Source organism: Epilithonimonas lactis (genome assembly GCF_900110605.1).
Taxonomy (GTDB): domain Bacteria; phylum Bacteroidota; class Bacteroidia; order Flavobacteriales; family Weeksellaceae; genus Epilithonimonas; species Epilithonimonas lactis.
Genome location: NZ_FOFI01000002.1, coordinates 287,737 through 345,407, shown reverse-complemented (window position 1 = coordinate 345,407; position 57,671 = coordinate 287,737). Strand labels below are relative to the sequence as shown.

The window sequence follows — 57,671 nt, the reverse complement described above, 5'->3', positions numbered from 1 at the left end:
ATTAAGTAATAATTATTTTAAATCTAAAAGAAATTTTATCGCAAAGGCGCAAATCTATTTTTAAAATCAAATGCTACAAGTCGCCAATTTTGAGGATTCTGTTATTCTTAAAGCGATTTGATTTGCGACTTGCAACAGGTAAGTTGAAAAGAATTTTACGCCTTTACGTTGAAATATAATGCGGGAAGAATTTCACATTTCGTAAATTTGCAAAAATACTTTTTTGAAACGTCTTATCTCCATCGTCGGAACTACAGGAATCGGGAAAACCAGATTGGCCATCGATTTGGCAAATCATCTCGGGACGGAAATTATTTCGTGCGATTCTCGTCAGTTTTATCGTGAGATGAAAATCGGAACTGCAATGCCGACGGAATCTGAATTGGCCGAGGCAAGACATCATTTTGTAGGGAATCTCAGCATCGATGATTATTATTCGATTGGTTTGTACGAACACGAAGCGATTGAAAAGCTGGATGAGATTTTCGCCGAAAAAGATGTCGCCATAATGGTTGGCGGAAGCGGAATGTACGAGAAAGCCGTTGTAGAAGGATTGAACGATTTACCAGAAGCAGACGAGGAAAATCAAAAAAAACTGATTGATATTTTTGAAAATCAAGGGATTGAACCTTTACAAAAATTATTGTCAGAACTTGACCCGGAATATTTTTCGGTTGTTGATAAAGACAATTCAAGGCGTTTGTTGAGAGCAATCGACATTATCTGGCAAACGGGAAAAACCTACACCGAAAATCTTAGTTTACCAAAACCTCAGCGTCATTTTGAGACATTTAGAATTGGAATTGAGGCACCAAGGGAAGTGATTTATGAAAGAATCAATCGGCGCGTTGATATAATGATGGAAAATGGTTTGCTGGAAGAAGCCAAAGGATTGATAGCTCATAAAGATAAAGTCGCGCTTCAAACAGTTGGTTATTCGGAGTTGTTCAAATATTTTGATGGCGAATGGGATTTGGATTTCGCCGTTTCTGAAATCAAGAAGAATTCCCGCCGATACGCCAAACGCCAAATGACGTGGAACCGAAAATTGGGAAATGTGAATTGGGTGAATTATGATAATTCTGTGGAAGAAGCATTATCTTTGCTCAAGAATTTACCAATGTGAAAATTTACCATTCTAACAATTAGAATCGCAAAATTGGTAAATTGTTAAACTTTAATATTGTTACATTAAATAAAAATTATGTCAAATACACAATCAAATATGTTGGCTCTAGGAACGAAAGCGCCAGATTTCAGCCTTCCGAATCCTGTAAAAAATAACGAAATCCAAAGTCTGGAATCTCTGAAAGGGAAGAAAGGAACTTTGGTGGTTTTTATGTGCAATCATTGTCCGTTTGTGCTTCACATCATCGATGTTTTGGAGGAATTGTACGAAGATTACAAATCTCAAGGCATTGAATTTATTGGAATTAATTCCAACGATGTGGACAGATATCCTGCAGATTCTCCGGAGATGATGGTGGAATTTGTAGAAGAAAAAGCTTTGAAATTCCCTTATCTCTACGACGAAAGTCAAGATGTTGCAAAAGCATTTGACGCCGCGTGTACACCAGATTTTTATTTCTTTGATGAGAATCTGAAATTAATCTATCGCGGACAAATGGATGATTCCAGACCAGGAAATCAGAAGGAAATTACTGGTGAGGATTTGGTGATTGCGTTTGAAAATCATTTGGCCGGACAAGACCAAGAAGATTTCCAAAGACCAAGTTTAGGCTGTAACATCAAGTGGAAACAAATCTAGAAGTTAGAGATTAGACTTTAGAAATTAGATAAATAAAACCGTTTCGTATTAAGCGAAACGGTTTTTTATTTAAATTTTACTGAAATTATTTTTAATAAAATCTTTCTGAGATTCGAAAGCGATTTTGTCGATATCAATTCCCGAAATGGGAATCCAGATGCCTTCAGAGATTTCGGATTCTTCTATTTTGATTTCAAATTTTTCATCAACTTCATACTCATAAAACAAATCCATCGTATTGTAACTGATGTTTTTGTATGGATAAATGTTTGGTCTGCTTCCCAGATATCTCAGTTTTTCTACATTAATTCTCAATTCTAATTCTTCAAAAAGTTCTCTGGCGCAGGTTTCTTCAGCACTTTCTTTTGGGTCGCAAAAACCGCCTGGTAAATCCAATTTTCCTTTTCCAGGTTCCTGATTTCTGACTGTGAAAAATAATTCGTTATCGTGTTTGATGATGACTGCAACCGCTGCTGCTGTATTATGATACAAAACAAAATCGCAGTTGCTGCAACTGAACTTGACGCTGTTATTCCATTTCAAAGTTTCGTGTCCGCATTTTGGGCAGAATTTCAGATTTTCCATTGGATAAAATTAATGAAATAAGGTCAATTTTAAAAACAAAAACCATCCTGAAATTACAAGATGGTTTTAAGAATTATATAAGGCTTTTGATTAAACCGCTTTTCTATTTCTAGGGTGAAATTGGATGATAACATCTCTCAATTCCTCGGTTTTCAAATGCGTATAAACCTGAGTCGTTGTAATGCTGCTGTGACCCAACATTTCCTGGATAAATCTCAAATCTGCACCATTTTGCAACAAATGCGTCGCAAAAGAATGACGGAAAGTGTGCGGCGAAATACTCTTGTTGATGCCAGCTTTCTGCGTCAATTCCTTAATGATAATGAAGACAATTACTCTGGACATATTCGTTCCTCTCGTATTCAGGAAAAGAATATCTTCGAATTTTTTGTTGATTTTTCCCAAGGCTCTTACATTTTTGATGTAATCCAAAATGCACTCTGCAGTAGATTTGGCCAAAGGAACCAATCTTGTTTTTTCGCCTTTTCCTTCTACGATGATGAAGTTTTCTTTGAAATTGATATTAGAGATTTTCAAATCCACCAATTCCGAAACACGCAGTCCACAACCATAAAGAACTTCCAAAATGCATTGATTTCTTCTGCCGATATCTGTGTGTTTTTCAATGTTTTCGATGATTCTGTCGATGTCATCAATGCTCAAAGTGTCGGGTAGATAAAGGCCTAATTTTGGACCTTCTAATAGTGACGCAGGATTATCATCTCTGTACTCTTCTTCCAAAAGAAATTTGAAAAAAGCCTTGATAGACGAGATTCCTCTTGCCTGCGAGCGTTCGCTGATTTTGTTTTTGGATAATTGGTAGATGTACTCCTGAAGGTTTTCGTAGCTGATATTCTGTGGAGAGATTTCTCCTAAATCAGTAATAGCAAAGCTTTCCAGCTTTTTGATATCTCTCACGTACGCGTCAAGTGTATTGTCGGAGAAACTTTTCTCAAATTTTAGAAAATTTGAGAAGTCTGTAATTTTTTCGGACCAGTTCATATTTGTGTTTTTAATTAATTGTTTGTAAAAAAAAGTAGTTATCCTATCATAAAGTATATAATTCTTGTTCTGTTATATTTAAAGTTTCAATGCCTGCGTTTTTCAAAAATTCCAATCCACTGTCGTCTGAGTAAACCGTCATATAGACCACTTTGCTGATGCCTGCCTGTAAAATCAATTTGCTGCACTCCTTGCAAGGCGACATCGTGATGTACAATGTTGCGTCTTTGCAGGATTGCGTACTGCTGGCAATCTTCAAAATGGCGTTGGCCTCTGCGTGTAGCACAAACCAATTGGTTTTCCCTTCTTCGTCTTCGCAGTTGTTTTCAAAACCGGAAGGCGTTCCATTGTATCCGTCGGAGATTATCATTCGGTCTTTCACGATAAGTGCTCCCACTTTTTTCCGCTTACAGTAAGACAGGTTTGCCCATTCGGACGCCATCTTCAGGTAAGCAATATCGAATTTGTTATAATCCATTCTTTACATTTAATCGAAAGCAGGCTTCCTTTTTTCCAGAAAAGCCGAAACACCTTCTTTAAAATCTCCTTGAGCGAACAATTCTCCAAAAGAATTGATTTCACTTTCCATTCCATTTTCCTTGTCACTTGCATTGACTGCTTTTATTGCTTGTGCAATGCCTTGTGGCGAGTTTTTCACAATTTGTTCTGCCAATTCCTGCGTTTTCGGAAGCAATTCTTCGAGAGAAAAAACTTCATTCACCAAACCAATCAATTTGGCTTTTTCTGCAGAAATCATTTTAGCAGAGAAAATCATTTCATTTGCAATTCCTTTGCCAACTAATTTCGGCAATCTTTGCGTTCCTCCATAACCGGGAATCAATCCCAAAGTTACTTCTGGCAGACCAAGCTTTGCATTTTCGGAAGCGTATCTTAGATGACAAGCCATTGCCAATTCCAATCCGCCACCCAAAGCAAAACCATTGACTGCTGCAATGACCGGTTTGCTCAGATTTTCTATTCTGTTAAAAACAAAATGTCCCCTTTTTGATAGCTCGGTCGCTTTTTCCTGACTGAAATTTGAAAACTCCTTGATGTCTGCACCTGCAACGAAGGATTTCTCCCCACTTCCGGTTACGATGACACAGTTCACGGTTTTCTCATTTTCAAGAAAATCAAACACGTTTTCCAAATCATTAAAAACCTGAGTGTTCAAGGCGTTTAAGCTCTCTGGTCGGTTGATTGTGACAACGGCGATTTTTCTTTCTATCGTTAATTTTATACTTTCGTAATTCATTTAAAGGAGATTATTTTTTAATCTCTAATTTGATTTAAAAATCTAATTTAGAAATTTCTGCAATATAAACAAAATATTAATGAATAATTAACATTTATAACGTGCATTTATTAACCATTGTAAATTATAATTATGAAAACTTTATTAAAAACCTCACAATATGCGTTTAAAATTTACATATTCCTACTTGCGCTTTTTGTAATTTCGTGCGGAAGTCGGAATTCTGCTAGTAGTTCTTACAGGTCGACCACTGTTTCTTATTACGCCGACAAATTCAATGGGAACAGAACGGCAAGCGGCGAAACCTACAGACATTCCAAACTTATAGGCGCACACAAATCACTTTCATTTGGAACAAGGGTGGAAATCGTAAATGTTGAGAATGACAAATCCGTCATCATCACTGTGAACGACCGAGGACCTTTAAAGCCGTCAAGAGAATTTGACCTCAGCCAAGGCGCTTTTAAAAAGATCGCCGACCTGAATGAAGGAATTGTAAAAGTAAAATACCGGATTTTGAATTAATCCTTAATATAATGTAAATGAAACTCTAAACTGATTCGATACATAATATATTTAAAATGTTTAAATTTGCAATGCTTTTAAAAAAGTCAACAAATAAAAATCTTAAAAAATAACATCAAGACAATGAGTTACATTTCATTTATCGAAGCAAGACAAATATTAGATTCCAGAGGGAATCCAACAATTGAAGTAGATGTTTTCACAGAAAGTGGAGCAATGGGACGAGCAGCAGTACCTTCTGGTGCTTCTACAGGTGAGCACGAAGCAGTTGAACTAAGAGACGGCGCGCCGGAATATCTTGGTAAAGGTGTTTTGAAAGCGGTAGAAAATGTGAAAGAGATCATCGCGCCAGAATTGATTGGGCTTCCGGTTTTCGAACAAAATCTTATCGATGCGGTAATGATCGACCTTGATGGAACTTCTAACAAAGGAAAATTAGGCGCAAACGCAATTCTAGGTGTTTCTTTGGCTGTTGCGAAAGCGGCTGCTAACGAACTTAGAATGCCTCTTTATAAATATGTAGGTGGTGTGAACGCCAACACACTTCCAGTTCCAATGATGAACGTGATCAACGGTGGCTCTCACTCAGATGCGCCGATCGCTTTCCAGGAATTTATGGTAATGCCAGTGAAAGCAGATTCTTTCTCTCACGCTTTGAGAAAAGGAACTGAAATTTTCCACAGCTTGAAATCTATTCTTCACGGAAGAGGATTGTCCACAGCTGTTGGAGACGAAGGTGGATTTGCACCAACTTTCACAGGAACTGAAGATGCTTTGGATACTCTTTTACAAGCTATCGAAAAAGCAGGTTACAAGCCAGGAGACGATATTATGATCGCTTTGGATTGTGCCGCTTCAGAATTCTACAAAGATGGCGTTTACGATTACAGAAAATTCCAGACGCCAGATGCGCCAGTGTTCTCTAGCAGCGAGCAGGTTTCTTACTTGGCTGATCTTGCAAACAAATATCCGATCATCTCTATCGAGGACGGAATGCAGGAGAATGACTGGACAGGTTGGAAAGAATTGACAGATAAGATCGGAGACAGAGTACAATTGGTTGGAGACGACTTGTTCGTAACGAATGTTGAAAGACTTTCTAGAGGTATCAAAGAAAATACAGCGAACTCCATCCTTGTAAAAGTAAACCAAATTGGTTCTCTTTCTGAAACAATGGCGGCTGTACAAATGGCGCAACAAAACAGATACACGACAGTGATGTCTCACAGATCTGGTGAAACTGAAGATTCTACAATCGCAGATCTTGCAGTGGCACAAAACTGTGGACAGATCAAAACTGGTTCTGCGTCCAGATCAGACAGAATGGCGAAATACAACCAACTTTTGAGAATCGAAGAAGCTTTAGGTGAAACTGCGGTTTTCCCAGGTTTGGACGCTTTCAAGATCAAAAGATAATTAATTTTTAAATTAATATAAAAGGCATTTGGAGAAATTCAGATGCCTTTTTATTTTTATGTAATTGTAAATCAATGTTTTATTTTGATTAATTATTAATAATAAATGTTTTCATTTGTTCAATTATTGACATTAATAGAATCAATTAGAAGATATGACTTTTGTCAGTTGACCATTTCCGAGTAAAGTGTTATATTTAACACATAAATATTTTTATAATGTCAGATAACAAAGTTATATTAAATTACGACGGGAAAAGTTTCGAGTATCCGATCGTAGATAGTACTATCGGAGACAGAGGAATTGATATTTCCAAACTGAGAGACCAAACGGGATTGATCACTTTGGATCTTGGTTACAAAAACACAGGTGCTACCATTAGTGAAATTACTTACCTAGACGGTGATAAAGGAGAATTGTTGTACAGAGGTTATCCTATCGAGCAGATCGCTGAGAAATCTAATTTTACGGAAGTAATGTATCTTTTGCTTCACGGAGAATTACCAAAAGCAGAGCAGTTCAACAGCTTCGAAAACAACATCAAGAAATATAATTTTGTTGCAGATGAGCTTAAAAAACTGATTGATGTTTTTCCTCGTTCTGCGCATCCAATGGGTGTTTTGTCTTCTTTGACTTCCGCATTGACGGCTTTCAACCCGAAAGCGGTAGATGTGAAATCTAAGGAAGAATTGGATTATGCATCAGAATTGATGATTGCAAAATTCTCTCACCTTTGTGCTTGGACCTACAGAAAAACACAAGGTTTACCAATTAACCACGGTGACAATAGCCTTAATTATGTAGAGAATTTCTACAAAATGGCTTTCAAACTTCCTAATCAGGAGTTTGTGATGGATCCGGTTGTGGTTGCAGCTTTGGACAAATTATTGATCCTTCACGCCGATCACGAGCAAAACTGTTCTACTTCTACAGTAAGAATGGTTGGTTCTGCTCACACAGGTCTTTTCGCTTCTATCTCTTCTGGAGTTTCTGCACTTTGGGGCCCACTTCACGGTGGTGCAAACCAAGCAGTTATCGAAATGCTTGAGTTGATTGAAAAAGATGGTGGAGACGTGAACAAATGGGTTGAAAAAGCTAAAGATAAAAATGACAGCTTCCGTTTGATGGGCTTTGGTCACAGAGTTTACAAAAACTTTGACCCAAGAGCGAAGATCATCAAAAAAGCGGCAGACGATATCTTAGGAAAACTAGGAATCCAAGATAAAGCACTTGATATTGCAATGCAGTTGGAAAAAGTAGCTTTGGAAGACGAATACTTCATCGAAAGAAAATTATATCCAAACGTAGATTTCTACTCAGGAATCATCTACAGAGCTTTGGGAATCCCTACAGAAATGTTCACCGTAATGTTCGCATTAGGAAGATTGCCAGGATGGATCGCTCAGTGGAGAGAAATGAGATTGAAAGGTGATCCGATCGGAAGACCAAGACAGATCTACCAAGGTGCTACAGAAAGAGATTATCTTGACATCAAAAGCAGATAATATCTTTTTTTTATAAAATTAATAATCCCTGAAACTCTGGTTTTGGGGATTTTTTTGTGGTGACAATTGATAACTGGAAAGCAAAACAATTTAATAAATCCTTAAAACAGATATTATTTCCGAATTTTCGGTTATTGCATAGCTTTAATTATATTTGCGACACTTACATTTTTATGGGAATCAACCTCAATATTAAAAACGAAACGGGAAAGCTAAAGTCTGTGGTTCTGGGCCAACCAAAATCCAACGGACCAATTCCTACACTTGCAGAAAGCTACGACGCCAAATCATACAACACCATAGAAAATGATATCTATCCGAAAGAGGAAGATATTGTCTTCGAAATGTCAGAATTTGAGAAAGTTCTGAAGAAATATGATGTTGAGGTTTTCCGGCCAAAAATTATTAAGGATTACAACCAGGTTTTTGCACGTGACGTCGCTTTTGTCATCGAGGATAAAATGATTATTTCGAATATCATCCCAGACCGTGCAGATGAGCAGGAAGCTTACCGACACATCATCGATAAAGTGTCTTGGAGAAACGTGGTCAACTTGCCAGAAAAAGCACACATCGAAGGTGGTGACGTGATTGTTTGGGACGAATTTCTTTTTATAGGAACCAGTTACAGCCCAGATTACAGAAATCTGAAAACCGCCAGAACCAACGAATATGCGATTGAAATCCTAAAAGAATATTTCCCTAAAAAGAGAATCATCGATTTGGATTTGAAGAAAAGTGATACCAAACCTTACGAAGGCATTTTGCATTTAGATTGTACCTTCAACCCGATTGGGGAAGACAAATGTGTGATTTACAAAAACGGATTTGTGGACGAAGATGATTACCAATTGGTTCTCGATATTTTTGGCGAAGAAAATTGCTTCAATGTCAATGACGAAGAGATGTTCCAGATGTTCCCGAATGTCTTCTCAATCGCACCAGACGTTGTAGTCTCGGACAAAGCTTTCACCAGAATGAATGACCATTTCCGCAACGAATGGGGAATTACGGTAGAAGAAATTCCATATAGAGAAATTTCCAAAATGGGCGGACTTTTGAGATGTTCAACGCTTCCATTAGTTAGAGAGTAATTTTTTAATCGTTTAATTCTTTAATCATTTAATTTTAAATGCAAACCACAGATACAGTTCTAATGATAGAGCCAATCGCTTTCGGATTCAACGAGCAAACGGCGGTTAACAATTATTTCCAAGTTCAGCAGGAAGGAAATGTGCAGGAAAAAGCCTTGTACGAATTCCATTCTTTTGTTGAGAAATTGAGAGCGAAAGGCATCAACGTCATTACCATTAAAGATACGATTGACCCAAAAACGCCGGATTCTATTTTCCCTAACAATTGGGTGAGTTTTCACGCTGATGGAAAAATCGTTTTGTATCCAATGTTTGCAGAAAACAGACGTTTGGAAAGACGTGAGGATATCATTAATCAAATCAAAGAACAATTTGATGTCACAGAAATCATCGATTATTCCAAGATTGAAAACGAGGACAAATATCTGGAAGGAACCGGAAGTATGATTTTCGACCACGACAACAAGATTGCTTATGGCTCTGTTTCGTTGAGGTTGGATGAGGAACTTTTTAGAAAATTCTGTAGTGAGTTTGGATTTACGCCCATAGTTTTTCATTCTTATCAAACTGCTGGCGAAGAAAGATTGCCAATCTATCACACCAACGTGATGATGTGCGTGGCGGACAAGTTTGTCGTGATTTGTTTAGACTGTATCGACGATGAAACTGAAAGACAAAACGTCATCGATTCCATCAAAAATTCCGGAAAAGAATTGATAGAAATCTCCGAAGACCAAATGCAGAATTTCGCAGGGAATATGCTTCAGGTTCAAAACAATTCAGGAGAAAAGTTCCTGATAATGAGCCAAAGTGCGTACAAATCTTTGAAACCGGAACAAGTTTCCGCGATTAAAAAATATTCAGAAATAATCTACTCAGATTTGGAAACCATAGAGACCAACGGTGGCGGAAGTGCCCGATGTATGCTGGCAGAGGTTTTCTTGCCGAAGAAATAAAATTCAATGAAAGCTACAGATTTTTGTAGCTTTTTTATTTTTCTATTGTAAATCTTCCAAAAAAATAAGATATTGCTGTCATTATTTAGCACAAATGGAATTAGAAACTTATAGCGAAGGTTTACACATCTTATTAACGTTAAAAGTCAGCGAGGCAAATCTATTATTAGACTACGATTCTTTCATCAAAAGAGTAAAGGAAATCTTATCGGAAAATGAAACAGAAGTGGTTGGCGAGACGCATCACATCTTCTCAAACGGCAGTTTCACGTCGGCTGTCATTCTCAAAGAATCTCATTTGTGCATCCACACTTGGCCAGAGTTTTCTCAACTGACTTTCGATATTTTGCTGTGTAATTACTTCGGCGATAATTCTCACAAGACCGAGACGATTGCCAAGGCTGTGACCGACTATTTCTCAGGACAAATTATCAAAGAACACAAAATCCGAAGATGATGATTTACACCTGTCCCAGTTGCAAAAAAGAAAATACCTTAGACCTCGATTTCCCTGTTGAGAGCTACATCTGTAAGTCTTGCTCGATGTTGAGCGAGCAAGGTAAAATTATCAAAAATGTCAAAAAGCCAACTGAAAATGTGGTTTTGGAAGTTGGTCAAAAAGGGAAATTAGACGGAACGGAATATACTGTTGTTGCCATTGTGGTCAAGAAATATGGAAATTCTGTTTTCTGGCGAGAATATCACCTAAGAGATAAAAATCTCAACGAAGCTTTCCTCAGCGAGAGCAACGGCCATTGGGTGATAATGTTTCCAAAGACAATGCCCAACAAAGAATTCAAATTCCACGCAGAGTTTGAAGGCAAAAAATACCGCTGGTACGAGTCCACACCCAATAACATTGACTCGGCAACGGGTTTCTTCGAAGATAAACTCAAGTTCAGTTTAGCAACGTACAAGGAGTTTGTTAACGGAACCGAGATGGTTTCTTTGGAACAAGTGGGTACAGAAAAAACTTTTCTTTGGGGAAAACACGTTCCGAAAAGTGAAATCAAGAAAGCGTTCAAACCTGCTTATATGCCCAATTATTCGGGGATTGGGATTGTTCAGCCATATTATGTGAATCCAAGACAGCTGTTGAATGTCTTCGTCGTTGTGGCATTGATAATGAGTCTGTTTCAGTTTTACAACACGGTTTCCAGAAGCAATTATGAGGTTTTCAGCGATAATATTAGATTCGATTCTGTCCGAAGTAAGGAACTGATTTCCAAATCTTTCGATTTGAGTGGCGCATCGGCTCCGCTTAATGTCAAATTGTCCTCCAACGTCGATAATTCTTGGGCGAATGTAGAGTTGAGTTTGATTAATGAAAATTCCAATGAAATAGAATACACATCCCAAGACATCGAGCAATATCACGGCTACGAAAGTGGCGAAAGCTGGTCGGAAGGTGGTAAGGAAAAGGAATTCAATTTCTGTGGTGTGGCGCCCGGAAAATATCATTTTTCAATCAGCGCCCAAAAACAAGGCTTTGAACAACCAGCGGGAGAAACATTCTATGCGCCAGATGGCAAAAAAACGTTTGCTTACACAGGCGACGGCTTTGTAGATGTCATCCTGCCATCGGGAGAAAAAACAGCGGTGAACCTCGAAAATCTTCAACAAAATGATTCAACGACGTACGCAGAATTGGAACAGGCGAAGGCTTTCAAACTGAAAAATCCAAATTTCTCAACAAACATTCCAGACACAGATTCTGCCAATCCCAATTTCGCCATTCAGGCTTTTTGGAAACCGGTCAGTTTCTGGAATTACTTTATCATTCTCGGAATTATGGCTTTGCTCGTTGGACTCAATTATTGGGGAAAATATCTCTTTGATAAGACCAAATGGGAGAACAGCAACTATTCACCTTTTAACGATTACACAAGCTGATGGAAAAAATCATTAATTACATCAAAAAATATAAACTTGTAGTCTTCGCAGGCGTATTTTTTCTGGGTTGGTTTCTCTATTTGACCTACACAGGAAACCAGTTCTGCGATTGCGCAAAGACAGAGAAATACAGGGACGGAACCTCGAGATATCGCTCACACGGAACATCTGTTTACAGATATTATCACAAATAACTTTGATTAAAAAAAAATAAAAAACAATGGGAGAATTTAATTATTTACCGATAGTCAATTCAATATTATACGCTTTTTTGGGAGTCGCCATTCTTTTGGTTTGCTACCTCATCATCGAGAAATTGACGCCTGAAAAAACGTGGCACGAGATTTCAAAAAACAACAATACCGCTTTGGCAATTATCCTGGGCGCATTTATCATCGGGATTTCCATCATTATCAGCGGAGCGATTCATGGATAAAAAACGCATTTCTTTTGAATTGCTTCTGCTTTTTTCGGTGTTTGTCATTGCGACTTGCGGACTGATTTATGAGTTGGTTGCAGGCGCATTGGCGAGTTATCTTTTGGGAGATTCTGTCAAGCAGTTTTCTTTCATCATCGGCGTTTACCTATTTTCGATGGGCGTTGGGTCGTATTTTGCCAAGTTTATTCACAAGGATTTATTGAACAAATTTGTTGAGATTGAGATTCTCGTCGGAGTGATTGGCGGAATCAGTTCGGTGGTTTTGTTTTTTCTGTTTAATACGATTCAGCATTTTGAGCCGGTTTTGTACCTTTTCGTTTTCGTCACAGGATGTTTGGTCGGTTTGGAAATTCCATTGTTGATGAATATCTTGAAGGACAAAGTTGCTTTCAAAGATTTGGTTTCCAATGTTTTCGCCTTTGATTATATTGGCGCTTTATTGGCCTCAATCCTTTTTCCTTTGGTCTTGATTCCAAGTTTGGGGATTATCAAAACGCCACTTTTTTTTGGTTTGATTAATATTTCAATCGCCATTTTCCTATCGTTCTATCTGGAAAAAGAACTGAAAAATCCAATCGCTTTGAAGGCCAAATCCATTGTCGCCTTTTTGGGATTGGTCGCTCTATTTGTTTTTTCTGACAAACTTTTGGCCTTTTCTGAAGAAAAATTGTACGGCGAAAACATCGTTTACGCAAACAATTCACCTTATCAAAGAATCGTCTTGACGCGGAACGACAAAGATTTCAGGCTTTATCTCAACAACAATCTCCAGTTCTCTTCCGCCGACGAATACCGCTATCACGAGGCCTTGGTTCATCCCGCAATGTCAATGGCCAAGAATATTTCCAACGTTTTGATTTTGGGCGGAGGCGACGGTTTTGCGGTGAGAGAAGTTTTAAAATATAAAGACGTTAAAAATATCACACTCGTAGATTTGGATGGGCAAATGACCAATTTTTTCAAAGACAACGAAACGATGAAAAAACTGAATCACAGCGCACTTTCCAACCCGAAATTAGAAATCATCAACAAGGACGCGTACATTTGGATTAAGGAAAACAAGAAGAAGTACGACGTCATCATCATCGATTTTCCTGACCCTTCCAATTACAGTTTAGGGAAATTATATTCGGTTCAGTTTTACAAGGAATTGGAGAAAGTTACCACGCCGGATACCAAAATCGTAGTGCAAACCACATCACCTTATTTTGCGCCGAAGTCTTTTTGGTGCATCGAGAAGACCATTAATCAAATTTTCCCTTTCACAACGGCTTATCACACTTATGTTCCGAGTTTTGGAGAATGGGGATTTTGTTTCGCATCTTTCCAACCGATTGATAATAAAATTGTTAGAAAAATTCCTGATTTGAAATTTTATGATTATAATTTTAAGCAAATGTCCTACTTCAGCAAAGATATGAAGGCTGACAATCTGGAAGTTAACCGACTCGACAACCAGATTTTGGTTCGATATTTTGATGAAGAATGGGGCAAAATCCAATAATTTAAATCCTTAAAATTGTCTCAAAATCGCAATCAAATTTCCCGAAAATTCTTTCTTACAACAATGTTGTGGGCTGGCGTAATGTTGCCTTTTTTGCAATATTGCAAGCAAAAATCAAAATCGATTTTACTGAAGATTACAGGAACGAATTATGTTTTGGGACACCAGCTTTGGGCAAAGGATTTTCCGAAACCTACTAAAGAAATTAATGTCAAATTCCTGATTGTCGGCAGTGGAATCTCTGGACTTTCCGCTTGCAGACATTTGACCAAAAACAATGAAACGGATTTTCTTCTGGTCGAAATGGAAAATCACCTGGGAGGAAATGCTTCAAATGGTGAAAATAAGTTTTCAAAATTCCCGCTCGGCGCCCATTATCTGCCGATTCCCAACAAAGAAGATTTGGATTTGATTGAGTTTCTGAAGGAATGTAAAATCTTTCTCGGCGATGACGAAAATGGATTGCCAACCTTCGATGTCGAGCAACTTACGTTTCCAAAAGAAGAGCGACTTTTCTTCAAAAATGAATGGCAAAATGACCTCACGCCACAAAATGGAATTTCATTAAAAACAAAAAAAGAATTCGAGCGTTTTTTCAAATTAATTGACGAATTCCGAACCAGAAAAGATGCTTCTGGAAAGTATTGGTTTGATATTCCATTGGACAAATCCAGCCAGGAAATTGAAGCAAAAAATCTTGATAAAATCACGTTTGAAAGCTGGCTTCAACACAACCATTTTGAATCCGAAGAATTGCTTTGGCTGATGGATTATTCTTGCAAAGACGATTATGGTTTGGGAATGAAATACGTTTCTGCGTGGGCGGGAATCCATTATTTCGCGGGACGAAAAAACAATTGGGCGACCAACCGCCACAACCAGGTTTTCACTTGGCCAGAAGGAAATGCGCGATTGGCAAAGCATCTTTCGAAGTTTGCGGAAGATAAAAATCTGTCGCAACATTTGGTTTACGACGTCACTTGGAATGCCGAAAATGTGGAGGTTTTGGTTTTTGATAATCAAACTAAAATCTCTAAAAAAATTATTGCTGAAAAAGTGCTTTTTGCAACGCCACAATTCGTGAATCAACATATTTTCAAAGACAGAAAATTGACAAACTTCAATTATGTGCCTTGGCTGTTAGCGACTTTTACACTGAAAAATGAATTTGGTGGCGGTGAAGAATTGGCTTGGGACAACGTGATTTTCGGGACGGAAGGTTTGGGTTACATCAATGACCAACATCAAAATCTTAGTCAAAATATGGGCGAAAAAGTCATCACCTATTACCGAAGTTTTTCTACCGACGACTGCAAAAAAGCACGAAAAAAATTATACTATCAAAAAGATGAAGATTTGAAAAAACTGGTTCTTGCAGATGTGAAAGTCGCGCATCCCGAGATTGAAGATTTCATCCTTGATATTCAGTTTCATAAGTTGGGTCACGGGATGATTTCGCCGGTTCCGGATTTTATTTTCGGAGCGGAAAGAGCTTTGGCGAAACAAGATGTGGATGAGAAGATTTTCTTTGCGCACTCAGATTTATCGGGGATTTCTATTTTCGAAGAGGCTTTTCATCAAGGCATCAACGCGGTAAACGAAATGCTGAAATGATGAGACAGTCTTGGATTCATAATGCGAAAACGGATTGGCGTTTTATCTTGTCTCCGCCATTTTTGGTGTTGGCGGTGGTGATTTTGTTTCAAAGTCAGATTCAAAATCTGGAAAATCATTATTCTTTCTACACTTGGTTGATTCTCATCGTTTTTGTAGATGTGGCGCACGTTTACTCAACATTATTCAAAACTTATTTCATTAAAGACGAATTCCAAAAGCGGAAACTTTTGTACTTGGGAATTCCGGCAATCAGTTTGATTCTCGGTTTGATTTTCTATCAGTTTGGAAGTTTGTTTTTCTGGTCAGGTTTGGCGTTGGTAGCGGTATTTCATTTTGTGCGTCAGCAATATGGTTTTATGCGATTGTATGCCAGATTTGAGGCTAGAGGTTTTTCGAAATTTTGGGACGGCTTGGCAATTTATTCCGCCACGATTTTTCCGATGCTTTATTGGATTAAGACGCCCAGAGCGTTCAATTGGTTTGTGGAAAATGAGTTCAGTTGGACAAGTTCGATTCCCAATTATGTGCCTGTGATAACTGTGATTTATTTTGTAATTCTTGCGATTTGGATTTTGAAAACCGTTTATTTTTTCATTAATGAAAAATCATTCAACATTCCGAAAAACGCCATCATTGTTGGAACTTATCTGTCCTGGTATTTTGGGATTGTCTATTTTAATAATGATTTGATTTTCACCTTGCTCAATGTCATTTCTCACGGCATTCCGTACATCGCTTTGATTTACATCCGCGAAATTGAACAGAAAGATAATTCATCATTGAAAAAACTTTCCATCTTCAAAACCAGCTTTGGGATTTTCTTGTTTGTTTTGATTCTTCTGGGCTTTGCTTTTTTCGAAGAATTGATGTGGGAAGTCTTGGTTTGGCGTGAGCATTTTTCAATTCAAAACTTTGAGGTTTCCATATCTTGGCAACAGTTTCTGGTTCCACTTTTGGTCGTTCCACAATTGACGCATTATTTGCTGGATGGCTTCATTTGGCGAAATCAGAAAAAATAAAAAAACTCCCAAATTGCTTCGGGAGTTTCCTTTGAAAAAATTTAACGTGATATATAATGTAGTTATCTGGTGCGGTTTTTTATGTCCTTGTCTGCGCTGTCGATATCTCTAATCTTCTGAACTTTTTTGTTACCGAAGTTGTAAGTGATGCTGAAATTCACGCTGTGGTTGTATTGATTTTGATTGATGTAATTGAAGTTTCCATTTTCCTGCTGATCGGTGATCACCACTTTGTTTGTTTTTAAAATATCAAATATTTCCAGATTGAAGGTCCAGTCATTCCAAACCTTTTTGATGCTTGTATCAAGACTCATCAATGATTTCAGATATCCGATCTCGATCTGCTGATTGTCCACATACCAGTAGTTGACACCTAAGAACCAAGTTTTCTTTTTGTCTAATCTGATGGTGTTATTGGTCTGGATCAATAAACTGTTGGATTTAATTTTATTCACATAATCTGGGAAAACATCGCCTGTAATTGGGTCGGTATTTAGTGAACCATTATTAACATTTCTCTGTACACCAATGTTGAAGTTGGTCGTCAAATATTGTTTGAAAAAGTTCTTTTGCATCCCAAGCATTGCGGACATCTCTTGTCTGTCACCAAAATTGGTTCTGATGTATCGCAACTCTTTTGTTGTGACGCCATTTTTCACGATTTCCCTTTGTAGCGGAACCTGCGTGATCACATCCTTCGACAATGAATGATTGACAATAAAGAAATACGAATTCTTGAACATGTAAGTGAACTCATTCGTGTACACAGAAGATGCTTTCACGAACGGATTGTTCTGAGTGTAATTCACATCGGTCAAGATGTTTTTTACAGGATTCAGTTCCCAGAAGCTTGGTCTTCTCATTCTACTGGAGAAAGCGTAGGAGATATTATTTTTGTCATTGATCGCGTAGTTGATGCTGACGTAAGGCAAAAGATTGTTGTAATTTCTTTCGATATTACTGAAGTCGACATTGTCGGATTTCCCTACACTATTGGTAATTTCATACCTGGAGCCGATCTTTCCAGAGAATTTATCAGAGAATTTCTTTTCGAGAGTCAGATACGCACCGTAGATATTTTCGTCGTAGATGAAGTGGTTTGGGTTGGAAGAAGGGATTGTCGAAACCAGATTTCCGTTAGCGTCATAATTGTAAATGAATGTGTCACTTTTAGTGTCATTGTCGGTTTTGGTCTTGTTGAAATTCCCTCCGACAGAAACTGTGAGATCATTTTTAAATTTCTTGATGTAGTCGCCCAGGAAAGAAAAGTTGTTGATGATCTGAGGCGTGCTTTGCGTGATCTGCACCATTCGGTTTCCAATCTTCTGAAATGCATTAGAACCATAAGTGACGTTATCCGCATTTTGAAATCTTTTATAATTAAGATAAGCAGCATTCAAGTTCAGTTTACTTCCCAACGTATCGGTTTTCCATTCATAGTTCAAGTTCACAGAATTGTTGTAAGAACGGGAGTTTTCCAGGTTTTTGGTGTAATTATATTTGATATTGTTGATGCCGGCAGAATCACTTTTCACGGTGTTGAAGAGGTTGGATGTAGAGCCGTAACTTCTGTTTGCCCAAGAGTTGTAGGTCAATGCCAAGTTGCTGTTGTCATTCAATTGATAATCAATGTTCAAGTAGCCGCCAAGGTTTTTATTGGGGTCAGAAACTCTACCTTCCGATTGGTTGCTGAATCGGTCATTTCCATTTCTTAAAATATAATATTGCTCCTGAATATTCTGGCTCGTATTGATGTTGGAACTGATCCCTAATTTGTCTTTTCTATAATTAATTGAAAGTCCGGCGTAGGAAGAGTTGTAATAGCTTTGGGAATTTCCCATCCTTAGATTTCCGTTCAATCCATCGGTCATTTTTTTCTTCAGAATGATGTTGATGATGCCGTCGGAAGATTCCACCTGGTATTCACTTCCTGGAAGCGTGATCACTTCGATTTTCTGAATATTTTCGGCTGGTGTATTTTTCAGGAATTGCGTTAAGGACTCAGCATCCATATTGGTTTTTCTTCCATTGATGAAGATCACAGCGTTGTTCTTTCCAATGATCTTCAAAGTTTTATCATCTGTCGAAGAGACCAAAGGCGTTTGTTTTAAAATATTAAATGCAGTATTTCCTTTAGCAACTGGAGATGAGGCAACATCGTAGACAAATCGGTCACTTTCCTTTTTGAAAACCTGTTTTGTGATGGTTACAGCTTCAATATTTTTGGTGGCGGCAGAATCTGTTTTTGGCTTTTGCTGAGCATTGAGATAGATTCCCGAGAGGAGACTTAATCCTAAAAATAGTTTTGTATTGAGAGTTTTCATAATTTATTTTTTATAGTTAAGTTTCTGATTTTTATTAAGTTCTGGACTTGATGGCATCGTTCGCAGATTTCACTTCTCTGGCTTTTTTCAGTTTTTGATTTCCGAAGTTGTAGGTCACATTGATGTTCAATTCTCTACCGTATTTGAAGCTTCTCACACTGTTGTAACTTCCGTTGGCCTGCGTGGTTCTGATGTCATCGATGTTAGAATTTAAAATGTCATTCATTTCTACCAGGAAGGTAAAATTCCCCATGATCTTCTTGATGTTCAGATCCAAACTCTGTTGCGTTCTCAGTTTTCCGATTTCCATTTCTCTGGATGGCATCAACCAATAGTTAACGCCCAAATACCAATCTTTTTTAGCTGAAAGTCTCACCATATTGTTGGCTTGGAAGAACATGTTGAGTGTTTTTACATTAATGGTGTAAGGTTGCAATATTTCTGTCACGCCTTCAATTGGTTGCGAAGTTGGATCTTTCGTTACACCGCCGGAGATGGTTGCATATTCAAAATTGGCGGAGTAGTTGGTCGTCCAGATGTCGCTGAACCAAGCTTTGTTCATTCCCAAGGTCAATCCCAATTGTTTGTTGTTACCATAATTGGTTCGGATATATCTCAAGAATTTGGTTTCTTCTCCAGTTTCATTGTTGATCATTGTTCCCTGCAACGGCAATTGGCTGTACGCATTTTCTGCAAAGTTGAAACTCAAATTAGCATAGAAAGCATTCTTGTACATATAATTGATCTCCTGATTATAATTCTTCGAAGCCTGCATAAAAGGATTGTTCTGAATATAATTGGTCGGCGTAAAGTAAGTTCTGGAAGGATTCAATTGTCCAAATCCGGGTCTTCTCACTCGGCTGGAAAAACTGTAAGTAATGTTGTGATTATCGTTGATGGCATAGTTCAAAGTCGCATAAGGCAAAAGGTTGTTGTAATTTCTTTCAAAACCAATGTCCGATTTTCCTACAACGTCGCCTGTACTGATGGTTGCTTCAAATCTTGTCCCCAATTTTCCACTGAATTTTTCAGAGAATTTTCTTTCGTAAGTGGCATAAGCGCCGATGATATTTTCTTTATAGATGAAGTGATTGGAAAGGTTTGTATTGGTAATGAAATCCGTTCCGTCAAAATCATTCTGTCTCGTGTCACTGTCGGTATTGGTGAAGTTGTAGCTCGTTCCAATCGCAAACGTACTTTCATTTCTGAATTTCTTGATGTAATCGATGTTCGCTGCGTAGTTATTAATGATTTGAGGAACAGCTTGTTGGAAGGCGCTGTAACTGCCTATGTTAGATAAGGGAAACGTCTCGCCAAGACTTTTTTTGTCTCTGTTGAACCACAGATAAGAAACATTTGAAGTCAGTTTACTTCCAAGTGTATCGGTTTTAATTTCATAATTCAGATTGAAATTGTGGTTTCTTGTCTGCGCATCTTCCTGATTGATGGTTCTGTTTGCCAACTGACCATTTTCAAAATTCGTCATATCCAACACAGAACCAAAACTCTTGTTGTAACGCACATTGTAGCTGAATCCCAAACTTTGTTTTTTACTGATCTCATAATCGATGTTGATGCTTCCACCATAATTTTTGTTCGGATCATCCATCGTTCCCACAGACTCATTTCGGAACGTCGAATCGCCGTTGGTCAGCGTATATTTTTCTCTTTCTCTATAAGTTCCCATGTTGAAGTTGGAATTGAAAGACCATTTGTCCTGTCTCGCATTGAAGGCAATTCCGGAAGATGGATTGTTGTAAAAACTTTGGCTGTTGTTCATCTTCAAAGTTCCGTTGTAGCCATTCGTTTTTGATTTTTTCATCACGATATTAATGACACCTTCGTTTGCCTCCACCTGAAATTCACTTCCAGGAACGGTCACGACTTCTATTTTTTGGATATTTTCTGAAGGCGTATTTTTCAACATCTCTGTGATAGCTTCTGCATCCATCAGCGTTCTTTTGCCATTGATGTAAAAAACGACACTGGATTTTCCCATGATCTTGAAGACTTTTCCGTCTGTGCTAGACAACATTGGTGTCTGCTGCAAAAGGTTGAAAGAGTTGGTTCCCTTTGCAATAGGAGCGTTGGCAACATCGTAAACAAAGCGGTCAGACTTTTTCACGAAAACCTTTTTGCTAAGTTTTATTTCCTCAATATTTTTTGTCTTGGCTGAGTCTGTTTTTGTCTGCTGAGCGGAAATCATTCCTGAGAAAAAGATAACGGCGATGAGAATCTTGGCTTTCATAGTTGTTTGGTTTTGAGTAGTTGGCTTTTATTACTATTTGATAATGCAAAGATATATCGTAATATTAGTATTATGCAATACAAAGTAGTAAATAAAAATTAGTTTTGTTTTTAAAGCGTTGATTTTCAGTGTCAAAAATTTATACTCAGTTTATAGTTTAGACAATCGAACTTCAAATTTCATTACATCAGAAATTAAAATAAACTAAAAAAGCCTCTGCAGATTTTTGCAAAGGCTTAGTTTTCCGCCAATTGAGAACGGAAATTTTTTTATAATTAATGAAATTCTAAACTAGAACTGCATTTGGATTTTCAAATTCGTTATTGGCTTCGAAGTTGGAAAGACTTGTCAAAGTAGAGGTCGCGATCTGATGCAAGGCTTCTTCTGTAAAAAAGGCCTGATGCGCCGTCACCAAAACATTCGGGAAACTCATCAATCTTTGTATCGTGTCATCCTCGATGATCGTGTGAGAAAGGTCTCGGAAAAATAACTTCTCTTCCTGCTCATAAACATCAATTCCGAGGTAGCCAATGTGTTTGGACTTCAAGCCGTCGATCACCGCTTTTGTGTCGATCAATCCACCACGGCTGGTGTTGATCAGCATCACATTTTCTTTCATTTTGGAAATCGATTCCTTGTTGATCAAATGATGTGTAGCATCCATCAATGGACAATGAAGCGAAATAATATCGGACTGGGAAAGCAATTCGTCCATAGAAACATATTCGATTCCAAGGTCTTTCAATTCCTGATTTTCGGTGATGTCGTAAGCCAGAATTTTCGCGCCAAATCCTTTCGCAATTTTGGCAAACGCAGTTCCGATATTTCCAGTTCCGATCACACCGATCGTCTTCTGATAAAGGTTAAAACCCATCAAGCCGTTCAAAGAAAAATTCTGCTCTCGAACCCGGTTGTAGGCTTTGTGTGTTTTTCTGTTTAATGTCAGGATCATCGCCATCGCATGTTCCGCCACCGCTTCCGGCGAATAGGCTGGAACTCTGGAAACTCTTATTCCCAGACGTTTTGCTGCTTCCAGATCCACATTATTGAAACCGGCACATCTCAAAGCGATATATTTCATGCCTTTTTTAGACAGCGATTCCAGAACTTCCGCGTTCAAAGTGTCGTTGACAAAGGCGCAGACGGCGTCGGAATGTTCGATGACGTTCAAAATGTGCGGACCAAGATGCGTCTCGAAATATTCGAGTTCAAAGTTGAAATCCTTGTTGACCTTGTCAAAGAATTCTTTGTCGTAAGGTTTGGTGGAGAAGAAGGTGATTTTCATTTCATAAAGTTAAGAAAATCAGCTACAAAAATAAATTTTAATGACTTGATTTTCATCATTCACCGCGATTTTTCCGGAGCAACTTTTTCTCGACCCAGATTGTGGCAAATGGGAAAAAAGCGGCCATCAAAGCGAAAATCGATTCCTCGTCATCCCAAGCATATATTTTTCTCACTGCAGGCAAGAAGATGAGATAAAGCGTGAAAAATAATCCATGAATGCTCCCAATTGTACTGATGTAGATGATGGCGAAAAGACCTTCTGGGTCAAGTCGGATCCAGACCATTGCTGTGAAGAGGAAAAACCAGGAAATAGCTTCTGCAACGCAGATCTGCTTAAACCATTTCACGATCTTGTCTTCCGGATATTTTGCGTAATATTTTTCTATGAAATTCATTTTTTTTCTTTTTCAGATTTAAGGATTTTTGCCAAGGTTAGCTTGTAGTTTTTATCGTATTCCAGGTCTTTTCCGTTTTCATCTTCGCCATCTTCTACGACATAGCCAAAATCCTTGATTTTATGGTCTTCGATTTTATAAAAGCTCGTCCAGTTACTACCAGACATTACCATGCAGTCAATGAGGTCGTATTCTGCGAGGTAATTTGGATTTTTGATCTCATTGAAACCTTCGATCTTTCTCAATTTCTGTTTTTTTAAATCGACGATAAACAAATTGTAAGTCAAATTACTTCTCACATCCGAAATATTTTCCACCAAAATATCTTTGATCCCATCACCATTAAAATCGATAAACTCAACATGTTTAAATTGACTGAATAATTTTTCCTGATGAATGATCTTCTCCTTACCATTGATCTTTTTTGAAAAAGTGAAAACCACATTGTTTTGAGTTTCATCCCAATTTTCATCTTTCGGGTCAAATTCCAAAGAAACAGAATAACCTTTTTGATTATAAATTGAATCGCAGTTTATTTTCTTGACTTCTTTGTTTTGGGCAAAAAGTAAGATTGGGAAAAGTGAAATTATGATGAAGAAGTTTTTCATTTTTAATGAATATCAGTTTGAAGACTTTGAATATTATTAGTTTTAATCTGTTTTTTATGATTAGACACTTCTATTCATATTGGCTTTTTAACATTGTGTTTGTCATTCCGAAGGAATCTCAACAAAGTTGGAAGCGAAATTTAGATTCCTTCGGAAGGACAAAAATGTGTTATTATTTGGTTGTAATGAAAATCAGAGAAGCATTTCTAATTTTTATAGCATTCAAGATCTATTTATAAAAACTACTTCCATCCAAATAGTCAAAAACTTCCGGTGGCAACATTGGTCTCGTGTTTTTCCCGGCTTTGATCATATTCCTGATCTCTGTGGCAGAAAGTTCGATGATCGGCGCATTGATCTGATGGATATTTTCGTGTTTTTCTACGGTCAGTCTGAGGCTCTCGACAACCTCGTCTTTTTTTTCTTCGCCCAAAATTCTTGGATACACGATGATTTGATAATTTTCCAAAAGCAGTTCATAATTTTTCCACTTGTGAAGGCTTCCCAAATTGTCCTCGCCCATGATCAATGAAAAAGAATAGTCAGGATGTTTTTCCTTGAGGTAAGTCAGAGTGTCAATGGTGTAACTCGGAACTGGTAAGGAAAATTCGACATTCGAAGCACGCATTTTTGGATAGTTTTTGATGGCGAGCTGCACCATATCCAGACGATTGTGATCTTTCAGCAATGATTTTTTGTCTTTAAAAGGATTTTGAGGACTTACCACAAACCACAATTCTTCCATATCCGAGTTTTCCAGGATATAATTTCCCAAGATCAAATGTCCAATATGAATGGGATTGAATGAGCCAAAAAAAAGTCCGATCTTCTTAGAGTGTTCCAAAGTAGCAAAAGGTTTTGAATCTCAAATTTAGAGAATTAAAATGTCAATCTGAAATCAAATTCTCATTCGTAACCTGCGATTTCTCATTTATAGTTTTGATTTTCACAGCAATAGTTTAATTTTGTCCTCGAAACACAAATGAAACTACTTTTTACGCTCCTATTTTTAAGCTTTTTTGTCATCAATTCTGCTCAAAGATCGGCTCCAGATTCCCTGTTGTCGATTTTGCATAAAACGAATGATCTCGACAAAATCATCCAACTTCAGAACCAGATTTCTGAGGCTTATCAAGCTTCGGATCCTTCGCAAATGCGGAAGTATGGAGAGTTGGCCTTGATGACTTCTAAAAAAAGCAACAATCACATTCAAAAGGCAAAAGCATATCAGAATATTGGCATTTCCTACATTATTTCAGGCGATTATGACAAAGCTGTCAGGAATTTAGATGCTTCGGAGAAGATCATCATCAATCAAAATATCAATTCAAAAGAAGCGCAGGAGATCCTTGCCAAAACATTGGGCAGCAAAGGACTTATTTTTTCTGAACAAAACAAATATGCCGAAGCTTTGGCGTTTGATTTGCGCGCCATGAAGATCTATGAGGCGTTGAAAAATGAACTCCAACTCTCCAAGATCTACAACAATCTTGGTGTGATCTATAAATCTATTGATGATGAGAAAAATGCATTGGCATATTTCCTGAAAGCCAATCAACTTCAGAAAAAAAACAGCAATCCTGCAGTTGCGGTAAGTGCTTCTAATATTGGCCTGATCTATCTTGAACAGCGAAAAAATGAGCTGTCAAAAAAGTATCTTGATGAGAGCCTCGAAGGTTTTGAGAATAATCCGGACCCAAGAGGATTGGGTGAGCTTTATAATAATTTTTCCAGATATCATATTGCCAAGGATCAGTTGAATGATGCGAAGGCTGTTTTAAAGAAAGCCGAACGAACATTCCAAAGTATCGAAGACCAATTCGGACTTTCGGACACTTATCTCCTGTTTGCTGAGATTTTTTTCGCGGAAAAAGATCTTGACCAATCTCTCATGTTTGCCAGTAAAGCTTTGAAAATATCCAATGATCTGGACCTTCCGGAAACCAGGATGAATTGCGAGAAACTGCTTTCTGACATCTATGAGAAAAAAGGTGATCAGCAACAGGCTTTGCTCCATCTCAGAAACTACGATCATGAGAAAGAGAAGTTGGAAAAGGTCAAAAATGAGCAGCAACGCCTGAGAACAGAACTCGATTTCCATTATGAAAAATTGCAGCTCGAGAAAAAAGAACTGCAAAGAAGGGAGAAACTGAAGGTCATCCTGGGTTTTGTAATTCTTGCCTCTGTTTTGGCAGGATTATATTTCTACTTCCGAAACAAAGAGCGTGAAAAAACATTGATGCTGCAAAAACAATTGGCGGAGTTTGAGCACAAAGCCTTGCATCTGCAGATGAATCCACATTTCGTTTTCAATTGTCTGGCGGCGATTTCCTCATTCATCATGCAAAATGGGAAAGAGGAAGCGATAAAATACCTCTCCAAGTTTTCCAAACTAATGCGATTGACCCTGGAGTTCTCGCAGGAATCTGCAATCTCCATTGATAAAGAAATTGAAGCTTTACAAAATTATCTGGAGCTGGAGCAACTGAGATTCAACCAGAAATTTGATTTTAAAATAACCAAAGATCCTGTAATAGAAGATGACACTGCAATTCCGACTTTGCTGTTGCAACCTTATGTGGAAAATGCAATTCTCCATGGTGTAGTTCCAAAAGAAGGAAAAGGATCCATCAATATTAGTTTTCTACAAAGAAACGAACGGTTGATCTGCGTGATAGAGGATAATGGCGTAGGCATCAATAGCTCTCGTGAACTCAAAAAAAACTCAGTGAGTGCTCACCGGTCGATGGCATTGGAAATATCAAAAAAAAGACTGGAGATGATGGAGGAACTGGAAAACAGAAGCGCCGAACTCAAAATTGAAGAACTGAAGGATGATAATCATAAAACAAGAGGAACGAGGATCACGTTGGAACTTCCTCTCAATTTTATAAAAAACTAATATGGTCACAGCAGTATTGATAGACGATGATGGCAATCTCCGCGAAGGTATGAAGGCCATGCTCCAGATCTACGCTCCCGAAATTGAAATAACAGGAGAGGCAGATAGTGTGAAAACGGGAATAGAGCTGATAGAAACAGCAAAACCCGATATTGTGTTTCTGGATATTCTCATGAATGACGGAAGTGGTTTTGATATTCTGGAGCGGCTAAATCACAAATTCGGGAAGATCACGTCTCATATTATTTTCATCACGGCCCATGAGAAGTTTGCAATCAAGGCTTTCCGCTTCAGTGCGTTGGATTTTCTTTTGAAACCAGTGGATCCAGATGATCTGCAAAGTGTATTGAAGAAGATCAAAGCGGTCATCCATCAAGATCACGACAACAAGAACATTGGACTTCTTTTGGAAAATATTCAGAAGAAACCTGGCGGATTCAAGAAGATCGCGCTTTCTACTTCAGATGGCATTCATCTGTTCGAGATCAAGGACATCATCCGTTGTGAAAGCGAGGACAATTACACCAAATTCTACATCAAAAATCATAAACCTGTGCTGATCTCCAAAACTTTGAAGGAATATGAGGAACTGCTGAAAGACCAGGACTTTGAACGCATCCATCAATCACATCTCATCAATCTGAATGAGCTGAGGTCTTACATCAAAAAAGATGGTGGATTTGTAGTGATGTCGGACGAGTCGCAACTTCCCGTTTCTCAGAGGAAAAAAGAAAGACTTCAGGAAGTGATCAGCAGGCTTTAAATTCTAATTCAAAATATTCAAATTCTAAATGAGATAATACAGATCTGTCAAAAACACATTAAATTTAAAAAAACGAAAACACAAATGATGAAAAAACTATTTCTATGGTTTGTATTCCTTTCTCTGGGATTACAAGCTCAAAACGTTGCATTCACGGATGCAGATTTCAAGGCGATTCTGTTGTCTTCCTCTGCAAGCAACACGATCGCTAAAAATCTTGGTGGAAACTATTTTGCAATAGATGCCAATGGAGATGGGGAAATCAGTATTGGAGAAGCAGCGGCTGTGAGTGAGATCAAAATACGCCCAAAGATGATCACTATTGGTGGTTATGAAGAGCCAGATTTCAATGAGCCAAATAGTATCATGAACTATGAAGGAATTAATAATTTTGTCAATGCGACATCTATCGAGCTATATCGAATAGCAATGCCGACAAACGAGATCATTATATCTGGACTTGGGAACCTGAAAAGCTTCTCTTCTGGTTTTTATAATTCTGATCCAGGAAAAGTATCCATTACCAATTGTCCTAATCTGGAATCCCTGAGTCTTTCGAGCATTGAGCTTACCAATGGCAATGTGATCCCACAGCTCAAAAAACTTGATCTGAATTATGGTACTTCACCAACAAATTTATTTTTAGACAAGATCCAAAGTGCTCATTTGCTGGAAAATCTTACATTATCAAGTAATAGCTTTCATTTTGTTCCATCTGAATCATTGGTTTTAAATAACCATAACAATCTAAAGTCCGTCAATATCTCCAGAATAGGATTCGATCATATTGATCTCAGTCATTGTGATCAACTCACCTCAGTTTCTGTAAAAGGGAATGGTTATTCTACGAATCCTTTGCAAATTGGTACATTAGATGTCAGTGATTGTCCATTACTCACAGATCTGGATTTGATGAGCGGATCTGACATGAGTGATAGGTCAGGAGTAAGCACACTTATCGCAAACAATTGCAGTAGTTTGCAAACGATACTAAGTAATTCGCAATTTTTACAAACATTGCAGGCAAAGAATTGTCCACTGCTTAGCTCGATAACTTTGGATGCCTGCACGACTCTTGAAACGAGCGATGTCCCAAATTTAAAAACAATTTCTGTTAAGAGATTTAATGGACCATCTTTCGATGCAACGCCAGTTATCAATCTGGAAGTTTTAGATCTTAATTATTTCACCCCATCTACAAGTCCGTTTATCAATGCATTCGGTGCTTTGAAGAATCTAACGATTAAAAATAATGCTTTTCTGAAGGCATTGAATCTCAACAACCAATTGATCTCTGATCTGGATATTAGCGGAATGCAATCTCTGGAAACGCTTTCTGCAAGTGTTGGATTCAGCTATTCGGGAGATCCTCAACCAAATTTTTCAACCGATTTTCTACATCATTTGAATGCCCAAAACTGTACTAACTTGAAGGATGTCAATTTGAGTGGACAGTCTGGATTGATTGAAGCCAGTTTTGCAAACGACGTTTCTCTGCAGCGATTCGAATTTTTGCCAGCGCCATTTTCTGGAGGCGGTGCGATTGAAAAGCTGAATTTTGAAAATTGTTCGGCTATCACAGAGATAGTTGCTTCTCAAAGCAAGTTGGATCAGCTTAATATAAAGAATTGTATTTCTCTTAAAAATGTATATGCTGACAACAATCAACTAGAAAATCTGTCTTTTGACAACACACCGAAGATAGAGGAGCTGCATCTCTCAAAGAATAAATTCGCAGCATTGAATATCAGTTCATTGGAAAATCTCAAACTCATTTATGTTGATAATAATAAATTGAACATTCTTGATGCTTCCAATAACAAAAATCTGGAAGTGATTGCTTTATTGAACAATCCTAATTTGGAATCACTTTTCATCAAGAATGGAAAAAATCAATATATTGAAGAGTTTGGAGGCGCTTTTTCTTCGACAAATATCAAATACATCTGTGCTGATGATTCCGAAATTGAGGAAATCAAAGAAAATTTGGCACTGTCTGGAACAATTGCCAATGTTAATTCCTACTGCTCCTTCACACCAGGTGGAGACTACAACACCATTTCCGGAACCGTAAAATTCGATTCAAATAATAATGGTTGTGACGCTACCGATAACGCTTTCGAATTCCTGAAACTCAGAATAAATGACGGAACAAACTCAGGAGAAACCTTCGCTCAGAAAGATGGAAAATACGAATTTTACACACAGGCTGGTACTTTCAATCTGACTGCTCTGGCGGAAAATCCGAGCTTGTTCTCCGTTGCTCCAGCCACTTTCAGTACGGATTTTGCGGACAACAACAATAATATCTTTAGTCAGGATATTTGTGTGACAGCCAATGGAAGCCAAAATGATGCAGAAGTTGTAATTGCACCGCTGACAAATGCAAGACCAGGCTTCGACGCAACTTACAAACTGGTTTGGAGAAACAAAGGAAATAATGTATTGGCAGGAAAGGTAGTTCTAAACTACGATGCCAACAAAATGACCTTCCAAAATAGTTCCTTGCCACATTCACTTCTCAGCAATGGTTCTGTAGAATTTGATTATACTGATCTCAAACCTTTTGCTAATTCTTCGGCCGAAATTACATTCACGGTCAATACACCGACTGATCCTACCAATCCTGTCAACTCGGGAGATGTTTTGGCTTTCAATGCGCAAGTCACGCCTGGTAACACAGACATTACGCCTGAGGATAATAATTTTGCGTTCAATCACACGGTTGTGAATTCCTTTGATCCGAACGATATTGTCTGCTTAGAAGGCGAAACCGTACCTGTGACTTCTGTTGGAAAATACTTCCATTATGTCATCAATTTTGAAAATACGGGAACTGCCGAAGCTGAGAATATTGTAGTGAAAATGAACGTGGATCCAACTGAGTTTGATATCAACACGTTGCAATTGCAAAATGCTTCTGCCGATGTACAGACCAAGATTGTTGGTGACCAGGTTGAATTTATGTTTAAAAAAATAAAACTGGCAACTGGCGGTCATGGGAATGTCTTGCTGAAGATGAGATCAAAGTCAGATCTGGTGGAAGGTGACACTGTGAATAACATTGCGGACATCTACTTCGACTACAATTTCCCGATTGTAACCAATGATTATGTCACCACTGTTTTTAATGCAAGCAACATTCTCGCGGCTAAATTTAATTATGTAGCTTCAGATTTCACGACAAATAATTATTCTGTAGAGTTTGATGCAAGCCTGAGTACAGGAAATATTACCAATTACCAATGGGAATTTTCCGGCAATCCATCCATCAGTTCAAGTTCTGCTGTCAAACCGATGGTTGTTTATAATGTTCCAGGAAATTACACGGCAAAACTGACGGTTTCTGATGCAGAGAATAATACGTCTATTAAAACAGTTAACTTTAGCATCGGTGGCAACACTGCAGACCTATCGACTGGAAAAAATTCTGATAATAATTTTATCACGATTGACAGCGATGATGATGACTGGAAAGGTTATGATATCAATGGTACAGAGATGACGCCAAAAGTAAGACACACTTTCCCAGGTTGGAGCTATGCGGATCTCGGAAGCGGAAACAACAGTCAGTGGATTTCCCTCAACAATTATGAAGGGTATTTCACCTACAAAAGTAGAGCTTTTACAATCCCAGAAAATGCGACAGATGCGAAACTGAATCTCAGGTCTTTATCATTCGTGCGAAACTGGACCTATCTTGTAAAAGTAAATCCAGACGGAAGCGAGGAGGAGACAGAGATCACCAAAACACAATGGATGAATGATGGCTTCAAAGGTTGGATCAACAGCAGAAGTCCAAAAGTTGATAATTATGCTTTGTCTGCAGGAACTTATTACATCAAGGTTTTGGTCTATTCCAACAATTCTACAGTAAGAGAATCCCTGGATGTGAACGCAATCGTCTCTTGCTCTGCAGGATTGATGTATGAAAATAAAGCTGTGGTTTCGACGCCGACTTTAGATACAGGAATCAGTACAGAAAAATCGATTGTGGTCTATCCTGTTCCAACGAGAGGAGAGGTCAGTATTTCAGCCCAGGAAAACATCAGGTCGATAGAATTGTACGATCCATCTGGAAGGATCTTACAAAAACAAATTTTAAATGTTCCGTCCAAAAATTCTAAACTGGAGATCAATGGAAACCGTGGTATCTATTATTTAAAGATAAAAACGGATCAGAAAATGGTCACCCAGAAGATCATCAAAGAATAAAAGAAAACGCCCGATGCAAAATGTATCGGGCGTTTTTATGTTTTAATTTCTCATTATTTAATCCTGAAAATTCACATCTCTGATATTCAAAAAATGGGAAACATTTCCTTTCCAATGATTTTCCTCGATGGTAAAAGCCAAGTCGAAAGTTTTAGTTTTGAAATCTTCAGCAAATTGTCCGAAGCGGAATCCTACACATTCCACATTTCGGCCGGTTGTCGGCTGTAAAATGTTGAACTTGAGATGCGTGCTTTCTTTTCCCATTAACCTGACGTAGCCATTGACCTTCACATTTTTGAGAACCAAGATCGGCTTCATGTTTTGAGGTCCAAATGGTGCGAGTTTTCTATGGAAATTAATGAATTCCCGATTCAGATCTTCAGGATTCACAACGCTGTCAACGTAGATTGTCGGTTCCTTCTGATGTTCCTGGATATTAGTTTTAACATAATCTTCAAATCTGATTTTGAATTCCTCAAACTTTTCCTTTTCCATCGAAAGTCCTGCTGCAGCCTGATGTCCGCCAAATTTCATGAACAAGTCAGAACAAAATTCCAAAGCTCGATGAATGTCAAAATCCGAAACAGATCTTGCAGACGCCACCATTTCGCCATTATTTCCTTCCGTGAAAACCAAAGTCGGTTTGAAGTAATTTTCTATCAATCTGGAAGCAACGATTCCAATCACGCCTTTGTTCCAAATCGGGTCATAAACGATTGTAGAAAAGCGTTGGGTCTTATGCATTTCCAAAGCCTGATTCATCGCCGATTGTGTGATGTTGATGTCCATTTCGCGGCGTTCATCATTCAGGTTGATAATGTTCTCGACCATTTGCTGCGCCTGTTTCAGGTTGTCCGAGATCATTAGTTCAACCGAAGCTTTGGCGTGAGAAATCCTTCCTGCCGCATTGATTTTCGGAGCAATGTCAAAGACGATATTTGAAATTTCGAAGTGTGCTAGTTTTTCTTCCGGAATCAAAAGCCTTAAACCAAATTTCCTTGTTTTTCTAAGAAATTTCAAACCTTGCATTGCCAAAACACGATTCTCACCGGTCATTGCTACAATATCTGAAGCAATACTTATGGCAAGCAGATCGGTCAATTCAAACAGCTCGCTTTCTGGAATTTTATAGATCGTATTAAGACCTTGACAAAGTTTGAAACCTACACCACAACCACTCAATTCTTTGTAAGGATATCGACAATCTTTTCTTTTCGGGTCCAAAACGGCGATAGCTTTCGGAAGTTCGTCGCCGGGTAAATGGTGATCACAAATAATGAAATCAACGCCAACAGAATTGGCATAATCTATTTTGTCCACAGATTTGATTCCACAATCCAAAGCGATGATCAAGGAAAATCCGTTGTCTTTTGCGAAGTCGATTCCTTCGTCGGAAATCCCGTAACCTTCAACATTTCTGTCTGGGATGTAAAAATCTAAATATTTTTTGTCAACGATTTTGCTGAGGTACAAGTACATCAACGCAACGGAAGTGGTTCCGTCCACATCATAATCGCCGTAGACCAATATTTTTTCGCCATTTTCTATGGACGTTGCAATGCGTTCGACCGCTTTTTGCATATCGGCCATCAGAAAAGGATTGTGGATGTCTGTGCCGTTTGGTTTGAAGAATTCGCGGGCTTTCTGATAATTATCGATGCCGCGCATGACCAAGATCTTGGACTCTAAAGTTCCAAAACCAATAGAAGAAATCAATCCATCAACAATTTCTTCGTCCGGCTCGGGTTTATAGATCCATTTTTGACTCATAGCTACAAAAGTAATGAAAAAATTATCGATAAGAAATTAAAAAAGCCATCAATTTGATTGATAGCTTGTATTGAAAATCAAAAATTTAGTTCTTAGTTTTTGATGAATTTTCTCGTTTCAACTCTTGATTTTGTTTCGATAGAAACCATGTAGTTTCCTTTCGGGAAAGCAGAAATATCGATTTTCGGAGTGTTGTCAGATTTGATCAATGAACCTTTGATGTCATAGATTTTGATTGATCTGATCTCCTCGTCAAATTTAATATTAATGAAATCAGAACTAGGATTTGGGAAAATACTAATCTTGGTTTTGTTGATGTCGTTCACAGCCAATTGATCCATATCCTTAATGATGATATTATCGACGATGTAACCGCTGTTGTAGTTGTCAAATTCAAAATTCAATTCGTTGGTTCTCACGATTCTATTGCTGAGAACGCTGGTGAAAACCAATTGATTGTCCAGGTAATATTTTACATTTTTCTCAGTCACGTGGTCTATTTCTATTCTCAGATTGTACCATTTTCCAGCTTCCCAATCTTCGATATATTTGATGGCTTCATCACTGTCCGCGTACAATCCGCCTTCGTAATCAAAATTAAATCCGCCAGACCAGGAATAATTTCCATTGTTGTTGTAATACAAGGAGAGCATATAATAATCCGAATTGTCCAGTTTTTCCAACTTCACATCCGCCGAAATTGAAAGTCTATCGTATTCTGGGATTTTTTTGAAAAGATAAGTAAGGTTTTCGGTCGGATTTCCGTTGCTCGTCACTTCCACAGAATTATTTCCGTCGGTCGCGTTTCCTGTGACCACTTTGAAGTTACTATTTGGGACATTGTCAGTTTTAATGCTCCATTCTTTTTGTCCCACAACGGTTCCCAGCGAATAACCTTCGGAACTTTCAAAGGAGATTTTTTGCTGTTGTGCAGAAATTGAAATTGATAATAAAGCCGTGGCTAAAGAGAATAAAAATTTTGTCATAGATTTTATTAAAAGGGAAACGAATATAGAAAATATATGGTTAAATATAAATCAATTAGCCTTGTTTGATGGTTAAAAAAAATCAGCCTCTAAGATAGAGACTGATTTTAGGTTTTTAAAAAGCAAAGAATTAATTTTTAATGAACTTCTTATTTGTTTTTCCTTTAGAAGTCTGAACTTCTAGAAGATAAGTTCCTTTTGATAATTGAGAAACATTGATTGCTGGATTGTTGCTTTTCGGATGGCTTGTTTTGATTAATTTTCCGTCTAATCCGTAGATAGAAAGTTGGTCGATGATTTCCTTGTTGGCTGTCTGAACTTTCAATTCTGATTGTACAGGATTTGGATAAACCTGAATGGTAAGCGATTTTTGAACATCGGTAACATTTAATTCTCCCAATGAAAGTTTCCAAAGTTCCACACCTTGGTCGTCAAATTCAGCTTTGAAAAACAACTCATTGTTAAATTCTGTGAAGAACGGTAGGAAATATAAAGGGCTTGGTTCGGTCGCATTTGGTGGTGTCAATTTTACAGTTCCATTTTCTGAACCGTCTGTCATCCACAATTCGCTGCCGTTGCTTCCATCAATGGCCACAAAGAACAATTTGTCTTTGAAGGTGGCAAAGAAGTTTGGTGCAGAATAACCATTTGGATTGATGTCTTTTACCATATAAGTTCCGTTCGGCGTTCCGTCACTCACCCAAAGTTCTTCTGAATGCACGCCGTCTGTCGCCTGAAAGTAAACTTTGTCATTGAAAACCGTCAGCGCTCCTGGGAAAGAATCTGCACCGCCAGGATTAATGTCTTTCACGAGAACGGTTCCAGGTTCTGTTCCGTCTGTGGTCCAAAGTTCGGCACCGTGAACGCCATCAGTCGCTCTGAAACATAGTCTTCCATTGATTTCAACAAATTCATTGATGCTGGATCCTTCGGTTGGATTGATGTCTTTCACAAGCACAGTTCCCGCTTCGGTTCCGTCTGTCACCCAAAGTTCATCACCGTTTTCGTCATCTGCTCGGAAGAAAAGTTTGTCGTTGAAAACTTTAAATCTTCTTGGTGAAGAGTCTGAGCCCGCGAAAATATCTTTCACCATATAAGTTCCAGCTTCTGTCCCATCTGTGGTCCAAAGTTCCCAACCATCGATTCCATTGCTGGCCTGGAAATATATTTTGCCTTTGTATTCTGTAAAGTCAGATGAATAGGAACTTTCGCTTCCTGGCGCAATGTCTTTTATCATATACGTTCCTGCTTCTGTACCATCTGTGATCCAAACTTCTTCACCGTGAGTGCCGTCATTGGCAACAAAGATTGCTCTGTTCCCGTATTGTTTAAAATTCAAGGCAACGGAACTTGATTCGCCTGTATAAATATCTTTTAGGAGTTTGGTTCCAGCTTCTGTTCCATCGGTCACCCACAATTCGATTCCTGTGCTTCCGTCGAAAGCGCTGAACACCAATTTTCCGCCTGCTTCTGTGAGTTCTACAATGCCTGAATTTCCAGTTGGGTTGATGTCTTTCACAAGTCTAGTTCCTGTGCTGGTGCCGTCTGTAACCCAAAGTTCATTTTCGTGAATGCCATCATCGGCAGAGAAATAGAGTTTGTTTCCAAAGGTTTTTAATTGTGAGATCGATGAGCCTTCTGAGCCTGGATTTATGTCCTTCAAAATATTGATATTAACATTTTGAGACATTACGAATAAAGGCGCCGCAGTTGCGATTAATGAGGTAAAAATTCTTTTCATTTACTTATAAATTAATTTAAACTTTCAATTTATGAACTTTTGATAAAATTTACTTTATTTTGAATGTGACATTAATGTTAATAAAAAAACCTTCCGAAAAAAGTCGGAAGGTTCTATTTTAATTGTCTATGTTCGATTTGTCTATGATCTCAAAGTCTATTTGGTGTGATTCATCATATTAGTATCGATGTTGACACCAATTCCTTGCGCAACTCTCATCCCAAGCTCGATGTTCGCTCGGAAGAAATGACAAAGCTGACGGTTGATGATCTCATCACGTTTTGGCCCATCAACACCGCCGAGATGACCAACGATATTATTCACCAAAGCTGATCTCGCTTCTTGGTCTAAAGCTTTAGTATAAAACAATCCAGGTTGCGTGTAATGGTCATCATCATTTTGATTTCTGTCAAAGTGGGCAACGCGGGAATTGTCCAGGTCATATTCCAAATTCTTGTAAGATTCCGTAGGTTCTACATCGCTGAAACTGTTTGGGAAATAGTTTGGCTTGTCTCCATAGTCAGAATCGTCTGCCATATGTCCTGCTCTTTGGAAATTGTTCACTGCGAAAGGACATTTATTAACTTCTAGTTGATGAGAATTAACACCCAATCTATATCTATGTGCATCGGCGTAAGAAAATAATCTTCCCTGCAACATTTTGTCTGGCGAAAAACTGATGCCGTCCACCAAATGGCTTGGTGCAAAAGCAGATTGTTCTACGTGAACGAAATAATTTCTTGGCACTTCATTCAGTTCCATCACGCCAACTTCTTGCAATGGGAATTCGTCTTGGAACCAAACTTTCGTGACGTCGAAAGGATTCCAACGCCATTCTTTCGCTTGCTCTTCGGTCATTGTTTGGATGTAAAGTTTCCATTTTGGGAAATTTCCAGCCTCGATTTCATTCACCAGATCTTCCTGAGAAAAATCTGGATTTTCACCTTTCATTTTTGTGGCTTCATCATCTGTGAAGTTTTTGATGCCTTGTTGCGTTTTGAAATGGAATTTGACCCAAGTTCTTTCATTGTTTGCATTGATCAAAGAAAAAGTGTGGCTTCCGAATCCGTGCATATGTCTGTATCCATGAGGTGTTCCTCTGTCTGACATTAAAATTAAAACCTGATGAAGCGATTCCGGATTCAAAGACCAGAAATCCCAAACCATCGTTTTACTTTTCAGATTGGTTTTCGGAACACGTTTTTGTGTGTGGATGAAATCTGGAAATTTTTTAGCGTCTTTAATAAAGAAAACCGGCGTGTTGTTTCCTACCAGATCCCAATTGCCGTCTTCGGTATAAAATTTCAAAGCGAAACCTCTTGGGTCCCTTTCTGTATCGGCGCTTCCCATTTCGCCACCAACGGTTGAGAATCTTGCAAACATTTTGCACGAGTTTCCAACTTGGGAAAATATTTTTGCTCTTGTCAAATGACTGATGTCGTGAGTTACTGTGAAAGTTCCGTATGCACCAGAACCTTTGGCGTGAACGATTCTTTCGGGAATTCTCTCTCTTACGAAGTGCGCAAGATTTTCCTGAAGAATGAAATCCTGTAGCAGAACCGGACCGCGTGGGCCAACAGTCTGTGAATCCTGATGCTCAAAATAAGGAGCGCCTACAGAATTGGTGAGTTTTTTTTTGTTTTCCATATTTCAGATTTTATTGATGTATGATATTTTAAAGCTAAATTCGATAAAAAAACTTATTTATGAAACAAATTAATAAGTATATTTGTCATAGATAAAATAAATTACAAGTCGTGAATATCCAACAGTTAGAATATTTGATTGCAGTAGATAAATATAAACATTTTGGCAAAGCTGCACAAGCCTGTTTTATCACTCAGCCTACTTTGAGTGCAATGATCCAAAAGTTTGAAGATGAGCTGGATGTTAAGATATTTGACAGGACCACACATCCGATCAGAACGACAGATGCCGGTGGAGAACTCATCAAAGAAGCTCAAAAGATCATCGATGCTGTGATGGAATTGCGCAACAAGGCTAATTTTCTGAATAATATCTTGGCTGGAAAACTTAATCTTGGGATCATTCCAACGGTTTCGACGTATGTTCTTCCAAACGAGATCTTTAGTTTTCTTCAAAAAAATCCACAGATCGAATTGAATATCAAGGAGATGACGACGGAAAGCATTATCAAATCTTTAAAATCTGGAGAGTTGGATGCTGGTATTATTTCAACACCATATTCCGCGGCGGATGAGTTTTATCAGGACTTTTTGTTTAATGAAGAATTGATGTTGTACTCGGGAACAGAATCTGGGCAAAAGAAAGATTGCTTCGTGGTTCCGGAAGATATTGATGTGAACAAAGTTTGGCTTCTGGAAGAAGGCAATTGCCTGAGAACGCAATTCGAAAATATCTGTCATCTGAAAGAAAATTCTTTGAAACCGAAAAACTTGGAATTCTTGGCTTCGAATGTCAATACTTTGATCCAAATGGTGGATAAAGTTGGCGGAATTACCATCCTTTCTGAGATCGGCGTTCAGCAATTATCATCAGAACAGAAAGAAAAAGTTTCCAGATTTATCAAACCTTTCCCTTACAGAGAGATCAGTTTGATCTACTACAAGCCGACCTACAAACAGAAGATCATTGATGAGTTGATTTCTGAGATCCGAACATCTATGGAACAGAAACTTAATTTCTACAAAGACCGCGAAAATTACAAAAGCGTCAAACCTGAATAAATTCATACTGGCTTCATAGGAATTGATTTTGAAATCTAAAAATTAGTTTGTAAATTTGCAGTCGATTTTTGAATAAACGGAGGAGAACTTTGACTGATTGCAACCTCAATAAAAAATGCTAAAACAGATTTTTTTCTCTTTTAGTTCCTTTTTTAAACAATCATTGTTTTACCTCAAAAATTTAATATAAAAAGGAATAATTTATGTCTTATTTATTTACGTCCGAATCAGTTTCTGAAGGACATCCTGATAAAGTAGCCGATCAGATCTCTGATGCGCTTATCGACCATTTTTTAGCTTACGACAAAAACTCAAAAGTAGCTTGCGAAACGCTTGTGACAACAGGTCAGGTGGTTTTGGCAGGTGAGGTGAAGTCAGAAGCTTATCTTGATGTTCAGCAAATTGCAAGAAATGTGATCAATAAAATTGGTTACACGAAAAGTGAATATATGTTCAATGGTGATTCTTGTGGGGTGATCTCTGCGATCCACGAGCAATCTCCGGATATCAACCAAGGTGTCGACAGAACTTTGGACGAAACAGATTTCGAGACCAGAGCAAACGCTCAAGGTGCTGGAGATCAGGGAATGATGTTCGGTTATGCGACCAACGAAACTGAGAATTATATGCCTTTGGCGTTGGATCTTGCTCATCAGATTCTAAAAGAATTAGCGGATTTGAGAAGAGATGGTTCCGCGATTCCTTACCTTCGTCCCGATGCAAAATCTCAGGTAACAATTGAATATTCTGATGACCACAAGCCAGTGAGAATCGACAGTATTGTTGTTTCTACTCAGCACGACGATTTTGGAAGCGAAGAGGCGATGTTGGCGAAGATCAAAAGAGATATTATTGAGATCTTGATCCCGAAGATCAAAGCTAAACAAAAACCTGAGATCCAGCAGTTGTTTAACGGAGATATCAAATATCACATCAATCCGACTGGAAAATTTGTGATCGGTGGTCCTCACGGCGACACAGGTTTGACGGGAAGAAAGATCATCGTAGATACTTACGGTGGAAAAGGTGCTCACGGAGGTGGTGCGTTCTCCGGAAAAGATCCAAGTAAAGTGGACAGAAGTGCGGCTTACGCAACGAGACACATTGCGAAAAACCTGGTGGCAGCTGGTGTTGCAGATGAGGTTTTGGTTCAGGTTTCTTATGCAATTGGTGTAGCAGAGCCTTGTGGACTTTACATCAATACTTACGGAACTTCAAAACTGGATATCAACGATGGCGAATTGGCGAAGAAAGTTCAGCAATTGTTTGACCTTAGACCTTACGCTGTTGAAAAAAATCTTAAGCTAAGAAATCCTATTTATATTGAAACTGCAGCTTACGGACACATGGGGAAAGATTATTACGTAGCAGATAAAACCTTCAACAAAGGCCTTAAAAATGAAATCACTTTGAAAGACCTGGAATTTTTCACTTGGGAAAAACTGGATCGAGTAGAAGATATCAAAAAAGAATTCGGACTTTAATCTGAATTTTATATAAATAATGAAACTGCTTTGTCTTTGGATGAAGCAGTTTTTTATTTCTCGATATTCTTTCAACAAACTTCTGTTTCAAACATCTCTTTTATTATTTTTGTCGTAAATAAGATTACTAAAATGAAATCAAAAATATTCATCCTATTTATATTAATGACTTTCGGTGGATTTGCTAAGTCACAATTGACGATGCACAAGTTCATCACAGCGGGTTACGTCTATCAGAATCAAAGTTTTGGGGAAATAGGAGGGAAGTTGCTTTTCCTGAGCAATGATGATGTCCTTTTCCGCGTTGGCGCCTCAGCATTGATGGGTTCTGCTAATAATAAGTTCGCGATCATGCCAAAAGTGAACGCTGACTTCTTGTTAAATTTTCAAAAAAATGTGGACTTCTACCACGCCCATTATTTCATTTTAGGCGCAGAAGCAACAAATAAATACATCGCTCCGAAGGCTGGTTTCAGTCTTTTTGGCATTTTGGATCTGACTGGTGGCTATGGATTTTCGCTCGATAAAGACGGTATCAATGGGAAAGAACTGAAAGGACTCAATATCAATTTCACAATAAATATCCCATTAGTTCTGCTTAATTGATTTAACTTTTATAATATATTTGAATCAAATTAAAGAAATATGAAAGTTTAACAATTCATTAACATTTTGTTTTGAGTTTTTTATTACTTTTACAAACCTAAAATCAGCGTATAGAATAAACTCTACTTCATTAAAAAATTAAAACGACCGAGTCAGGAAAATTAGTTACCTCAGTAACTGATGATTTGCTGGGTTTTATATTAAAGAAGTATTATTATGAAAACGCAAACTGATAGCCAATTGATTTTCAAATATCAGAATGGTGACGAAAACTCACTATCTCTTCTGATCAACAGGCACAAGAAAGATCTTTTCAGCTTCATCTATTACAAATTGATGGACGAAGATCTGGCCAATGATATCTTCCAAGATACCTTTATCAAGATCATTATCACTTTGAAAGAAGGGCGGTACAAAGAGGAGAATAAATTCATCCTTTGGGCAAAACGCATCGCGCACAATTTGATCATCGACCATTTCCGTCTGCAATCCAAACACATCAAAATTTCCGAAACATCTTATGAAAACGAGGAGTTTTCCATCTTTGATATCATCAAAGAACCGGAAAGCAACATCGAAGACCGATTGATAGATAAGCAAATTAATGACGATCTTTTGAAAATGCTCGTAATGCTTCCCGAGAATCAGCAAGAGGTGATCAAGCTTCGATTTTTTGATGGATTAAGCTTCAAAGAGATTGCAGATCACACAGATACAAGTATCAACACCACTCTTGGAAGAGTGAGATATGCACTGATCAACCTCAGAAAAATAATGGACGAGAATAAAATTATTTTAACGAAATAATAAATATTTAATAATAAAGATTTTCTTTTGGCGTTATTGTTGTAAAAGTCAGCCTATGAAAAAAAACGACACTTTAACAACGAAAGCTTTGATGCCGAAAAAAGAAATAATCGATTTTCTGATGAGTTATTCCAAGAATATTCATCAGATGAAAACTAAGAACAGTAAAACCATTTTAGTTTCAAAGAACTAAGCATTTTTAGATTTTAAATAATTGATTTTTATGATTGAACTTTCCTACGTGGATCAAAAATGATTAGATTTGTGCCTTATGAAAAACGTAAGGCACATTTTTTTTGATCTCGACAATACACTTTGGGATCACCGCAAAAACGCATATTTGACCATCAAGGAATTATTCTCCCAAAAGAAGATCTCCGAACTATATAACATCGATTTTGAGTTGTTTCACGATGCTTATCACGAGATCAATGAGAAACTTTGGGAACAGATTCGCGATGGCGAGATCGATAAGGAACATCTAAGAAAGTACAGATTTTACAACACCTTCTTAAGATTCGAAGTGGAGGATCAGGAGTTGGCAGATTATTTTGAACATCATTTCCTTGATGAGATCCTGAAATATAATGAGCTTGTTCCCGGCGCAGCAGATCTTTTGGATTATTTAGAATCTAAAGAATACAAAATGCACATCATCTCCAATGGTTTCCAAGAAGTGACAGAGAGAAAATGTGTACTTTCTGGAATCGCAGATTATTTTGAAACCATCACGAGTGCAGATTCTGTTGGCTTGAGAAAACCAAGACCTGAAATCTTCCAATATTCTCTGGACCTTGCGAAAGCGGAAAAAAAGGAAAGTGTGATGATCGGAGACGATTGGATCGCAGATGTAAAAGGTGCGCAAAGATTCGGAATCGATATCATCTTCTTTGATGTTTATGATGACAATCCTCAGGAAGCGGATTTGAAAGTTGTCAAACAGTTGTCAGAAGTAAAACAATATTTATAAAAAGAAAAGCCTTTCATATTGAAAGGCTTTTTTATGGGTTGAAGTCTATAGGATTAGATTCCTAAACTTTCTCTTACTCTCGTAATGGTCTCTGTTGCAATCTTTCTTGTTTTCTGAGCGCCTTCCTGAAGTTTAGCTTCGAGCTCTGGAAGGTTATTCATGTAATAATCGAAAGTCTCTCTTTCCTTGGCAAATCTTGTTAAAATTAAATCCAACAATTCCTTTTTCGCGTGGCCATAGCCGTAATTTCCCGCCAGGTATTTCGCTCTTAATTCTTCCGTCTGTTCAGGCGTTGCAACCAAAGCGTAGATGGCGAAAACTTTATCCGTTTCCGGGTCTTTTGGATCTTCTAAAGGTGTAGAATCAGTCTCGATGGACATGACCTGCTTTTTCAATTCCTTCTCTGGTAGAAAAATATTAATGATGTTTCCTCTCGATTTTGACATTTTCTGTCCGTCGGTTCCTGGAACATATTTGGTATCCTGTTGCAATTCCGCTTGAGGCAAAACCAAAACTTCACCCATTTGATTGTTGAATCTCGAAGCCACATCTCTCGCGATCTCCAAATGTTGAAGTTGATCTTTCCCAACCGGAACGATTTCCGCATCGTACAACAAAATATCTGCAGCCATCAAAATCGGGTAGGTGAAAAGTCCAGCATTCACATCCTGCAATCTGTCTGCTTTGTCTTTGAAAGAATGCGCTAATGTCAATCTTTGATAGGGGAAAAAGCACGACAAATGCCAAGACAGTTCGCAAGTTTCCGGGATGTCGCTTTGTCTGTAGAAATATGTTTTTTCTGTGTCTAGTCCGCAGGCAAGCCAAGCCGCAGCAATCTCGTAGGTGTTTTCTTTAAGTTCAACCGCATTTTTGATCTGCGTTAAAGAATGAAGGTTTGCAATGAACAAAAATGATTCGTTGTTTGCTTGTTTGGATAATTCGATTGCGGGGATGATCGCTCCCAAAAGATTTCCCAAATGTGGTGTTCCGGTGGCTTGTATTCCGGTAAGGATTCTAGACATTTTAATCAGTTATTTCCGCAAAAATAGGCAAAATTTGGAATAAACTAAATTGTTTGCAAGTACTTTATTCTTTAAAATTTGCATTCAATCATTTAATTATTGCAATCCTTGAAGCTGTAAAAAATTAGAACTTTGCAGTCTTAAAAACAACAATGAAAAAAATTTTATTAGGATTGATCCTGCTGTCTTTTCACGCTTATGATGCGCAGGTAGGAATTGATACCGCGCTACCAAATGCAACATTAGACATTGTGGCAAAACCCACAGATCTTTCAAAGATAGATGGTATGATCGCTCCAAGGTTGACTGGAAATGAGCTGAAAGGCAAAGACAATCTGTACACAGCTGATCAGAATGCCACTATTATTTTTGCAACTGCAGCGGCTTCACCTACAACTGCGAAGACTGTAGAAGTTACGAAAGCTGGTTACTATTATTATGATGCTGTTTTAGGAAAATGGGTCGCTTTCCAATCCTCTACGGGAAGCGGTGTGACAACGAACGTGATTGCCAATCCAGTCAATACCATTACTTCAACCGTTAATGGGATTGCTTCTACGACAAGTGCGGTGAACACGGTGAGCAATACTTCCGCAGCGAACAGCAATACTCTAACGACTACGGTAAATGGCGTTACGGGAACAAGCGTAAATCTTGTAAAATCTGTGAGCAATACAGTTTCGGCGACAAATTCTTTAACAACTACTGTCAACGGCGTCGCAAGTACACCAGTTGCAGTTAAAAATATTTACAACAGCGACGGGAGTTTAACTGGTGACAGGACAATGACAATGGCGGGATACAGACTTTACATAGAAGGAGCAACCGGAACAACAAGATTTTCTAACGATACAGGTGGAGCCTCACTTACGCATACTGCGAGTACGGGAAGAGCTGATCTTATTATGAGAGCTGGCACAAGCTCAATTCAGTTTTATGTTGACCCAAACGCTGCGGCACAAATTTCTGCAGGTACAACTTCAACTTCATTGTCGCTTGGAACCAGTGGCACCAATGCTGCAGCACCGATCAGTTTTTTTACTTCAACTGGTGGTGGAACGACTGGACAATACCGAGCGGAAATTGCAGGCGACGGAAGATTTAATATTGTTAATAATTTGAGTGTCGGTTATGGCAATCAGCAAACCTTTACAGGAACTCAGAAATTAAAAGTGAATGGTAGTATTGTGACCACGTCAAACACTTATCCCGATTATGTCTTCGAGAAATATTTTGAAGGAAATTCTCTCATTAAACCAGATTATGATTTTAAAAATTTAAAAGACACTAAAAAATTCGTTAAAGAAAATCACCACTTGCCTGGAATTGTATCCATCAAAGATCTGCGGGAATCGGAAAATGGTTATGATATCGATTTGACAAAATTGAGCATCCAGCAATTAGAAAAAATAGAAGAATTGTTTCTCCATGCTTTCGAACAAGAGGAAACAATCAAAAAACAGCAATCAGAGATCACTGATTTACAAGCAAGGTTAGAAAAAATAGAGAGAATCCTTTCTAAAAACTAATCATTATGTGTGTTTAGAAATATGGGTGGGAATTTTCTCACTCATATTTCGCTGTTATTGAATAATTTATAACTTTAATAAAATATTAGCTATGGAAAATGATGTCCCTTTTTTCGAAACGCACGATGATTTTTTCAAAGCTGTAAACATGCCACCTTCCAAGTATGATGGTCTCTATGTAGATATTTTGGATAAAATCTGGACCTATCCTTCTTTGGAAGTTCCACCCTTCAAACATAATTCTTATGCCATAAAACTGCTTCTAAAAGGAGAAGGCGTGATGAGAATAGGGCAGTGGAAACAAAATCTGAAAGCTCCCGCCATATTCATTTCGCCACCCAACGAGATTGTCTCCTGCAAAATGGTCGATCATGATATTTTGGAATATACCGTGATCATTTCTCAGGAATTTGTCGAGAAACATTTGAGATTGAAGCACTTCATCTCGGTTTTTGAATATTTCCAGGCAGACAAATCTGCGCCGTTTGTCATTACTGATGACGAAATGACACCTTTGATCCAGGTTTTTGATTACATTCATGAAGAATACAAAGCGGAAGAAAAGAGTGATTCCGTAGAAATGATGGCTGCTGCGATTCTTATTTTTTTTATGAAGATCAAGCGGCTTTACAATCGATATGCTATAGAAAATCAAGCAGAAAATATTGAAGCTAAAAAAATAGATTCCTTGAGCAATCGCTTTCTGAAATTGCTTCACGAAGATTCGCAAAACCTGGAAAATGTAGATTATAACATTTCTTATTTCGCCTCAAAACTAGCTGTTCATCCCAATTATCTAAGTTCAAAGTTAAAAAGCGAAACTGGAAGATCTGCCAAGGAACATTTGGATGCCAAGCTGATCCACAATGCCAAAACCTTGCTTCAACAAACTGATTTTTCGATAAAAGAAATCGCCTTCAAACTGAATTTCAAGGAATCTGCTCACTTTGTGAATTTCTTTAAAAAACAGACTGCAGAAACGCCGAGTGAGTTTAGGAAAGCGTATTGACGAAAGATCTAATAATCAGCCATTAACTTTATAAAAATTCTTATATTAGTGAAAATAATTTTCGCAAATGGAGAACAACGATTATCTGTCGCCAAAGATCTTTAGGTCAATCAAAAGTTTATGGATCCTATTGGCTATTTTTATAGCGGTTGATTTTACAACCAATTTCTTCTATCCGGAAAATAAAAGCTCCTTTTTGGCCACCATTTTTGATTTTCTGTCAGATGCATTGGCTTGTTTGCTGTTCACTTGGTATTTCGTGATCAACAAACGTTGGAGGTCTCTTCTCATCGTTCTTCCTTTGCTTGTTTTGTGTTTCTTTTTTATGAAAGACCTGCGCGATACACTCGATTATTACTTCCCGTTTGAAAAACTGATAGATTCGGATACGCTTAGGAAATACACCTATCTCATCGTAGAGTTGGCAGCGGTTTTCGTTCTTTCCAAAAGATATTTGGTCGAAGAGAATATTGAAGGAAAATGGTCTTTGCTAAAAGTATTCCTATTGAATCTGGGCTTTTTCTCACTGTACAACACAGATATGGGAATGTTGGAGCAGATGATCACATCGGCTTCATACAGTTCAAAGACTGTAGAATTCATCGTGACTTTGATTTATTATGCATTGTCATCTATCAGAAGTGTTGCATTCTTAGGCGCCTTTTTGTTTTTGATGGCTTGTTTATCAAAGCGTGAAAATATTTATAACTTCAGTTCGGTTGTATTGCAGTTTGTCAACCGTTATTTTGGTACAGCGGTTTTGATCTCAATAAGTTGTTTGATATTTTTCTTCTTTTATCTTTTGGAGAATGCGGTTTCTCTCGAGCTGGATTTCTTCGGTAAAAAGCTGACGGTCTTCGGTTGGATCAATAATATTTCGGTGATTGTTTTCTTTGTGATCTGTTCCAGATTTGTAGGGCAATTTCTGAAGGAAAGAAGTATTCTCAAACAAAAATATTACGGTGTGGTCGGAAGTTCGGTTTGGATTCCAGTGGTCAATATCATTTCTCTGTTGATGATAAAATTCGATGACAAGATCAAGTTTCTCTCGCCTGCAAATTTGGGGAAAGCAAAGAAGGTCCATTTGATCATTGCCTCCATTCTGATTCTTTTCAATTACAAAAATGATATTTTGGATAGTAACAAAAGGCTGGAAGGTCTGTTGTTTGCCGCCATTTATATTGCTGCATTTTGGATCGTGGCCTACATCAAAAAGTACAATTGGATTTTTCCTTTGATCCTTGCTGGACTTGTCACAATGATTAAAGTTTATCCGTTTTACAGCGGCATTTATGACGAGGAATTTATGTTCAAAGATTATGTTTTGGATTTTGTGAAACACACATTTTCTATTGCAATGATTCTAACGACGATTGTATTTTATGGGATTTACTACATCGCTTTTCAAACATTAAACAAAAAATAAATTCTACTTTTTTCTAAGGATCACAGCCACTTTCGTAAACATACTGCGCGATGATTCGCTCTCGCTGCTGGCTTTGTAGTCCAGGGTGTATTTTCCATCCTTTTCGATTGGGATTTTTATGACCTCTTGCTCGAAACTCCAGTTTGATTTTACAGTTTTATATTCGATGTTTTCGGAAGAAGTATCATCGCTTGTATCAAATTCAATCTCAGCAGGTTCATCTTCTTCCTCGTCTTTTTGAATTTCATAGGTCGATTTGATGATGTTATCATTGCTTGCAAACATTTGAACAGATTTGTTATCGATTGTTTTCCCGTCGAGACTTAGGTTGTAGTTCAATTCGAACATCGGAACATTGTCGTTTTTAAGCAAAGAAGCATCCATTTTTCCCCAGATCACGAGCACATCTCCTTTTTTCAGGTCGATGTTTTCGGTCGTGTTGACCAATTGGTCGTCCAGCGGTTTTTCTTCGGAAATGGTATCGCCAACAGGATTGCAGGAGATGATGACCATGGAAAGAAATGTCGTTGTTATAGCTGCTTTCATCCTTAGATTTTTAAATGTTTGCTGAAATGATCATTCATCAAGGCGGTCAGGTCGTTGCCCTGTTCATTGGTTGGGCTGATGAGATAGAACTGACCTTTTTCCATATTGATAGAACTGATGATGTAATATTTGGTCTCATCGGAACTGTAGCCGTTTTTGGTAGCACTTACCAGAATGCTGTGGTCACTTATTCCTTTGATAAATTTGAAATCATCATCGCTGTCATAGTGCTGATTGAAGTAGCCTGAGTACATTCTGTTTTCAAAATCAAGGTCACCAAAGAGTCCGGCGTATTGTGAACTTGCGAGGAACGTGACCTGGTCAAATTTGTTTTTACTGTGGTCCTCGTCGCGGTAGAGGTAGAACTGGATCTTGTCTCTGTTGATGTTGACGCTGTCATTACTCTTAAGGAAATATTTGATCTCTTTTTGAAGAGACGCGTAGTACACGTTGTAATTTTTCAATTCCGATTCGGAAATGCTGGATCTTACCTTTTCCCAGGTCAGATTTTCAGAAGGCGTTTCTTTATCAAAAGCTAAAAGATTTTGCGCTTTGTTGTAAACCGAGAACAATGTGGCGTACTGTAGCTTCTGGTCATTAAATTTCGGAACTTCAACGGTGTAGAGATAATAGGTTGAGTTCGCAGGATTGTACTGCCTGTAATACATGAGCTTGCGGCCATATCCATCCACATAGAGTAATGAATTTTTGTCTTCATAGATGATTTTTTCTGGCTCATTGAATTTTTTAATATCAGAAACCGGGAAAATATTGGGGTCTGTAGATTTTCCAACCAACAACAATTCTTCCAGATCACCATCGGAAAAAGGATTCAGGATGCTAATTGCTGTTGAAGTTGCTAAGTTTTCATCATCCGAAGTTGATTCTGGATCCGTAAGGTAGATCTTGCTGGAAAATGAATATTCTTTGAGAAAATTGCTGACAGGAAGCATGACATCAATTGAATTTGCAGAATCTAATTCGTAAGAGAATTTCTTTAGAACGACCTGCTTTTTCGCCTCGCTATTTTTGATAGAATCAATTTGAGATCGGGAAATTCCAAGTAGAAGACTTTCGTACTCATCGCTGTTTGCAGCATCTGTTTGAGCTTCGTCTTTGCACGAGAAAATAAATAGAGAAATTAGGAACAACAAGTAGGTTTTTTTCATCATCGATTTATTTACTCTAAAAATAGCAAAATTATTCTATTAAAATCTTCTTCCCGCCAAATTTCGGTTCGACATCGAATAAGAGATCCCAAAATACCTTTGCCCTGGCTAGTTTTTCACGCGCATTGGTTTTGAATCCTGCATATTGATTCACGTCTTTTGCGTTATAACCATAGGCAACGATCCCGAATTGATACGCAATGTAGACCGCACGCTCATTATGGAAACGTTGAGAAATGATAATGAAAGAGTTTTGGCCAAAGATCTCCTTTGCCCGAACAACCGAATCCAAAGTTCTGAAACCAGCAAAATCTTCGTAGATCTTATCAGCCGGAACACCAGCTTTGATGAGTTCGTTCTTCATGTCTTCCGGCTCGTTGTAATTCTTTCTGGAGTTGTCTCCGCTGGCAATGATGTTTTGAATTCTGCCTGCGTGGTAAAGCTCTGCCGCCGCTTTGATCCTATTGAAAAAATATGGATTTGGTTTTCCATTGGCCAGTATTTTACTCGTTCCCAAAAGAAGTCCTACCTTCTCATTGGGCAGATTTCCAAGATTGGAAGTGATGTTGTCTTCATAATCGGTGTCGATTTTGATGTTGGCCCACAAAACAAATAGGGCTGACATTCCGAAGAAGATCAGTCCTATTATCAATATTTTTTTGAAGATTTTCATCAATTAAAAATCCAATCCGTTCGGGAATGCTTTCTTTCTGAAAATATAAAGGAACAACGCGCCAATAGTGATAGAACTGTCTGCAACGTTGAAGATATATTTGAAGAACTCGATCCTGTTACCTCCTAGAACTGGAACCCAATCTGGCCAGGTCGTATCCACCAATGGGAAGTGCAACATGTCGACCACGCAACCTTTCATCAGATCAGAATAGCCGTGTCCAATTTGTGTTAGTTTGGAAACGCCTCCGTAGTCGATCCATCTTTCGGATGCAGCATCGTAGAATGTTCCGCTGTCGAAAATGATTCCGTAGAATATCCCATCAAAAACATTTCCGATCGCGCCTGCAAAGATCATCGCCATTGGAATGATGAGGTAATTGGAAGCGCCTTCTTTCAGCCATTTTTTAAACAAAACGACCATTCCGATGGCAAGAACAATTCTAAGGAGAATCAAAGCATATTTGCCCCAAAGTCCACCGAAGTGCAGACCGTAGGCCATTCCAGGATTTTCAACGAAGGTCAATTTGAACCAGCTTAATCCAAAAACATCTACGCTTTCGCCAAGGTAGAAATGTGTTTTGATATAGATTTTTGAGGCTTGGTCTATAATAAGAACAAGTAATGTAACCAGTATAATAATTGTCTTTTTACTCATTACAATCCTTTTGGTTTAGAAGGTTTGAAGATTTTTTTCTCTTTTCTTTCCGTGATTTTTTGAACTGTTTTCTTGTTGTGGAAATTATTTTTGGTGTGAAATTTTTCAAACTCGATGTTCATATCTTTCAAGACGCTTTTCAGCGCCGTCAATTCCATTGCATTTTTTGGATGTACAATTATGGATTCCATGTTGTAATTTTTATAGTTTAAAATCGGGATGTTGTTAATTTTCCCTGTAGAAAAATTATTTGCAAATGTAATTCAAATTACTTATTTCTTGGACAATTCGTCCAGCCTTTTGCGTTCTTTTTCGGTCAGGTCGTCCAGACCGTTCTTTCCAATTTTGCTCAGAAGCTTATCGATTTCATCTTGCCGTTCCTTGCGTTTCGCATTGAACTCGTCATCGATGGTATAGTACTTCTCATCGGGCTGGAAAGGATTTTTGATAGACCTGTTTCTAAAAATAAAAAAACCTACCAAAATAACCACTAATAAAATAATAATCGTTGCCATCCTTATAAAAAAAATACAAAGCAAAAGTGCCGAAACACCTTATGCTTTGTATTAGAATTTATTACATTATACTTTTGTACTTAATATCTACAACAGTTTATCGCTGCATATTTTTGGCCTCAATGCTCAATGTTGCGTGAGGAACTGCTCTCAATCTTTCTTTCGGGATCAGTTTTCCTGTTACTCTGCAGATGCCATAGGTTTTGTTTTGGATTCTGATAAGCGCGTGCTTCAGGTCTCGTACAAATTTTTCCTGTCTTCCTGCCAAGATAGAGTTCTGCTCTTTGCTCAAGGTTTCTGCACCTTCTTCAAAAGCTTTGAAGGTAGGCGATGTGTCGTCTGTCCCATTGTTTTGGTCATTGATAAAACTTTCCTTGATCAAAACAAGATCATGTTCTGCCTTATCAATTTTATCTTGAATCAGTTGTTTGAATTCCTGAAGGTCTGCGTCACTATAGCGTAATTTTTCGTCGGCCATTTCCATTGTTATTAATTGTTCAATTTTTATTTTTTTTAGCTTTTCTCATTTCTAGCAGCAACGCTGATTTCAATAAACAAGATAGAAATAAAATTTAAAAAACATCAATAAAGAATTATCAATTCACAATTTCTTAACAATAATAAAAAATCGTTTATTTTTTCTCAACCTTTACCTTGAATTTTTCTTCATCTATCTCTATTTCATCGAAATTTGAAAGTGAATTTACAAATTCTATTTTATCTGACAATACTTCTTCAGAAATATATGCATCATTGTTAATAAGTTCTGTCTGGAACGGCGAATTCTCTTCCAATTGGATTGATATTCTGTCCGTTAAATCAAAATCTTTCTCTTTTCTAAGATTTTGAACCCTGTTGATGAACTCTCGTGCAACGCCTTCTGATCTCAATTCATCCGTCAGCTTCAAATCTAATGCCACAGTTGTTTTTCCTTCGCTCGCAACGGTCCATCCTGGGATATCTTTTGTAAAAATCTCCACATCTTCAGTCGTAATTTCGTATCCGGAAACGGTTGCTTTTCCTTCTTTTTCCAAGGTTGCAATTTGCTCAGAAGTAAAGTTTGAGATTTCTCCTGCAACCGTTTTCATATCTTTTCCTAATCTCGCCCCAAGGGTTTTGAAATTCGGTTTGATTTGTTTTACAATAAGATGCGAGGCTTCTTCGGAATTGATGAGTTGCAATTCTTTCACATTCACTTCTTGTTTGATTAACTCTGAAACAGCTAGAATTTGCTCTTCAGTTTTCTTGTCCAAGACCGGAATCATCACTTTTTGAAGTGGCTGACGAACTTTCACATTTTCTTTCTTTCTCAATGAAAAAACCATCGATGTTATTTGTTGCGCCAGATGCGTTTTCTCAACCAAATCCTGGTCAATCAAGCTTTCATCCACTACTGGGAAGTCTGTCAGGTGAACAGAATTTACCACTTCTTTTCCAGTGACCTTGTTCAAATCCTGAAACAATTGGTCCATAAAGAATGGCGCAATTGGCGCGGAAAGTTTCGCTACAGTTTCAAGACAAGTGTAAAGCGTTTGGTAAGCCGAAATCTTATCATCAGAATAATCGCCTTTCCAGAAACGTCTTCTGCAAAGTCTTACGTACCAGTTCGATAAGTTATCATTAACGAAATTATTGATTGCTCTCGAAGCTTTTGTTGGTTCATAATCTTCGTAGAAAGATTTGACGTCTTTTATTAATAAATTCAATTCAGACAAAATCCAACGGTCAATTTCCGGACGGTTTTCAATGTTGCTTTCCAAGTATTTGAAACCGTCAACATTCGCATACAAAGCGAAGAATGAGTAGGTATTGTAAAGTGTTCCGAAGAATTTTCTTCTTACTTCATCAATGCCTTCAATATCAAATTTCAAATTTTCCCAAGGATTCGCATTGGAAATCATATACCAACGCGTCGCATCCGGTCCGTAAACCGAAAGTGTTTCGAATGGGTCAACGGCGTTTCCAAGACGTTTCGACATTTTTTGTCCATTTTTGTCAAGAACCAAACCATTTGAAACGACATTTTTATAAGCTACAGAATCGAAAACTGTTGTTGCAATCGCGTGCAAAGTGTAAAACCATCCACGAGTCTGGTCAACGCCCTCTGCGATGAAATCGGCTGGGAAAGCTTTGTTGTTGTCAACTTGCTCTTTGTTTTCAAAAGGATAATGCAATTGCGCATAAGGCATCGCTCCGGAATCGAACCAAACATCAATCAAATCGCTTTCACGCTTCATCAGTTTTCCCGATTCTGAAACCAAAGTGATTTGGTCTACAATATTTTTATGAAGGTCAACCAACGCATAATTTTCATCAGACATATTTCCGATTTCAAAACCTTTGAACGGATTTTCTTTCTGGAAACCGGCTTCGATGGATTTTTCAATCGCGTTGTACAATTCTTCCACAGAACCGATTAAAACTTCCTCTTTTTTATCTTCCGTTCTCCAAATCGGCAACGGAATTCCCCAATATCTGGAGCGGGAAAGGTTCCAGTCGTTGGCATTTTTCAACCAATTTCCGAAACGGCCTTCACCTGTAGATTTTGGTTTCCAGTTGATGGTTTCATTCAAATCGAACATTCTGTCCTTCACATCCGTCACTTTGATGAACCAGGAATCTAATGGATAATATAACAAAGGCTCGTCAGTTCTCCAACTGTGCGGGTAACTGTGAACATATTTTTCAACCTTGAAGGCTTTATTTTCCTTTCTTAATTTTAAGGCAATTCTCTCATCAACCGAAAGATACGCTTTCAAATCGGAAATGATTGCTTTCAGATTTTCTTTTTGAATGTTGAATTCTACAGATTTTTCGTCATCATTCAGATATTCGCCTTTCACATATTCATTAGCAAAACCGTAAGTTTCATCTTTAACAATCGATAAAAATTTCCCTTGCATATCAACCAAAGGAACCGGATTTCCATTGTCGTCCAAAACCAACATTGGCGGAACTTCTGGTGTTGCTTCTTTCGCAACTTTCGCATCGTCTGCACCAAAAGTCGGCGCAGTGTGTACGATTCCTGTTCCGTCTTCGGTCGTTACAAAATCTCCGGCAATCACTCGGAAAGCATTTTCCGGGTTTTGATAAGGTTTCGCGTAATCTAAAAGTTGCTCATATTTGATTCCAACCAAATCAGCACCTTTGAATTCGGCTAAGATTTTATACGGAATAACTTTAGCTTCAGAAGTATAATTAGCGAAATCTTCATCTGTTCCTTCCGCGTATTTCTTCGCAAATTGTTTTCCAACCAAAGCTTTCGCCAAAATAATATTAATCGGCTCAAACGTATATTGATTGAAAGTTTTTACCAAAACATAATCGATTTTTGGTCCAACTGTTAAAGCTGTGTTAGAAGGCAAAGTCCAAGGCGTCGTTGTCCAAGCAAGAAAATAAATGGAAGGTTGAGGTTTTTCTTTGTCAAATTCTGCCCAATGCAAAGCGCCACCACAAGTGCTTCCTGCGATTTCGTCCGAATTGATTTCGGTAGTTGGATAAGCGATTTTAGAAATTTCTTTCCAAGTTTCGCTTGCATTTTCTGGTGCTTTTTTGATTTTAAATTGCGCAACAACCGTCGTGTCAGAAACATCACGGTAAGCGCCTGGTTGATTGACTTCGTGGGAAGATAAACCTGTTCCTGCTTTCGGAGAATACGGCTGAATCGTGTAACCTTTGTACAACAAACCTTTGTCATAAATTTGTTTCAAAAGCCACCAAACCGACTCCATATATTTTGGTTTGTAGGTGATGTACGGATTTTCCATGTCAACCCAATAGCCGATTTTTTCAGTCATATCGTTCCAAACATCGGTGTAGCGCATCACGGCGTTTTTACAAGCTTCGTTGTATTCTTCAATGGTGATTTTTTTGCCGATATCTTCTTTGGTTATTCCCAATTCTTTCTCAACGCCCAATTCTACAGGAAGTCCGTGCGTGTCCCAACCCGCTTTTCTGAAAACCTGTTTCCCAGATTGCGTTTGGAAACGACAGAAAATATCTTTAATCGCTCTCGCCATCACGTGGTGAATTCCCGGCATTCCGTTCGCAGAAGGAGGTCCTTCATAAAAAACAAACTCAGGTTGTCCTTCGCGGATTTCTACGGATTTTTTGAAAGTATCGTTGGTTTTCCAAAATTCTGCGATGTTTTTTGCAGTTTCGGTTAGGCTAAGATTTTTATATTCTGTGAACTTGCTCATTTTCAATGTCTCAAATCTGTTTTTGATAGATTAAGTTTGCGAATTTAGTGATTTTTGTCGATTTTTAAACCATCTTTTACGCGGTTTCTGAATGTTAAAAACTTCAAAGTCAGAATCATAAAATTGGTTTATGTTTTTATAAATTTGTCATATAAAATTATCATCCTTGGAACTATACCCAACCATTGAAAAATCCGATTTAGAATCAATCAAAATCTTTCAGGAAAGCAAATTGAAAGAACTTTTGATTTATCTCAAATCTAATTCGCCGTTTTATCAAAAATTATTTAATGAGAATAAAATTGATATTAATGAAATCAAAACACTTGAAGATTTAACAAAAATTCCGACGACTTCCAAGAACGATATTCAGGCAAACAACCAAGATTTCTTCTGTGTTCCTCAAAGCGAAATTGTGGATTACAGCACCACTTCCGGAACTTTGGGCGACCCTGTGACTTTCGGATTGTCGGACAAAGATTTGGAAAGATTGGCTTACAACGAAGCGATTTCTTTTGCCTGCGCCGGAATCCAAAAAGGTGATGTTGTTCAGATGATTACAACCATCGACAAAAGATTTATGGCCGGTTTGGCTTATTTTCTTGGACTTCGGAAAATGGGTGCGAGCGTTGTGAGAATGGGGCCTGGAATTCCGGAATTGCAATGGGATTCGATTTTCCGATACAAACCGAAATATCTCATCACCGTTCCGTCTTTCCTTTTGAAAATGATAGATTATGCCGAAAAACACGGCATCGATTATAAAAACTCCAGCGTTTATGGCGCGGTTTGTATTGGTGAAGGTCTTAAAAATCAAGATTTCACAGATAATATTCTGTCTCAAAAAATCAAAGAAAGATGGAATATTCAACTCTTCTCGACGTATGCTTCTACGGAAATGAGCACGGCTTTCACGGAATGTGAATTTCAAATCGGTGGTCATCATCATCCTGAACTCATCATTACAGAAATTCTTGATGAAAATGAAAATCCTGTAAAAGAAGGCGAAAGTGGCGAATTGACGATTACGACTTTGGGCGTTGAAGCGATTCCATTATTAAGATTCAAAACCGGAGATTTGGTGAAAGCACATTATGAACCTTGCAAATGTGGCAGAAACACGATGCGTCTTGGTCCGGTTCTAGGCAGAAAACAACAAATGATAAAGTATAAAGGAACCACACTTTATCCGCCTGCGATGAATGATATTATGAATGATTTCGGAAATGTTTCGTGTTATCAAATCGTTATCAAATCAGACGAAATTGGATTGGATGAAATTATCATTAAACTAAGTACAGACAACGAGACCGAAAATTTTGTGGACGAAGTGCGAGACCATTTCCGGGCAAAACTGAGAGTGAGTCCGAAAATCGAAGTTTTGGATTTTGATGTGTTATCGAAAAATGTTTTTAATCCAAATAGCCGTAAACCAATTAATTTTATAGATTTACGAAATTAAAATTTTACTCAATTAATAACTATGAAAAAACTATTATTACTTGTCGTTCTTATGTTTTCGACATTTACTTTTGCCCAGAACCAATTGAATTTTGAATCTGGAACTTTTGATTTTTTGAAGGACCAAACGGAAGTCAATGTTCAACTGAAATTTGATAACGTCCTTTTTCAAGCAGAAAATTATACAGAAGCACAATATTTAGAAAAAAGAAAAGCTGAGACTTTGGCGAAAAAAAACGCCGAGGCTTGGACAAAATGGTCAGAAGCTTGGCAAACTTATAAAGATGCAGAATATCTTAATTATTTCCTGAAAGGTGCCAATGGATGGTCTAAGCAGGTGGTTTTCAAAAAAGATGTGAAGCCAAAATATACCTTAATTATTGACACGAAATGGGTTTATGCGGGATGGCACGCAGGTTTGGTGGCTCAGGAAGGAAAGTTGACATCTGATTTGATTTTTGTAGAAACAGAGAATCCTTCGAAAGTGGTGATGAAAATCCAAGGAGACGCTATTCTTGGCAAGAAGACGAATAAAGATTTCACGATGGAATATGGAAGAATCGCCGCAGCTTATGAAGTAACTGGAAAGCTGGTTGGCAAGGCATTGAAAAAAGTTGTTAGATAGAAAAAGTAAAAAGGTCTGAATCTTCAGACCTTTTTTTATTGTTGCTCCAATTTTTCTAATTTAATGAATTCTGCAAGATTCTTAACAGCAGAATCGTGGATTCTGACGAATGGATTTTTCTTATCCCAAACATAGCCGGCGAGAACTGCGCAGATTTTCCTTTTTACATCGGGGTTTTCTGGTTGGTGGAAAAATAATTCCTGCAAATTCCCAGTGTACCATTCTTTTACATAAGTGGTGAAAACATTCACGCCGTATAAAATATAATCAGAATACTCTTTTTGCCAATCGATGGTTTCGCCATTCAGTTGTCGTAAGGCTAATTTTGCGGAAAGCATTCCTGATTCCGTTGCGAAAGCCATTCCTGAAGAGAAAACCGGGTCCAGAAATTCCGAAGCATTTCCTGTCAAAGCAAATCCGTCTCCGAATAATTTTTTTACGGAACAAG

Annotated in this window: 52 protein-coding genes (1 of these 52 running past the window's edge); 28 read left to right on the top strand and 24 right to left on the bottom strand. The window is 38.0% G+C overall.

Annotated features, from left to right (window positions below; all coding sequences use genetic code 11):
* The first annotated feature begins 223 nt into the window (after positions 1-223).
* Together miaA and BMW39_RS06820 are read left to right on the top strand one after the other, a co-directional pair.
* The gene (gene miaA, locus BMW39_RS06825) at positions 224-1,126 is read left to right on the top strand and encodes a tRNA (adenosine(37)-N6)-dimethylallyltransferase MiaA (protein WP_034973306.1); all 903 of its coding nucleotides are present in this window, start codon (positions 224-226) and stop codon (positions 1,124-1,126) included.
* Positions 1,127-1,204: 78 nt separating this feature from the next.
* Positions 1,205-1,768, top strand: coding sequence for a thioredoxin family protein (locus BMW39_RS06820; protein ID WP_034973304.1), 564 nt, complete (start codon positions 1,205-1,207; stop codon positions 1,766-1,768).
* Positions 1,769-1,837: 69 nt separating this feature from the next.
* Here the strand turns inward: BMW39_RS06820 and BMW39_RS06815 are convergent, their stop codons facing one another.
* The 4 genes from BMW39_RS06815 to BMW39_RS06800 all read right to left on the bottom strand — a co-directional run bounded on the left by BMW39_RS06815 (position 1,838) and on the right by BMW39_RS06800 (position 4,610).
* On the bottom strand, positions 1,838-2,353 hold the full coding sequence (locus tag BMW39_RS06815; RefSeq protein WP_034973302.1) for an NUDIX hydrolase: 516 nt from the start codon (positions 2,351-2,353) through the stop codon (positions 1,838-1,840).
* Positions 2,354-2,443: 90 nt separating this feature from the next.
* On the bottom strand, positions 2,444-3,355 hold the full coding sequence (gene xerD / locus BMW39_RS06810) for a site-specific tyrosine recombinase XerD (protein WP_034973300.1): 912 nt from the start codon (positions 3,353-3,355) through the stop codon (positions 2,444-2,446).
* A gap of 46 nt (positions 3,356-3,401) precedes the next feature.
* Positions 3,402-3,833 carry a deoxycytidylate deaminase gene (locus BMW39_RS06805; RefSeq protein WP_034973298.1) on the bottom strand — a complete coding sequence of 144 codons (432 nt, stop codon included), beginning with the start codon at positions 3,831-3,833 and terminating at the stop codon, positions 3,402-3,404.
* Positions 3,834-3,842: 9 nt separating this feature from the next.
* Complete coding sequence (locus BMW39_RS06800) at positions 3,843-4,610, bottom strand: enoyl-CoA hydratase/isomerase family protein (protein WP_034973296.1); 768 nt, start codon at positions 4,608-4,610, stop codon at positions 3,843-3,845.
* A 132-nt stretch (positions 4,611-4,742) separates the two neighbouring features.
* On the opposite strand from BMW39_RS06800, the gene BMW39_RS06795 reads away from it, so the two are divergent.
* The 12 genes from BMW39_RS06795 to BMW39_RS06740 all read left to right on the top strand — a co-directional run bounded on the left by BMW39_RS06795 (position 4,743) and on the right by BMW39_RS06740 (position 16,578).
* Positions 4,743-5,135 carry a septal ring lytic transglycosylase RlpA family protein gene (locus BMW39_RS06795; RefSeq protein WP_051879812.1) on the top strand — a complete coding sequence of 131 codons (393 nt, stop codon included), beginning with the start codon at positions 4,743-4,745 and terminating at the stop codon, positions 5,133-5,135.
* 123 nt (positions 5,136-5,258) lie between these two features.
* Positions 5,259-6,551: a phosphopyruvate hydratase gene (gene eno, locus BMW39_RS06790; RefSeq protein ID WP_034973294.1), complete on the top strand. Its 1,293-nt coding sequence runs from the start codon at positions 5,259-5,261 to the stop codon at positions 6,549-6,551.
* Between the two features lie 218 nt (positions 6,552-6,769).
* Entirely contained in the window at positions 6,770-8,056 is a 1,287-nt protein-coding gene (locus BMW39_RS06785) for a citrate synthase (RefSeq protein WP_034973292.1), read from the top strand.
* Between the two features lie 179 nt (positions 8,057-8,235).
* Complete coding sequence (locus BMW39_RS06780; RefSeq protein ID WP_034974212.1) at positions 8,236-9,150, top strand: dimethylarginine dimethylaminohydrolase family protein; 915 nt, start codon at positions 8,236-8,238, stop codon at positions 9,148-9,150.
* A 38-nt stretch (positions 9,151-9,188) separates the two neighbouring features.
* Positions 9,189-10,106 (top strand): citrulline utilization hydrolase CtlX, encoded by a 918-nt coding sequence (gene ctlX, locus BMW39_RS06775; protein WP_034973290.1) that lies wholly within the window; start codon positions 9,189-9,191, stop codon positions 10,104-10,106.
* A gap of 94 nt (positions 10,107-10,200) precedes the next feature.
* The gene (locus BMW39_RS06770; RefSeq protein ID WP_034963200.1) at positions 10,201-10,563 is read left to right on the top strand and encodes an S-adenosylmethionine decarboxylase family protein; all 363 of its coding nucleotides are present in this window, start codon (positions 10,201-10,203) and stop codon (positions 10,561-10,563) included.
* Positions 10,560-11,999, top strand: a complete 1,440-nt coding sequence (locus tag BMW39_RS06765; protein ID WP_245750460.1) for a DUF4178 domain-containing protein — start codon at positions 10,560-10,562, stop codon at positions 11,997-11,999. Before BMW39_RS06770 ends, BMW39_RS06765 begins: the two co-directional genes overlap by 4 nt.
* On the top strand, positions 11,999-12,193 hold the full coding sequence (locus tag BMW39_RS06760) for a hypothetical protein (protein WP_228374632.1): 195 nt from the start codon (positions 11,999-12,001) through the stop codon (positions 12,191-12,193). The genes BMW39_RS06765 and BMW39_RS06760 overlap by 1 nt, the downstream gene beginning before the upstream one ends.
* 26 nt (positions 12,194-12,219) lie before the next feature.
* Complete coding sequence (locus tag BMW39_RS06755) at positions 12,220-12,435, top strand: DUF350 domain-containing protein (protein ID WP_034963198.1); 216 nt, start codon at positions 12,220-12,222, stop codon at positions 12,433-12,435.
* Entirely contained in the window at positions 12,428-13,942 is a 1,515-nt protein-coding gene (locus BMW39_RS06750) for a polyamine aminopropyltransferase (RefSeq protein ID WP_034973288.1), read from the top strand. Before BMW39_RS06755 ends, BMW39_RS06750 begins: the two co-directional genes overlap by 8 nt.
* A 15-nt stretch (positions 13,943-13,957) precedes the next feature.
* Positions 13,958-15,556 (top strand): flavin monoamine oxidase family protein, encoded by a 1,599-nt coding sequence (locus BMW39_RS06745; protein ID WP_245750459.1) that lies wholly within the window; start codon positions 13,958-13,960, stop codon positions 15,554-15,556.
* On the top strand, positions 15,553-16,578 hold the full coding sequence (locus BMW39_RS06740; RefSeq protein ID WP_245750458.1) for a hypothetical protein: 1,026 nt from the start codon (positions 15,553-15,555) through the stop codon (positions 16,576-16,578). Before BMW39_RS06745 ends, BMW39_RS06740 begins: the two co-directional genes overlap by 4 nt.
* A gap of 62 nt (positions 16,579-16,640) precedes the next feature.
* Here the strand turns inward: BMW39_RS06740 and BMW39_RS06735 are convergent, their stop codons facing one another.
* The 6 genes from BMW39_RS06735 to nadD all read right to left on the bottom strand — a co-directional run bounded on the left by BMW39_RS06735 (position 16,641) and on the right by nadD (position 24,284).
* Positions 16,641-18,902 (bottom strand): TonB-dependent receptor domain-containing protein, encoded by a 2,262-nt coding sequence (locus BMW39_RS06735; RefSeq protein ID WP_034973285.1) that lies wholly within the window; start codon positions 18,900-18,902, stop codon positions 16,641-16,643.
* Positions 18,903-18,936: 34 nt separating this feature from the next.
* Complete coding sequence (locus BMW39_RS06730; RefSeq protein WP_034973283.1) at positions 18,937-21,150, bottom strand: outer membrane beta-barrel family protein; 2,214 nt, start codon at positions 21,148-21,150, stop codon at positions 18,937-18,939.
* Positions 21,151-21,436: 286 nt separating this feature from the next.
* Positions 21,437-22,435, bottom strand: coding sequence for a 2-hydroxyacid dehydrogenase (locus BMW39_RS06725; RefSeq protein WP_034973281.1), 999 nt, complete (start codon positions 22,433-22,435; stop codon positions 21,437-21,439).
* 55 nt (positions 22,436-22,490) lie between these two features.
* The gene (locus tag BMW39_RS06720; RefSeq protein ID WP_034973279.1) at positions 22,491-22,832 is read right to left on the bottom strand and encodes a DUF3817 domain-containing protein; all 342 of its coding nucleotides are present in this window, start codon (positions 22,830-22,832) and stop codon (positions 22,491-22,493) included.
* On the bottom strand, positions 22,829-23,440 hold the full coding sequence (locus BMW39_RS06715) for an XAC2610-related protein (RefSeq protein WP_034973277.1): 612 nt from the start codon (positions 23,438-23,440) through the stop codon (positions 22,829-22,831). Before BMW39_RS06715 ends, BMW39_RS06720 begins: the two co-directional genes overlap by 4 nt.
* 229 nt (positions 23,441-23,669) lie before the next feature.
* Positions 23,670-24,284, bottom strand: a complete 615-nt coding sequence (gene nadD, locus BMW39_RS06705; RefSeq protein WP_034973273.1) for a nicotinate (nicotinamide) nucleotide adenylyltransferase — start codon at positions 24,282-24,284, stop codon at positions 23,670-23,672.
* A 138-nt stretch (positions 24,285-24,422) separates the two neighbouring features.
* Here nadD and BMW39_RS06700 point away from each other — a divergent pair, with 138 nt between their 5' ends.
* The 3 genes from BMW39_RS06700 (at position 24,423) to BMW39_RS06690 (ending at position 31,320) form a co-directional block, all read left to right on the top strand.
* Positions 24,423-26,342, top strand: coding sequence for a tetratricopeptide repeat-containing sensor histidine kinase (locus BMW39_RS06700; RefSeq protein ID WP_034973272.1), 1,920 nt, complete (start codon positions 24,423-24,425; stop codon positions 26,340-26,342).
* 1 nt (position 26,343) lies between these two features.
* Entirely contained in the window at positions 26,344-27,105 is a 762-nt protein-coding gene (locus tag BMW39_RS06695) for a LytR/AlgR family response regulator transcription factor (RefSeq protein WP_034973270.1), read from the top strand.
* Positions 27,106-27,189: 84 nt separating this feature from the next.
* A complete protein-coding gene (locus BMW39_RS06690) occupies positions 27,190-31,320 on the top strand; it encodes a DUF7619 domain-containing protein (RefSeq protein ID WP_034973268.1) in 4,131 nt (1,376 codons plus the stop codon).
* Positions 31,321-31,377: 57 nt separating this feature from the next.
* Here BMW39_RS06690 and recJ read toward each other — a convergent pair whose 3' ends face one another.
* The 4 genes from recJ to BMW39_RS06670 all read right to left on the bottom strand — a co-directional run bounded on the left by recJ (position 31,378) and on the right by BMW39_RS06670 (position 37,464).
* Complete coding sequence (gene recJ, locus BMW39_RS06685; protein ID WP_034973266.1) at positions 31,378-33,090, bottom strand: single-stranded-DNA-specific exonuclease RecJ; 1,713 nt, start codon at positions 33,088-33,090, stop codon at positions 31,378-31,380.
* Between the two features lie 92 nt (positions 33,091-33,182).
* Complete coding sequence (locus BMW39_RS06680; RefSeq protein WP_034973264.1) at positions 33,183-34,076, bottom strand: T9SS type A sorting domain-containing protein; 894 nt, start codon at positions 34,074-34,076, stop codon at positions 33,183-33,185.
* Positions 34,077-34,206: 130 nt separating this feature from the next.
* A complete protein-coding gene (locus BMW39_RS06675) occupies positions 34,207-35,817 on the bottom strand; it encodes an ELWxxDGT repeat protein (protein WP_051879810.1) in 1,611 nt (536 codons plus the stop codon).
* A gap of 156 nt (positions 35,818-35,973) precedes the next feature.
* Positions 35,974-37,464 (bottom strand): catalase, encoded by a 1,491-nt coding sequence (locus BMW39_RS06670; RefSeq protein ID WP_034973262.1) that lies wholly within the window; start codon positions 37,462-37,464, stop codon positions 35,974-35,976.
* A 110-nt stretch (positions 37,465-37,574) separates the two neighbouring features.
* Between BMW39_RS06670 and BMW39_RS06665 the strand changes: the two genes are divergently transcribed.
* From BMW39_RS06665 to BMW39_RS06645, 6 genes are all read left to right on the top strand, one after another.
* On the top strand, positions 37,575-38,525 hold the full coding sequence (locus BMW39_RS06665) for a hydrogen peroxide-inducible genes activator (protein ID WP_034973260.1): 951 nt from the start codon (positions 37,575-37,577) through the stop codon (positions 38,523-38,525).
* A gap of 203 nt (positions 38,526-38,728) precedes the next feature.
* Entirely contained in the window at positions 38,729-40,009 is a 1,281-nt protein-coding gene (metK, locus tag BMW39_RS06660; protein WP_034973259.1) for a methionine adenosyltransferase, read from the top strand.
* A 132-nt stretch (positions 40,010-40,141) separates the two neighbouring features.
* The gene (locus tag BMW39_RS06655; RefSeq protein WP_034974208.1) at positions 40,142-40,615 is read left to right on the top strand and encodes a hypothetical protein; all 474 of its coding nucleotides are present in this window, start codon (positions 40,142-40,144) and stop codon (positions 40,613-40,615) included.
* A 216-nt stretch (positions 40,616-40,831) separates the two neighbouring features.
* Entirely contained in the window at positions 40,832-41,422 is a 591-nt protein-coding gene (locus tag BMW39_RS06650) for an RNA polymerase sigma factor (protein WP_034973256.1), read from the top strand.
* 55 nt (positions 41,423-41,477) lie between these two features.
* Positions 41,478-41,615 carry a hypothetical protein gene (locus tag BMW39_RS19305; protein WP_165569333.1) on the top strand — a complete coding sequence of 46 codons (138 nt, stop codon included), beginning with the start codon at positions 41,478-41,480 and terminating at the stop codon, positions 41,613-41,615.
* 78 nt (positions 41,616-41,693) lie between these two features.
* Positions 41,694-42,392 carry a YjjG family noncanonical pyrimidine nucleotidase gene (locus BMW39_RS06645; protein ID WP_034973254.1) on the top strand — a complete coding sequence of 233 codons (699 nt, stop codon included), beginning with the start codon at positions 41,694-41,696 and terminating at the stop codon, positions 42,390-42,392.
* A 53-nt stretch (positions 42,393-42,445) separates the two neighbouring features.
* Here the strand turns inward: BMW39_RS06645 and trpS are convergent, their stop codons facing one another.
* The gene (trpS, locus tag BMW39_RS06640; protein WP_034973251.1) at positions 42,446-43,414 is read right to left on the bottom strand and encodes a tryptophan--tRNA ligase; all 969 of its coding nucleotides are present in this window, start codon (positions 43,412-43,414) and stop codon (positions 42,446-42,448) included.
* Positions 43,415-43,566: 152 nt separating this feature from the next.
* Between trpS and BMW39_RS06635 the strand changes: the two genes are divergently transcribed.
* The 3 genes from BMW39_RS06635 to BMW39_RS06625 all read left to right on the top strand — a co-directional run bounded on the left by BMW39_RS06635 (position 43,567) and on the right by BMW39_RS06625 (position 47,378).
* Positions 43,567-44,943, top strand: coding sequence for an autotransporter outer membrane beta-barrel domain-containing protein (locus tag BMW39_RS06635; RefSeq protein WP_051879809.1), 1,377 nt, complete (start codon positions 43,567-43,569; stop codon positions 44,941-44,943).
* A gap of 91 nt (positions 44,944-45,034) precedes the next feature.
* Positions 45,035-45,952: a helix-turn-helix domain-containing protein gene (locus tag BMW39_RS06630; protein WP_034973249.1), complete on the top strand. Its 918-nt coding sequence runs from the start codon at positions 45,035-45,037 to the stop codon at positions 45,950-45,952.
* Positions 45,953-46,019: 67 nt separating this feature from the next.
* Positions 46,020-47,378, top strand: a complete 1,359-nt coding sequence (locus BMW39_RS06625; protein WP_034973247.1) for a hypothetical protein — start codon at positions 46,020-46,022, stop codon at positions 47,376-47,378.
* A gap of 3 nt (positions 47,379-47,381) precedes the next feature.
* On the opposite strand, the gene BMW39_RS06620 is transcribed toward BMW39_RS06625, so the two are convergent.
* The 8 genes from BMW39_RS06620 to ileS all read right to left on the bottom strand — a co-directional run bounded on the left by BMW39_RS06620 (position 47,382) and on the right by ileS (position 55,137).
* A complete protein-coding gene (locus tag BMW39_RS06620) occupies positions 47,382-47,924 on the bottom strand; it encodes a hypothetical protein (protein ID WP_034973245.1) in 543 nt (180 codons plus the stop codon).
* A gap of 2 nt (positions 47,925-47,926) precedes the next feature.
* Positions 47,927-49,093 carry a hypothetical protein gene (locus BMW39_RS06615; RefSeq protein WP_131474269.1) on the bottom strand — a complete coding sequence of 389 codons (1,167 nt, stop codon included), beginning with the start codon at positions 49,091-49,093 and terminating at the stop codon, positions 47,927-47,929.
* A 31-nt stretch (positions 49,094-49,124) separates the two neighbouring features.
* A complete protein-coding gene (locus BMW39_RS06610; protein ID WP_034973241.1) occupies positions 49,125-49,766 on the bottom strand; it encodes a SanA/YdcF family protein in 642 nt (213 codons plus the stop codon).
* A 3-nt stretch (positions 49,767-49,769) separates the two neighbouring features.
* Positions 49,770-50,423: a lipoprotein signal peptidase gene (locus BMW39_RS06605; protein WP_034973239.1), complete on the bottom strand. Its 654-nt coding sequence runs from the start codon at positions 50,421-50,423 to the stop codon at positions 49,770-49,772.
* A complete protein-coding gene (locus tag BMW39_RS06600; protein WP_034973237.1) occupies positions 50,423-50,614 on the bottom strand; it encodes a DUF2683 family protein in 192 nt (63 codons plus the stop codon). The genes BMW39_RS06605 and BMW39_RS06600 overlap by 1 nt, the downstream gene beginning before the upstream one ends.
* A gap of 81 nt (positions 50,615-50,695) precedes the next feature.
* Positions 50,696-50,938 carry a DUF6576 domain-containing protein gene (locus BMW39_RS06595; protein ID WP_034973235.1) on the bottom strand — a complete coding sequence of 81 codons (243 nt, stop codon included), beginning with the start codon at positions 50,936-50,938 and terminating at the stop codon, positions 50,696-50,698.
* A gap of 97 nt (positions 50,939-51,035) precedes the next feature.
* On the bottom strand, positions 51,036-51,416 hold the full coding sequence (locus BMW39_RS06590) for a TraR/DksA family transcriptional regulator (RefSeq protein WP_034974203.1): 381 nt from the start codon (positions 51,414-51,416) through the stop codon (positions 51,036-51,038).
* Positions 51,417-51,570: 154 nt separating this feature from the next.
* On the bottom strand, positions 51,571-55,137 hold the full coding sequence (ileS, locus tag BMW39_RS06585; protein WP_034973233.1) for an isoleucine--tRNA ligase: 3,567 nt from the start codon (positions 55,135-55,137) through the stop codon (positions 51,571-51,573).
* A gap of 166 nt (positions 55,138-55,303) precedes the next feature.
* Between ileS and BMW39_RS06580 the strand changes: the two genes are divergently transcribed.
* Together BMW39_RS06580 and BMW39_RS06575 are read left to right on the top strand one after the other, a co-directional pair.
* Positions 55,304-56,599 carry a phenylacetate--CoA ligase family protein gene (locus BMW39_RS06580; RefSeq protein WP_034973231.1) on the top strand — a complete coding sequence of 432 codons (1,296 nt, stop codon included), beginning with the start codon at positions 55,304-55,306 and terminating at the stop codon, positions 56,597-56,599.
* Positions 56,600-56,620: 21 nt separating this feature from the next.
* Positions 56,621-57,223 (top strand): hypothetical protein, encoded by a 603-nt coding sequence (locus tag BMW39_RS06575; RefSeq protein WP_034973229.1) that lies wholly within the window; start codon positions 56,621-56,623, stop codon positions 57,221-57,223.
* A gap of 35 nt (positions 57,224-57,258) precedes the next feature.
* Here BMW39_RS06575 and BMW39_RS06570 read toward each other — a convergent pair whose 3' ends face one another.
* On the bottom strand, positions 57,259-57,671 hold the final stretch of the coding sequence (locus BMW39_RS06570; RefSeq protein ID WP_034973227.1) for an NAD(P)/FAD-dependent oxidoreductase. 835 nt of this gene lie beyond the right edge of the window; the window shows 413 of its 1,248 coding nt (coding positions 836-1,248); the start codon falls outside the window, past its right edge; the stop codon is at positions 57,259-57,261.

Coding starts and splice junctions, on each gene's coding strand:
- BMW39_RS06800 (WP_034973296.1), bottom strand. CDS start 4,610: ATGAATTACGAAAGTATAAAATTAACGATAGAAAGAAAAATCGCCGTT.
- trpS (WP_034973251.1), bottom strand. CDS start 43,414: ATGTCTAGAATCCTTACCGGAATACAAGCCACCGGAACACCACATTTG.
- eno (WP_034973294.1), top strand. CDS start 5,259: ATGAGTTACATTTCATTTATCGAAGCAAGACAAATATTAGATTCCAGA.
- BMW39_RS06740 (WP_245750458.1), top strand. CDS start 15,553: ATGATGAGACAGTCTTGGATTCATAATGCGAAAACGGATTGGCGTTTT.
- BMW39_RS06625 (WP_034973247.1), top strand. CDS start 46,020: ATGGAGAACAACGATTATCTGTCGCCAAAGATCTTTAGGTCAATCAAA.
- BMW39_RS06575 (WP_034973229.1), top strand. CDS start 56,621: ATGAAAAAACTATTATTACTTGTCGTTCTTATGTTTTCGACATTTACT.
- BMW39_RS06670 (WP_034973262.1), bottom strand. CDS start 37,464: ATGGAAAACAAAAAAAAACTCACCAATTCTGTAGGCGCTCCTTATTTT.
- BMW39_RS06725 (WP_034973281.1), bottom strand. CDS start 22,435: ATGAAAATCACCTTCTTCTCCACCAAACCTTACGACAAAGAATTCTTT.
- BMW39_RS06615 (WP_131474269.1), bottom strand. CDS start 49,093: ATGAAAAAAACCTACTTGTTGTTCCTAATTTCTCTATTTATTTTCTCG.
- BMW39_RS06785 (WP_034973292.1), top strand. CDS start 6,770: ATGTCAGATAACAAAGTTATATTAAATTACGACGGGAAAAGTTTCGAG.
- BMW39_RS06820 (WP_034973304.1), top strand. CDS start 1,205: ATGTCAAATACACAATCAAATATGTTGGCTCTAGGAACGAAAGCGCCA.
- BMW39_RS06760 (WP_228374632.1), top strand. CDS start 11,999: ATGGAAAAAATCATTAATTACATCAAAAAATATAAACTTGTAGTCTTC.
- BMW39_RS06805 (WP_034973298.1), bottom strand. CDS start 3,833: ATGGATTATAACAAATTCGATATTGCTTACCTGAAGATGGCGTCCGAA.
- BMW39_RS06605 (WP_034973239.1), bottom strand. CDS start 50,423: ATGAGTAAAAAGACAATTATTATACTGGTTACATTACTTGTTCTTATT.
- BMW39_RS06815 (WP_034973302.1), bottom strand. CDS start 2,353: ATGGAAAATCTGAAATTCTGCCCAAAATGCGGACACGAAACTTTGAAA.
- BMW39_RS06720 (WP_034973279.1), bottom strand. CDS start 22,832: ATGAATTTCATAGAAAAATATTACGCAAAATATCCGGAAGACAAGATC.
- BMW39_RS06735 (WP_034973285.1), bottom strand. CDS start 18,902: ATGAAAACTCTCAATACAAAACTATTTTTAGGATTAAGTCTCCTCTCG.
- BMW39_RS06600 (WP_034973237.1), bottom strand. CDS start 50,614: ATGGAATCCATAATTGTACATCCAAAAAATGCAATGGAATTGACGGCG.
- BMW39_RS06695 (WP_034973270.1), top strand. CDS start 26,344: ATGGTCACAGCAGTATTGATAGACGATGATGGCAATCTCCGCGAAGGT.
- BMW39_RS06700 (WP_034973272.1), top strand. CDS start 24,423: ATGAAACTACTTTTTACGCTCCTATTTTTAAGCTTTTTTGTCATCAAT.
- recJ (WP_034973266.1), bottom strand. CDS start 33,090: ATGAGTCAAAAATGGATCTATAAACCCGAGCCGGACGAAGAAATTGTT.
- ileS (WP_034973233.1), bottom strand. CDS start 55,137: ATGAGCAAGTTCACAGAATATAAAAATCTTAGCCTAACCGAAACTGCA.
- BMW39_RS06715 (WP_034973277.1), bottom strand. CDS start 23,440: ATGAAAAACTTCTTCATCATAATTTCACTTTTCCCAATCTTACTTTTT.
- BMW39_RS06675 (WP_051879810.1), bottom strand. CDS start 35,817: ATGAAAAGAATTTTTACCTCATTAATCGCAACTGCGGCGCCTTTATTC.
- BMW39_RS06610 (WP_034973241.1), bottom strand. CDS start 49,766: ATGAAAATCTTCAAAAAAATATTGATAATAGGACTGATCTTCTTCGGA.
- BMW39_RS06755 (WP_034963198.1), top strand. CDS start 12,220: ATGGGAGAATTTAATTATTTACCGATAGTCAATTCAATATTATACGCT.
- BMW39_RS06635 (WP_051879809.1), top strand. CDS start 43,567: ATGAAAAAAATTTTATTAGGATTGATCCTGCTGTCTTTTCACGCTTAT.
- ctlX (WP_034973290.1), top strand. CDS start 9,189: ATGCAAACCACAGATACAGTTCTAATGATAGAGCCAATCGCTTTCGGA.
- metK (WP_034973259.1), top strand. CDS start 38,729: ATGTCTTATTTATTTACGTCCGAATCAGTTTCTGAAGGACATCCTGAT.
- BMW39_RS06630 (WP_034973249.1), top strand. CDS start 45,035: ATGGAAAATGATGTCCCTTTTTTCGAAACGCACGATGATTTTTTCAAA.
- BMW39_RS06655 (WP_034974208.1), top strand. CDS start 40,142: ATGAAATCAAAAATATTCATCCTATTTATATTAATGACTTTCGGTGGA.
- BMW39_RS19305 (WP_165569333.1), top strand. CDS start 41,478: ATGAAAAAAAACGACACTTTAACAACGAAAGCTTTGATGCCGAAAAAA.
- BMW39_RS06595 (WP_034973235.1), bottom strand. CDS start 50,938: ATGGCAACGATTATTATTTTATTAGTGGTTATTTTGGTAGGTTTTTTT.
- BMW39_RS06590 (WP_034974203.1), bottom strand. CDS start 51,416: ATGGCCGACGAAAAATTACGCTATAGTGACGCAGACCTTCAGGAATTC.
- BMW39_RS06645 (WP_034973254.1), top strand. CDS start 41,694: ATGAAAAACGTAAGGCACATTTTTTTTGATCTCGACAATACACTTTGG.
- BMW39_RS06730 (WP_034973283.1), bottom strand. CDS start 21,150: ATGAAAGCCAAGATTCTCATCGCCGTTATCTTTTTCTCAGGAATGATT.
- BMW39_RS06620 (WP_034973245.1), bottom strand. CDS start 47,924: ATGAAAGCAGCTATAACAACGACATTTCTTTCCATGGTCATCATCTCC.
- xerD (WP_034973300.1), bottom strand. CDS start 3,355: ATGAACTGGTCCGAAAAAATTACAGACTTCTCAAATTTTCTAAAATTT.
- BMW39_RS06770 (WP_034963200.1), top strand. CDS start 10,201: ATGGAATTAGAAACTTATAGCGAAGGTTTACACATCTTATTAACGTTA.
- BMW39_RS06750 (WP_034973288.1), top strand. CDS start 12,428: ATGGATAAAAAACGCATTTCTTTTGAATTGCTTCTGCTTTTTTCGGTG.
- BMW39_RS06680 (WP_034973264.1), bottom strand. CDS start 34,076: ATGACAAAATTTTTATTCTCTTTAGCCACGGCTTTATTATCAATTTCA.
- BMW39_RS06650 (WP_034973256.1), top strand. CDS start 40,832: ATGAAAACGCAAACTGATAGCCAATTGATTTTCAAATATCAGAATGGT.
- BMW39_RS06690 (WP_034973268.1), top strand. CDS start 27,190: ATGATGAAAAAACTATTTCTATGGTTTGTATTCCTTTCTCTGGGATTA.
- BMW39_RS06795 (WP_051879812.1), top strand. CDS start 4,743: ATGAAAACTTTATTAAAAACCTCACAATATGCGTTTAAAATTTACATA.
- BMW39_RS06765 (WP_245750460.1), top strand. CDS start 10,560: ATGATGATTTACACCTGTCCCAGTTGCAAAAAAGAAAATACCTTAGAC.